The following is a 51,038-nucleotide window of genomic DNA, read 5'->3' on the forward strand; positions in this document are numbered from 1 at the left end:
GCGCTACCGCGAATACGCGGCACCGGCATTCGCGCGGGCGGTTGCGGGATCGGCAGCCGTCCCAGGCTCCAGCTGTATCAAATGCAAAGCCTTGGCGGGCTGTGTGACTTTGCCACGCACCCAAGGATTGTGGGGAGGGATCCCCGGTGAGATTAGGCGTCCCCGGCGCAGTCTCTCCGCGTGGGATCTGCGCCTCTACGGGCAATGCCCGGCCCGGTATCACCTGGTCCGCCAGCTCAACCTGACGTCGATGCGGCCGGAGCCTGTCTCGGCGGTGCGTGGCCGGGCTGTCGATGCCCGACTCAATGACCAGCACCGGAGCAGGCCGGTCGGTGGCTGCCGGACAGTCGCCTCGCCACCCGATCCGGACAACTGGTCGGCCGACGGTGTGGAACTTACCGGTCAGGCCGCGCGCGACGGCGCAGCCATGCTCGCCCAGCACGCGTGGCTATGCCCCGTCGACGGCTCGAAGTCCAACGAACGCTTCCTTGTCCAGCATCAATTGTCTTGTTACATACCGGAACTCGATGTCGTTGTGATCGCCACCCCCGATCTCTTATATACCCGTTCCGGCGGATGGGTCTGGCGCGAGACCAAGACAGCTGGCGGCAGGCTCTGGGAGGGAAGGTCGTTGTTACAGAACTATCCGCAGCTCGCCCTCGGGGTCCTGCTGCTGGCGGCGGGAGTGCTCGGCGGCGAACTCCGCCGGTCCCGAGTCGAACTCGAAGTGCTCTACCGCGATGACGGCACCCTGGAGGTACTCGATCCGAGTCGGTCGGCCGTCGTCGACGAAGCGCGGGATGTCATCGCCGGGCTCGCCGATCCGCTTTTGCGTGACGACTCGTACAACCCTGTGCCCGGACGCCACTGTCACGATTGCGAGGCCCGCCCCTGGTGCCGGACGGGCCGCGAATTCATCGACCGGAATCCATTGCCGGAGGAACAGCTTCCCCGCCCCGACGACGTGAGTTGAGGTCTCGCATATGCCATTACACGACACCCCCGAGGACTGGCTCGACCATGCCGACGTGCCGTTGCTGCGAACCATCGCGACCGCCGTGGTGAAGCTCGCCGATACCACTGGCCTGCAGTCGTTTTCGCTACCGTACGACGCCGAGGCGCAGCGCGCTGTGAACGGCATGGCACTGGCCTGCGTGCAGCAGCGAGCTCAGCCTCCGGCAAGCCTGCCCGACCTGCTCAGGTGGTGCCGAACCAGGCCGCTGGAGGATTGGCCGCTCGATCTGCCCGCGTCCGCGTTCGGACCGGACGACTATCTGATCGACAGGGAGTCGGGTGAGCCGACCCAGCTGTGTCACGAGTGGTGGGTCCAGGGGCGAGACAGCGCGGCCGCCCAATTCGACCGTAGAGTGGTACGTCGGGCGATGCAGCTGTGCCGTGATGCGTCCTCGCCCGAGTCCTACACCGCCTTTCGCCGACTGCTCGTCACGAAACCCGTGCTGACGAGCGTGGACCACTTCGAACTGGCCACCGATTTGATTCTAGAACCGGTCCGGGCATTGCTTGAGAACATCTACGAGCCGGTACCCGCCGGCTACCGGCGCGGTGGCGAATACCTCACCTGTCATCGCTGTCTGACCCTGTTGAGCCCCTTGGTCGATGGGGGCTGGTGGTGCGAACGAGACCAGTGTCGAAGCCGCGGTCCGGCGCCGCGCGGTCGCACGCTGACTGTGTCGGAGGTCGGCACGATCTATCAGCTGGTTCGCCCGTTGCGGCAGTTCGTCACCGGGCCGGGCCGGGCCGAGATCGAACTTGAGAAGCGCCTGCGGGCGCTGAATCTGGCCGTGGAGATGTGGCCGGGGTACGACGCCTACGACCTGCGGATAACCTTCCCCGACGGGCATGTGTGGGCGGTCGATGTCAAAGACTGGGCGCACCCGGGACTGCTGGGCCGGGCGGCCCGGATCGTGCGCGCCGAACCGCCCTATAACCAAGCGTGCTGGGTGGTACCGCAATACCGCATCGATCTCCGTCGCGACTACCTCAGTATCTACGCCCGCAGCCGCCCGGCGAAGGCTTGCGGGCTGCGATTGCTCAGCGACGATCAGCTCGTCGCCGCGGCTACCGCGCGATCGCGTGGAGTAGGCGGGCCCGCGGCGCAAATAAGCCCTGGCAACTCCGATTCCGATGAGGGAGCCGCTCATGCGTGACCGCCACACCTGGTATGCACCCGTCGTTGAAGCTCTGCGACCCTGGCCGGACGAATACGCGCAAATCAAACCCGCCGCACTGTGTCAGGTTGAGCTCGGACTGCGGCTCCTCGAACGCCTCGATCCGGACCGACCGGCCAATGGCGTCTGGCCGCTTCTGGGCGGCTATCCTTTCGCGGTTGCCGCCGGACTCGCCTCGGACGAACGATCACGGCAGTTGATCGTAAATGCCCGCCATCTACTGTGGACGTTGCGTCGAAACCGGCTGTGGCAGCAGGGTCTCGAGATGTACGACAGCTTGCCTGAGCGTCTTCGCGGCTACCGTATCGTGTCCGCCGATGCCCCTGCTCGTCGCATCGAACCGATGATCGCGGCTGGTCGTTTCGCCGTCTACGATGCCGCCCTCGAGTCGCTGCCCGCGCTGGACCGCAATCCGCTGCCGCTGGCCGCGGTCGGTACCAGTCGATTCGTGGACCGTCGCCGCAGAACTTCGGTCACTCTGCCCGAGGAACTGGTCCTGACCCCAGCAGCCGGACATGATCTCGAAGAAACCCGTAAGGCCGCGGGTGATCCCCTGACGGTGCCGCTGGCGGAACTCGCGGAAATCGCGAAGTGGATGGATACGACTGAGACCGAGCGGAATTTCCCCCGCCGTGGAAATTGGGAGAGCCGACTCGTCGATATGAAGCTGGATGCCCGTACCGACGACGGCCTGGGCTTCGCGAAGGCCTCGGCGCTCCGGCTGGACCGGCTGGTCCACCTCGTCGGAATGGTCGGCGCGGGCAAGAGCACGCTCATGACATTGATCGCGGTATGGGGTGCTCGGCAAGGCTTGCGGACCACATTGGTCGTCGGCGACGTCGCCGAGCAGCTCACACTGACCGCGCTCTTTCGGGCGCTGGATCTGTCCGCGGCTCCGGTTCTCGGACCGACCACACGGGAGCGTCATGTTCAGCGGCTGCACCGCAGAATCGCAGCCCGCAGTGGGCAGTCCTTGCTCATGCACGACGATCCAGGTTTCGTGGACTTGAGTACCGTGTGCGTCCTCGACGCGCAGCGTGGCCTCGATGCTAGGGAACCGCTGCGTTATGTCGACGCGCCTTGTACGGCGTTGCATCCCTTGCCCTCGAAGGGCGGTGTCACGGCGGAGACTTCGGAGGATGTCGGCCGTTACCGCGAAATCGATTCTGCGCCCAGCCCACAGCGCGACGAAGATGAGCTGGGCCGACGCCACGGTTGCCCGATCTGGAGTGGCTGTCCGCGGCACAGTTCCGCACGGGAACTCGTGAATGCCCTGATCTGGGTGGCGAATCCGGCGAGCCTGGTACAGACCGCCGTGCCACGGCATCTGAACGCGGAGCGGCTGCGGCACCTCGAATTAGCTTGTCTGCGCAGCGACATCGTGATTGTCGACGAAGCCGACCGGGTGCAGATGCAATTGGACGAGGCGTTCGCGCCCTCGGCGACGCTGGTGATGCGTGGTCCGGAGTCCTGGCTCGATCGACTGGATATGCACAAGATCGAGGAACTGGCCCGCCAAGGACGGCTGCCGTTGTCGGATCGCGACGTGGAACGGTGGGCCGCGGCCCTCGACGTCGTCAGCACGACCACCAACCGGCTCTACGCGATGCTGATCAATGATGAGAGTCTGCGCGACTGGGCGGAAATCGACTACTTCAGTGCGTGGACACTGCAGGAGAAGCTCCTGGCGGAGTGGTATCCGAGCACCGTGGGCGTTCGCGGCGAGGGTTCGATCGAGGCGTTGCAGGACGAGGCCGAATTGTTCAGCGTCGATGATGAAGAGGACGATTTCACTGTCGCGCAGGGTATTTCGGCCGACGCACAGAACGCTGACGTCCCGCCCTGGACGCAACGTCGGATCGTGGTCACCCGATTGCTCGACAGCTTCCGCGATGATCCGCTCGGCGATCACGGCCCTTACAACACCACCACTGATGATCTGGTGCGAGCCACTCAGGATCTGGTCCTTACTCTCGACGAGGGCGGCACACGGCGACGCGTCAAGGTTCTCCTGGCCGAATTACTCAGCGGTGCACCGGGTCTCGCGAAGGAAGACAATTGGCCCGCACCCATTCCACGCAAGGGCCGCGATCTCGTCCCCGCGGATATTCGTGCCAGTGAAGACTGGTACGACCGCACCGCCCAGCGGCTGGAATTCACACTGCTGCTTGCGGCCCTGCATCAGCGCCTGACCCGAGTCACTTTTCTGTGGCCTCAGGTCGAGGCCGCGCTCCATCTGGATGCGACCGATAACGAGCTCTCACGTCGTCCGCCATTGGATTACGCTCCGATCGTTCCCGAAGCGCCGATGGGCAATGTCCTCGGATTCCAATACCTGCCCGACGACCGGGACCGGACACCGGATATCGAGGGTCGCTGCACCGGCACTCTGCGTTTCTTTCGCTGCGCCGGAGTCGGTCGTGAACTGTTGCACGCGCTCCCTGATCTGGGTGCTGATCGCATCTCCGGACGGCCGGGGCCACACGTCTTGCTGATGTCGGGTACCAGCTGGGCGGGTACCTCGACTCGCGCGCATATCTTGGCTCCCGTTCAGGCGGTTCTCAAGCCGGACGACAAAGCAATCGCGGCCATTCGAGGCACAACGTTCCGGACGAACTTCCTCTACGACGAGCAAAATCGCCCCTTCACCCTGTCCGGGCAGGATCACGCGATCCGCAATGACGTGCTCAAACAACTTGTCAGCAAACTGGCACGGCCGGGCAGGGGCGGAACGCCGAGCCCGATCGAGGCGGAGCTCGCCCACATCGCGGATCCACGTCGCCGCCGGGCACTGCTGCTCGTTGGCAGCTATCGAGAGGCCGAAACGACCTTCGGCCTCCTGCACGAGATGCCGCGCTGGCGTGGCCGCGTGAAGGTGCTGGCGCGTGACGACGCCGACCTCGACGAGACGACCGACGAGGTGCTACGCGCACCCGACCGGCATCCGGTGGCGCTGCGACGAGGCGAGCTCGCCACGTTCGCGGAGGACGAGGAGGCAGAGTTGCTGATCGCGCCACTCATGGCGATCGAGCGTGGACACAATATCCTCAGTCCCGCACGGACACCCAACGAGGAGCGGGTCGCGGCTTTCGGGAGTGTTTTCTTCCTCGTTCGCCCGCACCCTCGCCCCGACGACCTGTCGCTCGCCATCTTCGCGATCAATGACTGGGTCACGCGCTTCGTCCGCAATCAGATTCCGCACCCGGAACACGGGACCTTCCACGAGATGGTCGGTAAGGCTGGCACTCTCGGTCACGCCGGACTCACTTTCCGGCACATCGCGCGTACGGAGTGGCTGCGGCTGCTCACACGGCGATACGTCTATTCGCGGCTGAGCGAAGCCGAGAAGCAATCCTTCGCGTGGGATCAGCTGGTCAGCATCTGGCAGGTCATCGGCCGACTCGTCCGCGGCGGGGTGCCCGCGCGAGTGGTCTTCGTCGATGCCGCGTTCGCCCCCGCGCTGGCCGAAGCACTCGCGCCCTCACCGATGGTCGATCAGTCACTCGGAATGGGCGACGAACCCGAGAAGAAGGTTCGCCGTCGCAAGCACGCCGCCGACGGTCTGCTTGCTCGTCTCCATGACGTTCTGGCACCGTACTTCGATCCGACAGCGAGCCCAGCCGATTTCGCGGAGCCGTCCGACCCGGCCTTGGTACGGATGCTGTACGAGCCGCTCTACGAGGCGTTGCGCGGGATGCAGATCCGGCCTGTGCCAACAGAATTGCCAATGCTCGATCCCTACACGCTCGACCCGTCCTGAAGGAGCCCCCACAGTGGGATTCAGCTACCAGAACATTCGCCGCGCCGCGTATCGCCTCGATTCCGACGCGACCCAGTGGACCGGCGACTATCGGGCGCTGCCCTTTCCCGAACACGCCCGCGAAAGTCTGCTGAAACTGTGCAACCACGGTCGAGACGAGAATGGCGGCACGCTGTATCGAACAGTGCCCACCTACCGTTTGGATGGGGTACTGCAGAGCTTGGCCCCGGATCTGGTCGTGCGCAGCCGTTCCACGGCATTTTCCGGTCCAGGCGCACCGCCGGGAGACTTCTGGCTGTATGTACCCGCTGATCTTCCCGACCCCTTGCCTACACGAACCATGCACCAGCTGTTCGCGGCTTGGCTGACCGACCTGGGTCGGCCTGCCGGCCGGCCTGCCGCGTCATCCAGGAGGCAAGACCTGCTGCTTGAGACCCTCGCCGAGCTTGAGGCATCGCCACCGCTCTGGCAGCCCGTCCACGTCGATCTTCTCGGCTGCCCGGTGAGCGAGGGGGGAACAGCTGCACCGGCCTCACGGCAGTATCAGCTCGCCACCGATGCCCTCGCCCGGCGGATCACTGCGCTCGACCCTTACGACTTCGGTATCGGCACACTGCGTTTCCGGGCCGTTCCACGCGGTCCTCGCCAGCGCGGTGCGGAGCTGATGTCTCAACCCATCCCACAAGACGTCAAGGGCAAGACCTGGTGGTTCTCCATCACGATCAACATCTCGCTGCACACGGTGCCATGGGAGCCACTGCCACGACTGCATTTGCACACCGGAGTGCGCCGCTGGGCCACCCATCCACGTGCCGATACCGGAAAACTCCGTCTCCCCTTCGGCCGTGCCACCAGCGTCTATCTCAGGCCGACCGTTCCCTGGCTCCCCGGAGCTCCCACTAGCGAGCGCTACGCGGTGGCCCGGCTGAACTACAACAGGGAGGCGCAGGCAATCGACTGGCAGGAAAACGGTCCGGCCGGCATCCTGCGCCGACTGACGCTGAGCCAATCGTTTCCAGATCCCGAACAGTTGCTGAGCGCGCCGGAGCAGTGGCTGAACGGTTCTGGTGTTCGCGGTGCTGTTGTCTACAGCAATCAGATGGGCGTGCACGGGATCGGTTCCGGACTCATGTCGCATCAGCGCTCGGTGATCACCGAATGGGCGGAGCAGGCCCTTCCCGACGGGCTCGTTCGAACGGAATTGTTGTCCCGCAGTGCTGTCGGCACTAGCAAACCCGCCAATGCCCGGCCCGCTGCGGAGCGGGCTGAGGAGATACGAGCCGCACACGCGCGTCGTGGAGCCCTCGCGGCAGCGGTCGTCCGGATGCGGTCTGCGGACCTGGAAGCAGTGCTCGACGGACCCCCGGTCTTCGAAGCCAGATTGCTGTGGCAAACGGCAACTTCACGCCGGGCCGCGATCACCGGGCTCGCCGAAATCCTTGGCCTTGAGGAGAAGAACGGCGCGCCAACGTTCGATGACGGCAGCCCCCAGGTTGTGGAAGCGGTTTTCGACACTGCCGGGCCGGGGAATGCGGTGGTGTATGAGTGGCGTACACCGGAACTTATCGTCAGGTTACGCTGCCTCCCGTTGTCCAGAGGACTTGCTGACAAGCTCGCACTCGATCCCAAGGTGCGACCGCGGAGCGTCGCCTTGACCGCCGCGATCGCGAGGCGCCGAGGCGAGCTCGCGAAATTCCTGAGCGACGACGGATCCGATCCTGGATCACCAACTCTTGCGCTGGTCGAGATCGCACATCGCAGTACCTTCCGCCCCGCGACCACCGACCCGAAGTTCGTTATGCGACTCGGTTGCGCCGATGCCGGCGTTCTCACCCAGTTCGTCGTCGTTCCGTCCAATGCCAAGGGCGTGAAAACCGAGAAGAATGTCGATCACCGAGTCCGCTCGGGCTGGCTTGACGCGTTGCGGCAGTTCGGGGTCCGCGTGCTTCCGGAACACACCCTCGGTGGCAGCCTTCCCGAGGACCTGCGCTACGCCGCGATCTGGATGGTCAAGCGGCGCAAGGACGGCCCGACCCGGCTCCCCTTGCATCTGCCCGTCGCGGTCTTGATGACTCCGATGCCGGACGACTCGGGTCGAGTGCAGGTTCAGGGCTGGGACGATGATACGAAAAGCTGGACGCCATACCCGAAATTCCTTCTGGGACTGGTAAAAAAGGCCGAGGTATCCGGTGTGGAAGTGTCAGCCGGGCAGTGGATCACCAGTGTCGATTGGCGCAAGAACATGGATCAGCAGCGCAAGGAGACAGCCAGCTTCCTCCAGCGGGTGCTGTTCTCGCTGCGCGATCAGTCCACCGTGCTGATCGCGCACTCCCAGAACAGCCGCCAACACTGGCCCTGGCTTCAGGATGGCAACACCGTCGTGGACCTCATCAAGACCGGCCATGCCCCGCCGGCCACACTCGACCCTAATCTGCGGCTTGTACGGATTCGCGGCGGCGCTGGGCGAGAGACCCCACAGTGGTGGGGTACTGGCAGGCCCGACGGCATCAACGGCCTGCCCGCAGGTTTGTGGAAACTGCCTACCACGACCGGTGCCGACCTACGGGTCTTCTATAGCACCACCGAAAAGGCCAGTCAGTTCAAGAAGTCCGCCGTAAGTGCCAATCGCCTGGCCCCGCGAGCGATGGCAGGAAGCGGCAACAACTGGACCATCGACGCGGACAAACCCGCATGGAATCCCTCGCTGGTGGAAATCGCGGTTTTCGGTTGCCACCCAACCGCCGAGGAGAACAATGCCGGGGACGATCCAGAAGCTCTCGCCCTTGCCATGCACCAGCTGCGCCAGGCCCCAGACTATTTGGACGCCCTCTCCCTCCCCTTACCACTGCACCTCGCGGGATTGGCTCAGGCGTATGTCCTTCCGATGCTAGCCACGGATGAAGACTTCGACGACCCCGACATCGAGAACGAAAACGACACCATCTCCGACGACCTCGACCCGGATCTGGCAAGCGCGCCCGGTCTGGCGCACGAGCCAGACCCCGATGAACAACCGGCCCTGTCGATTTCGTAATCTCGCACCGGTTCTTCATGCGCTGCCGCAGCGATTTGACCACCAGAATGTGACCTCTGGCTGCTCCGTCCGGATCGAGGCAACTGGCAGTCGAAGGCTGGTCAACGCGAGGTGAGCATTGGTGTGGCGGAGAGCATTAAGACTTGTTGATACCCGCTGCCACGCTCCCGTCACACTCGAACCACGGGAGCGTGGTAACCCTCTGCTCGGACCACACGGCACTTCTCCAGATTCACTCCTAGACGGCACTCGGTTGACTCCACCTAGGTACCAAGAGCTGTCGAAACGCAGAGGGGATACCCAGCGCCGGGGAATTCCTCTGGCACCGTCCGTATGGCTGCCCGGACGCTACTTTGCCGACTGTCGCTACCGACCGTGTGCGATTCGATCTATCAAGTCGCCCTGCCGAGGAATAGCTGGTCGGTCAGATCAGAAGTGTTTTCAATCTTGCCAAGAACTTGCCAAGATAACCCCGAACGGGCCGGACCCGACGGCACAGGACGGACGAGACGCCTCGGGAACACCACCGATCAGTGACGACTCGGCACGCAGAACCCTCTGTCGGCTGCCGATGCCCGAACTCTGGATCACGGTTCATGGCATAGGGGGACCGACTAGTGGTTCTAACTGGGCAAACATTCCCACGGTTGCCGCTTATGTGGTGGCCCGGTCGTGTCGGCGGCGCGAGGTTCGGAGCCAGAACCCGGTCCATGAGATGACCACGACCGCGGCCACCAGCGCCCGAACCAGTTCGAGGGCGTTCTCGGGGTAGATCACGCCGGTGATGTAGTGGTCGATGAACCCGCTCGGAGGTAGGCCGGCCTCGCCGGCCTGTTCGCGGGACCAGTTCTCCAAATCGGTTAACGGGCAATCGATTCCGATCAGGACCATGCTGAATCCCCAGCCGAACGCTGCCAGGTGCAGCCAGATCGTCCGGGGCCACCGCCACGCGATGAATCCGCCGACCACCACGTAGGCGACGAAGATGAAGTGCACGCCGGCGGTGACGTCCGCGAGCAGCCGGAAGAACATGTTCCCAGGATAGATGCACCGTCAACGAACCATTCTCATACATACCAACACTTGGATATGCGCATCTATGCATTTACTGGCGGCGCGTTGTCCGCCTGCGAAGGGGGGCGTGACGCCCTGGGTACAGCATTCAAATCTGCTAGTGCAGAACGAAACTAGCTGATTCGGACGCTCCTGCGGCAATCGACACCGGCGACAGGAGGGTAGGGGAGTGGCCGCGCCGGCGTGATCGCTCTTGGGCGTGGAAGAGAGGTCGTCGCTGAGCAGGTCCTCTCGGCGAGGGAGGTTTGTGCAGGTCGAGGTGGTTGTGGGCGTGATCTGCGATTCTTCGGAGCGATCAGATACCTATACGTCAATATGCGCATCTAATTATGTATCTCACGTTTGCAACGTCAAACGCCCCAAACCCCACAAGGTCTAAAGACTGCCTTGAAAAAAGGGGGGTGGGGCGCCGGTGGCGTGATTACCGAAAGTTGGTTACCAGGCGGAGGATTCGTAGTCCTTGAGGAACACGCCGTACAGGTCGTCGCCGTCTTCACCGCGCACGATCGGGTCGTATACGCGGGCCGCGCCGTCGACCAGATCGAGAGGAGCGTGGAAGCCCTCCTCGGCCAGGCGGATCTTGGTGTAGTGCGGGCGCTCGTCGGTGATCCAGCCGGTGTCCACGGCGGTCATCAGGATGTTGTCGGCCTCGAACATCTCGCGGGCGCTGGTGCGGGTCAGCATGTTCAGGGCCGCCTTGGCCATGTTGGTGTGCGGGTGGCCGGCGCCCTTGTAGGCGCGGCCGAAGACGCCCTCCATGGCGGACACGTTCACGACGTACTTGCGGCGGCCGGCGGCCGCCGCCATCGCGGGGCGCAGGCGGGAGATGAGGATGAACGGTGCGACCGAGTTGCACAGCTGCACTTCGAGGAGTTCGGTGGCGTCGACCTCGCCGACGGTCTGGACCCAGCTGTTGGTGTGCGCGAGGTCGGGGACCAGGCCGCCCGCGTCGATGGCCACGCCGCGCGAAATGCGTTCGGGGGTGGCCGATCCCGCGATGAGGGCGAGGTCGGTGATGTCGGCGCCGGTGAGGGTCGGGGTCAGCGAGGCGGTGATGGAGGCGGGGTGGGCCTGCATGGTTTTGCCGAAGCTGATGACGTCGGGGAGTTCGCCGGCGGGCAGCGGGGCGTTCTCGGCTTCGACGAGGGCGCTGTAGGAGCCGGTGGAGCGGCGTACGGTCTGCGCGGCGTTGTTGATGAGGATGTCGAGCGGGCCCTGGGCGGCGACGTCGTCGGCGAGGGCGACGACCTGGGCCGGGTCGCGCAGGTCGATGCCGACGATGCGCAGGCGGTGCAGCCAGTCGGCGCTGTCGGGCTGTGCGGCGAAGCGGCGGATGGCGTCGTTGGGGAAGCGGGTGGTGACGGTGGTGTGGGCGCCGTCGCGCAGCAGGCGCAGGGCGATGTACATGCCGATCTTGGCGCGGCCGCCGGTGAGCAGGGCGCGCTTGCCGGACAGGTCGGTGCGGGCGTCGCGTTTGGCGTGGCTGCGGGCGGCGCATTCGGGGCAGAGCTGGTGGTAGAAGGCGTCGACGCGGGTGTATTTCTGCTTGCAGATGTAGCAGGGTCGCGCGCGCAGCAGGGTGCCGGCGGTGCCGCTGTCGGTGACCGAGCCGCTGATGGGGATGCCCGCGGTTTCGTCGTCGATGCGGTTGGGGGAGCCGGTGGCGGTGGCGGCGATGACGGCTTTGTCGGCGGCGGAGATGGTGTCGCGGGCGGCGATGCGGCGGCGCTGCTTGAGTTTTTTGAACATGTGCCCGACGGCGCGCTGGACGGTGACCGAGTCGGGGTGGTCCTTGTCGAGTTCGGCGGCGTGTTCGAGGACCCGGAGGCAGATGGCCAGTTCGTCGGGGTCGATGGCCGTGTTCTCGAGAGTCTGGTCCAGTGCGGTGTGCTCGGCCATCGGTACGGGTGGGGTCCTTCGTGGGGGTTGCGGGTGAGGTTCCATTGTTGCATCGCGGGGTTGGTGGTTTTGACCGGCGGTGGGTGGTCGCGATGGCGGTCACAGTCGGTGTGTGGGTCCCGAACGTGCGCGCACCCCGCCGGTTTCGGGGCGGGGTGCGGTGGTGGCGGGTGCTATTCGGCTGTGGCGGTTGCGGGTTCGAGTGCGGTGGCGTGGTGGGGGTGGTCGAGTTCGCGGGCGCGTTCGGCGAGTTGGGCGAGGAGCCGGGCGGGGATTTCGTCGCGTACTCGGGTGAAGGCGTTCCAGACGATGTCGGGGGTGTGGGTGGTGAGGGCGGTGAGGAAGTCCTCGATGTCGTCCATGGCGTCGATGAGTTCGAGGACGCGGGCGCGGCCGTGCGGTTCCTGGGCGAGGGCGATGTCGACGAGGGTGTCGATGGTGTCGCTCTGGGCGGCTGCGCGGACGGCGGCCAGGAGTTGGTCGCGGGTGAGGTCGCCGATGCAGTGGGCGAGGGTGGGGGTGGTGGTGTCGGGGAGGGCGTGCACCAAAGGCAGTGCCTGGGACCACAGGTGGTGTTCGGCGGTGCTGGTGATGACCGCGCGCAGGACGTCGGGGTCCTGCATGACGGGTAGGGCGGCGAGGCGGCGGCGTTCGGGGTCGGTCATGGCGAGGGCGACGGGGATCATGGCGTCCCAGCGGCCGGCGGTGTCGGCTTGGCGGATGAGGTCGTCGAGGCGGTCGTCGGTTTCGGCGGCGACGCGGGCGGCGACGAAGGCGAGTTGGGCCGGGGGCAGGTGGGCTGCGAGGGGTAGGAGTTCGAGCCAGTGTCCGGCGGTGAGGGCGGTGTCGGTGATGGCGGCGAGGACGGGTTCGGCGTGGACGGCGGGGCGTTCTGCGAACAGGCGCAGGCTGTCGTGGCTCATGGCGCTGGTGATGGGCAGCAGGGTGGCCCAGGCGTCGAGGTCGGCGACGGCGGTGATGAGTGAGTCCAGGACGGGTCCGCCGAGTCCGGCGGCGGTGTCGCCGATCCAGGCGCGGTTGTGGGGTGCGATGGAGTCGAGCAGGTCGATGCCTTCGGCCCACATGTGTTGTTCGGCGGCGGCGCGGATGATGCCGGGGACGCGGTCGGCGACGATGTGCAGGACGCGGTCGATGGCGGTTTTGTCTTCGAGTAGGAAGCCGATGCGCAGCAGGTCGATGTCGCTCATGACGGGTGCGGCGGCGCGCAGGGCTGGTTCGGGGATGACGTGGACGAAGCGGCCCATGGTGATGTGGTCGCCGTGGGCCAGGAGTTCGCGGGCGACTTTTTCCACGAGTGCGGGTGGGACGGCGGCGATGATGGCGGCGGTGCGGCGGGGGTCGATCTGGACGGAGACGTCGGCGAGGAAGGCCGGGGGGAGGGAGGTGGCGATGTCGATGGCGCGGGTGGGGTCGACGGCGCCGGCGATGGCGGCGCACAGGACGGGTCCGAAGGCGCGTTCGGCGACTTTGGCGCTGATGGTGACGGGGACGAGTTTGGCTGCTTGGGCGACTTTGTGGAGGCGTTTGGCGTCGCGGTCGAAGAGGCGGTCGGTGGCGCGTTCGCGGAATTGGCGGATGGCCGCGGGTGGGAGGTCGACGAGGAAGTCGAGGTCGGTGGGGTCCGAGATGCCGAGTAGGCGCGCGAGTTTGGTGGTTTCGGCGACGGCGGCGAGGTGTTCGCTCATAGGCCCAGTGCTTTCTTGACGGCGGGGCGCATGAGGCGCGGGACGTAGTCGAGGGAGTTGGCGATGGCGGTGTCGAGGGTGGTGGCGCGCCGGGTGAGTGCGGCGTTGAGGAGTCGGTCGAGTTCGGTGAGTTCGGTGTCGGTGAGTTGGGTGAGGGCGTCGGGCAGGGGTGCCTGCAGGGTGGTGGCGAGGGTGTGTGCGGGTTCGGGCATGGCGGGCTTTCCGGGTGGGCTGCTCGGGTGGGCGGTCGGCGTCGGGTGGGTGCTGTTCGGTGCCGTGCGTACCGCCGGTACGAGTTTCGATACTGGCAGTACGTTTGAAGAGAGCGCAATGCCAGGCGGTTGATCCGGGTTGTGGCCTCGATCACGCGAAGGTCAGGCTTGTCGAGCGGTTCTGGTAGCTGTATCGCGCTGGGAAGGGTTCGTACTGCCGGTACGTGTACACTGCGCGGGTGGTTCGGATATCTGCCGGTACGGGCGCGGTGACCCGCGATGACATCGTGAACGCGGCGATTCGGGTGATCGATCGTGACGGTCCCCGGCCGAGCATGGATGACATCGCTCGCGAGGCGGGTATCACCAAGCCGCGCCTGTATCGCCAGTTCGCGGACAAGGGTGATCTGTTCACCGAGATCGCCACGCGGATGTCCCAGCGCGCGTTCTCGGCGGCGGGGTCGGATATGACATTGATGCTGGCGCCGCCGCGGGCGGCGTTGCGGCGGGTGTTCACCGACTATGCGAACGGAATCCTGGAGCACCCCAACGTTTTTCGTTATCTGGGGCAGGCGCCGGTGTTGCAGCAGTCGGGGGTGTTGCAGCTGGATCTGGGTCGGGAGGCGTCGGGGCGGTTGTCGAGGATGGCGCTGTCGGTGGCCGAGGCGGTGCCGCTCGAGACCTCGGGGATCGAGTATCTGTCGCGGGCGCTGGTGGGGGCGGTGGTGGCGATCACGGATCTGTGGTTGCGCGATTCGGATCGGCCGTCGCAGGGTGAGACCGATGAGTTCATCGATCAGGCAACGGAATTGGTGTGGGGGTTGATCGACGGGTTCCTGCGCAGGCAGGGGATCGAGGCCGATCCCGATGTTCCGATTTTCACCACGTTCGCCGAGGTGAATCAGTCGCGGGCGGGGGAAGCGGGGTAGTGCCGGGGGCCGGCTGTTGACACTTTGTTGACACGATGCCAATAGCAGTGCACCCTTGTCCTCGAGGCGCGGTGGTGCGCGCCCGGGAGACGAAGGAACGACAATGGCACGCCCGGCATGGAGCGACGACGAGGTCGAGGCCGTACGCGGACTCGCGAAAACCTTCTTCGAGAAGGAGGTGGTCCCGCACGAGGACAAATTCATCGAACAGGGCCACCCCGACCGTGAGCTCTACCGGCGCGCGGGCGAACTCGGCCTGCTGTGCGCGGCCATTCCGGCCGAATACGGCGGTGGCGGTGGAACTTTCGCGCACGAGGCGGCCATCATCGAAGCCCAGTGCCAGCAGGGTGACGGGGCCATGGGCATGCCGGTGCACTCCTCGATCATCGCGCCCTACATTCACGAGTTCGGGTCCGAGGAGCTCAAGCGCTCGGTCCTGCCGCGCGCGGCCAGCGGGGAGATGGTGCTCTCGATCGGCATGACCGAGCCGGGCACCGGATCGGATCTGCAGGCCATCAAGACCCGCGCGGTGCGTGAGGGCGACGAGTACGTCATCACCGGGTCCAAGATCTTCATCTCCAACGGCTGGCTGTGCGACGGCATCATTCTCGCGGTCAAGACCGACCCGTCCCTGGGCGCGGCCGGAGTCTCGCTGATCTTCGCCGAGGTCGGCGACGACACCCCCGGGTTCACGCGCGGGCGGATCCTGTCCAAGATGGGCGGCAAGGGCCAGGACACCGCGGAGCTGTTCTTCGACGGACTGCGCGTGCCGGCCTCGAACCTGCTGGGTTCGGCCGAGGGCCAGGGCTTCTATCAGATGATGCAGATGCTCGCCCAGGAGCGCCTGGTCACCGCGATCATGGCGGTGGCGATGACCGAGCGCGCGGTCGAGCTGACGATCGAGTACACCAAGGGCCGCGAGGCGTTCGGCAAGCCGCTGTTCGCGATGCAGAACACCCGGTTCGAGCTCGCCGAGTGCGCCACCATCGCCAAGGTGGGCCGGGTTTTCCTGGACGACTGCATCGACAAGCACCTGCGCGGTGAACTGGACATTCCCACCGCTGCCATGTCGAAGTACTGGCTGACCGATCAACTCGGTAATGTGGTGGATCGCTGCCTGCAGTTCTTCGGCGGCTACGGGTACATGACCGAATACCCGATTGCCCAGCTGTACACCGGCGCCCGGATCCTGCGGATTCTCGCGGGCGCCAACGAGGTGATGAAGGACCTCATTGCCCGCTCACTCTGACAGTCACGCACCGTCGAAGCCCGGCGGTACCGAGACCGCGCCGGTGACCGCCGACGACACCCCGTCGCGGCGGCGCCGGCTCGAACCCGACGAACGCCGCGCGCAGATACTGTCCTGCGCCATCGACATGTTCGGCGAGCGTCCGTACGCCGCGGTGTCCACCGCCGAGCTCGCCCAGCGAGCCGGGGTGGCCCGCGGTCTGATCAACCACTACTTCGGCAACAAGCGCGACCTGTACCTGGCGGTCGTGCGCCGGATGGTGACCCTGCCGCGCGCGCTCGAGATGGGGGTGCCCACCGGCACGACCCGCGAGCGCGTGGACGCGAGCGTGTCGTGGTTGCTCGACACGATCGGCGAACACGGCACGACGTGGGTGAAGGTGACCGGCCTCGAGGGGATCGGTGACGATCCCGAGGTGCAGCGCATCCTGGACGAGGCCGACAACGCCGCGGCGGTCCGCGTGGTGCAGATGGTCGGCCTCGAGGATTCGATGCACAGCGCCGAGCTGCAGGCCCTGGTCCGCTGCTACGGCGGCCTGGTCAAGGCCGCGGGCCGCGAATGGATCGTGCGCGGGAGCCTGAACCGCGCCCAGGTCCACGATCTGCTCGCCGACACCCTCACGACCCTGATCGGCGAGTCCTTCCCGAAGGTCCACGGCGCGGGCTGATCCCCCGCACGCGCGCCAGTCGTGCACCCGATACGACCGAGAACACCGGATGGTCCCGGCTCGACCCGTCGAGCCGGGACCATCGCGGTATCGCCGGTCGGAGGGTGAACCGAACGAAGGTCGGCGGCCGTTCGGGATGCGCTGGCGTCCACCATCCTGTCGCGGGCACAGCGAGCGTCAGTAGGGTTGGCCGAAGGCGCGAAAAAGCTTGTGCCGCAGCGTGCTTTCGCAGAGTTGAGTCAGGGGCCATCGCCGGAGTCGAGTGACGGTCCGCAGGGTGTGGCCGGAACTCGCTAGAGGCGGGGGTCGAAGACCAGGCGGAAGTTGGTCAGGGACAGGGCGTTCGCGGGGCCGTGGTCGGCGTCCACCCAGAACTCGCGGCCGGGGAGCTCGTTGCGGGGCAGGTCGGCTTGGGCGGCTATCACCGCCGCGGACCATTGGATGGCCATCCACGAGGGGTGCCAGGGGGTTTCGAGGTAGGCGATCGCTCTGTCGCCCTCGCCGATCACCAGGACGCAGCGCACCTTCACGCGCTCGGTGCTCACCCCACCATGGTGCATCCGGCATCGGCGCGGCGGGTGCGGCGTGCGCGGTTGTGCCGACAATGCAGCCGCGCAGTTACCCGGCGGGCCCGTGTGGCGGCGCACGCCGAGTACCGGTCGGGGCGGCGGACTTTCACCGTCCACCAGCCGGTTCGGTCGTACCTGGGTCCGGCCTCGGCCGATGACGTGTGCGGCCGGTGCGGTCGTCCTCGCTCGCGCCGCGCGTCTATCGATCCCGGGGTGAAATTCGGAGCCCGCACGCTGGCGGCCGGTGCGGAATGTGCCTGCCGTGCACGCTCATCGGTGTACGCGTGGGCAGGCGAGGTCCGGCATGCGCGAGTCCCGCACGCGGACCGCTCCGGTGCCGCTACTCGGCGTCCTTGCGGGCGCGTGAGGGTTGTACGCGGGAGGGTTCGTTCGGCATCTTCGGGTACTGCGGGGGCCAGGGGGCGTCCTGCAGGCCTGCGGCCAGGTCTTTCTCGGACAGGTCGAGCAGGGGGGTCAGGTCCTGGGGGGTGCGGTCGGACCAGGGGTCGCCCAGCTCGGCGAGGCGGGCGGGGACCGTCGCGATGGTCAACTCGTCGTTGGTGACCTCGGGCAGCGCGTCCCAGGAGATCGGGGTCGAGACCTGGGCGCCGACCTTCGGGCGGACGCACCAGGCGCCGAAAACCGTTTTGTGCGGGGCGTTCTGGTTGTAGTCGACGAACACCCGGGACCCGCGTTCCTCCTTCCACCACTGGGCGGTGATGGTGTCGGGGTGGCGGCGTTCGAGTTCGCGGGCCAGGGCGACCGCGGCCGCGCGCACCTGGTAGCCGTCCCAGCGCGGCTCGAGCAGCGCGTACAGGTGCAGTCCGCGCGATCCGGAGGTCTTGATGCGCACGTCGATGCCGAGGTCGGTGCACACCTCGCGGGTGCGCTGGGCCGCGGCGCGCAGGTCGTCGAAGGAGATACCCGGGGAGGGGTCGAGGTCGATGCGCAACTCGTCGGTGACCCCGGTGGGCGGGAGCAGTTCGCCGGCCGCGTCGTGGACCGGGGGCGCGGTGCTCGCGGCGGGGGCGTCGGCGTGGGTGGGCCAGACGTGAAATCCCAAGCAGCCCAGGTTGACCGCCCACAGCAGGTGCGCCATGTCCGCGGCGACCAGAGCATCGCTGACGGTGCCGTTGGGGGTGGAGACCTCGGTGGTCTGCAACCAGGAGGGCACCGATTTCGGGACGCGCTTCTGGAACCAGGATTTGCCGCCGGCCCCGTCGGGATAGCGTTCGAGCAGTACCGGGCGATCCTTGATGGTGTTCATGATGGGCCCGGCGACCGCGAGGTAGTAGTTGACGAGATCGAGTTTGGTTTCCTCGCGTTTGCTGAAATAGATCTTGCCGGGGTTGGAGATGGTGACGGTGTGCCCGTCGACCTCGATCTCGACCGAATCGCTCACCGCACAGTGCCTTTCGCCGCTCGGGCTTGATCGAAGATGTCGGCCAGTTCGGCGGGGGCGACCTCGTCGAGCTGGGCGTAGGTGCACGAGCGCGGGGTGCGGTCGGTGCGGAAGCGGGCCAGGCGCCCGCCGTGGCGGAAGCGCCCGGCCATGACGTGTTCGTAGCGGACCTCGGCGACCAGCTCGGGGCGCAGCGGCTCCCACGACAGGTCCTTGCCGCCGGTCCAGCGGCTCACCCCGCCCGGCATCTTGCCGTCGGCGCGGGCCTGGGCGGCGGCGTCGGCCCATTCGCGCCACGGATGATTCTCGAGCGCGTTCTCCCGCAGCGGCGCGAGTTCGGTGACGAGCTCTTTGCGGCGTTTGGCGGTGAAGGAGCTGGCCACGCCCACGTGATGGAGGTTGCCGTCGTCGTCGAACAAGCCCAGCAGCAGCGATCCGACGCCTTCGCCGTCCTTGTGCCAGCGAAATCCTGCGACCACGCAGTCGGCGGTGCGTTCGTGCTTGACCTTGAACATGACTCGTTTGTCCTGCAGGTAGCCCAGGTCCGCGGCTTTGACCATGACCCCGTCGAAGCCCGCGCCCTCGAACCGGGTGAACCAGTCCTGGGCCACGTCCGGGTCCTCGGTCATGGGGGTGAGGTGGATGCGGGTCGCGCCGGCGTCGGGCCCGCGCGTATCGAGCAGGGTTTCCAGTAGTCGCCGGCGTTCGGCGAACGGCTCACCGGTCAGATCCCGGTCCCCGAGCGCGAGCAGATCGAACGCCACGAAGCTGGCCGGGGTTTCGACCGCGAGTTTGTTGACCCGCGAGGCCGCGGGGTGCAGGCGCTGCTGCAGGGTGTCGAAGTCCAGGCCGTGCTCGGTGACGATCACGATCTCCCCGTCGATCACGCATTTGTCCGGCAGGGCCTTGCCCAGCAGTTCCACCAGTTCGGGGAAGTAGCGGGTCAGGGGCCTGTCGTTGCGTGAGCCCAGTTCGATCTCGTCCCCGTCGCGGAACACGATGCACCGGAAGCCGTCCCATTTGGGTTCGTAGCGCAGTCCGGATTCGCGCGGCAGGGTCGAGACCGATTTGGCGAGCATCGGTTTGACCGGCGGCATGACGGGCAGCTCCACACGACCTCCTCGGGTTGTCTCACCCAGGTAGACGGTGCGACCGGTGAGAAATCACCGGTCGCGGTCCCTCGAAGATCGTACGGGGTCAGCGGTCTGTTTTGCCTGAACCGCTAGTTTTCCAGCCACCCGTGCTGATCGGCGAACGCGGTCAGCCGGTCGCGGATGGTCAGTATTTCCCCGGCGGTGAGCGCGGGGGAGGCGTCCAGCAGCAGTTCGGTGATGAGCCGGCGATGTTCGGCCGCGCTCAACTGCCCGTGCACCCGCTCCTTGGTTTTGTGTGAACGAGCCGGCGGCGGCGGTGCGCTCGTGCCCGCGGCCAGGGCCAGATTGATGGCCTTGGGCCCCCGATCACCCTCGGTCACGTCGAATTCGAACACCCGCCCCTGTCGCAACTCGTCCTCATCCAGCCCGATGTCGTTGACATGGACGAACACGTCCGGCCCACCGTCTTCCGGACGGATGAAACCGAACCCCCGAGAGCTGTCGAACGACACCAATTTCCCGATGGACACCTGAACACCTGCTCCTCGTCGCCGCGTCCCTCGCGGTAACTCTAGTCCGCGGCTCGATCATTGTCGGAGGAAAGTGCCTTTTGCAACGAATTGAAGACAGTCAGGCCCTGACCAACCATGCCATTGATGATTTCACCGACCCCCTCTGGGCCATTGAGGACCGTAACATTCGCGTGCGCCAAACCCGCCGCCGCGCTCTTGACGATCTCCGGAAGTTGTTCGATCAGAAGCTGATCGAGCGCGATGCGATTGTTCGAGGCCGCGGCCTCGGCCTGGATGCGGGTGCGGTTCGCCTCGGCCTCGGCCAGGATGCGCACCCGTTCTGCCTCGGCCAGGGCCGGTTTGACGACCTCGGCCTGCAACTGCTGTTCGCGCAGTTCGGCCTGTTTGCGCGCCTGTTCGGCCTGCGCGGTGAGTACTCCCTGCAGGGCGACGGCCTGGGCGAGCGGACCCGCCTGCGCGGCTTCGGCATTGGCCTTGTCGATGTCGTGCTGATATTGCGCGCGCAGGATCGAGGTCTCGCGCGAGTACTCGGCCTGACGGCGCAGCGACTCCTGTTCGGCCTGGGCCGCGGCCTGCGCGGCCGCGGCCTGGGCGATCTGGGCATCACGCTGGACCGCGGCGTTGTGCGGGGCGGCCAATGCTGTGATGTAGCCGAGGTTGCCGTCGTCGATGGACTGGATCTGGAACGAGTCGACCGTGAGCCCGATGTTGCCCATCTCGACCTTGGAGGCCACCAGTACCTCGTCGGCCAGGCGCTGGCGTTCGCGAATGATCTCCTCCACCGTCATCGAGCCCACGATCGAGCGCAGATGACCGGAGAAGATGCGCCCGGTCAGCACCGACATCTCCTGTTCTTGTTCGGACAGGAACCGTTGGGCGGCATTGACGATGGACTGGGTGTCGTTGGCGACCTTGAACGCGATGACCGCGCGCACGTCGAGCTGGATGGCCTGTTTGGTGACGCAGCGTTCGGCGATCTCGGCCTCGAACATCGCCAGCGACAGGAAGCGCACCTTGCGGAAGAACGGCAGCACCCAGGTGCCGTGACCGATCACCACCCGGAACGGCGCGTTGTCCTTGCTGCCCCCGCCACTGACCAGCATGGCCTCATCGGGATCGGGTACGTGATAACCCAGCACTGTTGTCTCCCTTGATAAATCAGATATCCCCACGATGGTCGCCGGGCAAGGGGATCCACGGCACCACATCGACTATCCGCCCCGGATGCGCGCCCACCACCAGGACGGTGGCGCCGGAGTCCAGCGGCTCCGCGGCGCGCGCGATGTACAGCTCGGTCCCCCCTCGAATGGCGACCAGAACCTCACCGAGCATGTGCGGGCCCCGGATCGGCGTGGTCAGCGTACCGGTCAGTCCCAGCACGGGGTCGGACATCGCTGGGAACTCCTGCCATTCACGGTGAATCCTCAGCGTACGTGGACAAGTGGCGTGCCCCGCGCACTCGGTGGATGAATTCTCGACCGAATCGTTAGCTCACTATTCGCTATCTGTCGATATCGTGGCTGGGGTCCGACGCGCAATGGTGTGCTCCATGGTGGCGAAAGGATCTCGTATGGTGCGGGCAGGCGGTGCGAGCGAAATATTCGGGCGTGTCCGGGCGCAACACTATTGGTTACCCGGGGATGGAACTGGCAGGCTTAAGCGGTGACCACTCCTCCGGATTTATCCAAAGCGGGCCCGGCCGGCGACGACAAACTCGACGCCGGCGTGCTCAAGATCGCCGGCGTCGTCGTGCTCGGCGCGATCATGTCGATTCTCGACATCACCGTGGTGACCGTCGCGATCCCCAAGTTCCAGGAAACCTTCGACACCACCTACGCCATCGCGGCGTGGTCGATGACCGGCTACACCCTGGCCCTGGCCACGGTCATCCCGCTGACGGGCTGGGCCGCGGACAGATTCGGCACCAAACGCCTCTACATCGCGGCACTGATCTTCTTCGTGCTCGGCTCGGTGCTGTGCTCCACGGCCTGGAGCATCGAATCGCTCATCGCCTTCCGCGTCATCCAGGGCCTGGGCGGCGGCATGCTCATGCCGCTGGGCATGACGATCATGACCCACGCCGCCGGACCGCACCGGATCGGGCGCGTCATGGCCGTGCTGGGCGTGCCCATGCTGCTGGGCCCCATCGGGGGCCCGATCCTGGGCGGCTGGCTCATCGACAGCTTCTCCTGGCACTGGATCTTCCTGATCAACCTGCCCATCGGCATCGTGGCCCTGGTGCTGGCGGTCATCATCTTCCCCGCCGACCGCCCCGAACCCTCGGAATCGTTCGACTTCGTCGGCATGCTGCTGGCCTCACCGGGTCTGGCGCTGTTCCTGTTCGGTGTGTCCTCGATCCCCGAAGCCGGGACCGTGGCCGCCAGACGCGTACTGATCCCGGCGATCATCGGCCTGATCCTGATGGTGGCGTTCGTGTTCCACGCCATGCGCGCACGCCATCCGCTCATCGATCTGCGCCTGTTCCAGAACAAGTCGCTGCGCTACGCGGTGCTGACCATGACCCTGTTCGCGATGGCCTTCTTCGGCTCGGGCCTGCTGCTGCCGAGCTACCTGCAGCAGGTGCGCGGGGAAACCACGCTCATGGCCGGTCTGCTCATCGCCCCGCAGGGCCTGGGCGCCATGCTCACCATGCCCATCGCGGGCCGCCTGGTCGACAAGATCGGACCCGGCAAGATCGTGCTCACCGGCATCGCGGTCATGTCCCTGGGCATGGCGTACCTGACCCAGGTCAGCGCCGACACCCCGTACCTGCTGCTGTGCACCGCGCTGTTCGTGACCGGCCTCGGTATGGGCTGCACCATGATGCCGACCATGACCGCCGCGATCCAGACCCTGACCCACGCGCAGGTCGCGCGCGGATCGACCCTGATGAACATCGTCAACCAGACCGCGGGATCGATCGGCACCGCGGTCATCTCGGTGGTGCTGACCAACCTGCTCAACAACCAGAGCTTCGCCCAGACCGCGATCGCCTCGAACTACAACCCCATGGTCGCCGAGAACACTCCGCCGGGTGACCTCGAGACCGGATTCGACCAGGCCGCAAGCGCGTTCGGGCACACCTTCGTGGTCGCGCTCGTGCTGCTGGTGGTCACCCTGATCCCGGCCTACTTCCTGCCGCGGGTCAAACCCAAGGATCCCGAGGTCGCCGGAGCGGTCGTGGCCGCGCACTGACAGATCCCCCCGCACGACGAAACCCCGTATCCCGCCGCGCACATCGCGCGGTGAGGTACGGGGTTTTCGTGTGCGGGAGGGAAAAAGCCCTCCCGCAGCGCAATTCGATATCAGGCGCAGGCCGGGGAGACCACGTTGCCCAGGGCCAGCATGCTGCAGATCCACTCCTTCTGGACCTTCCACTTGCCGTCCTCGACCACGAACGGCACGGTTGCCTGGTTCGGGGCGCCACCGGCGATCGCGGCCTGCGCGTCCGCGGTCAGGGTGCCGTTACCCAGATCGGTCACGTTGATGACCTTGATGGTGGCCTGGTTCTGCTGGTAGAAGTCGGTCAGCAGCTGCGGCAGATTCGGATCGGCCGACACACCCTGCAGGAACGTGGTCTTCTGATCCGCGGGCACCGCCGGATCCACCACGCGGGTCAGCTCGGCGTTCAGCTCCTCCACGGTCGGGGCGGGCGGGTAGTTGCCCTGCGGCGCCGCGGTCACCTTCGAGGTGGTGGTGCTCTTGGCCGTCGTCGTGGGCTTGTCACCCTCACCGCACGCGGACAATCCCAGGGCGGTCACGACGGTGAGCGCGGCGATCGCGATGCGTCCGGTCATGTGAAGCGTCAACTGCTCGTCCTTTTCATTTCGTATACCTCCGGGCCGCAACAGCTCCGGGGCCCAATCCGCACGGCCGCCCCGCACGCGAGGCGACCGTCCGCTGACAGACCTTACTGAGAAGTACGCCGGAAAACCCGCCCCCGGTCGGTCACCGGCGTCCTTTGCGATCGAATCCTCACCGCGCCCTCACGAACTCCTCAGAGTTCTCTAACTCGTCGCGGTCAGATGATCGCCGTAGAACAGCATCAAACCCGTCGCCGCCGCGACGGCCCCCAACAGCCAGAATCGAATCGAGACCGTGGTTTCGGGCCAGCTGCTGAGCTCGAAATGATGATGCAGGGGCGCCATCCGGAACAGCCGGCGCCGCGTGGTCTTGAACACCGCGATCTGCAACAGCACCGACAGGATCTCCGCGCAGAACAGCGCGCCCACGACCACCATCAGCAACTCCGTACGCGAGGTGATCGACAACCCCGCCAGCAACCCGCCCAGCGCCAGCGAACCGGTATCGCCCATGAAGATCTTGGCCGGGGCCGCGTTCCACCACAGGAACCCCACACACGCCGCCGCCGTGGCCGCGCACACCATCGCCAGATCCAGCGGATCGCGCACGCTGTAGCAGCCCTGTCCCGGGCGCGAGGTGCACGCGTTGGTGTACTGCCAGAACGTGATCAGCACATACGCGCCCAGGGTCAGGCCCATCGTGCCCGCGGCCAGACCGTCCAGGCCGTCGGTGATGTTGACCGCGTTGGACCAGGCCACCACCAGGAACACCACCAGCAGCAGGAACAGCGGGGTGATCAGGGAGAACCACGGCAGATCCCGCAGGATCGACACGTGCCGGCTGCCCGGGGTGAGCCCGGTGCTGTCGGGGAACCGCAACACCAGCACCCCGAACACGATCGCCGCGCCCACCTGGCCCACATATTTGCCCGTGGCGGTCAATCCGAGATTGCGGCGCTTGTACAGCTTGATGAAATCGTCCAGGAACCCCACCACACCCAGGGCCGTGGCCAAACCCAGCACCAGCAGCCCCGAGGCGGTCACCCCCGGTTCGTCGTTGCCGATCCCGATCAGATGCGAACCCAGATAGCCCGCCCACATACCCACCACGATCGCGATACCGCCCATGGTCGGGGTGCCGCGTTTGGCCAGATGCGTGCGCGGGCCGTCGGCGCGGATCTCCTGCCCCAGCTGCTGGCGCGCGAAGATCCGCACCAGCACCGGGGTCAAGGTGATCGACACCGCCAGCGCGATCATCGCCGCGAACAGAATCTGCTTCATAGGGCCCCCAGGGGCCGCCGCGAGCCGCGCGGCCCAATAGATCTGACACTGTCCAAAACGTTTCAGATGCTAGCGAAAACCGGGCGCCGGCACGCATCGGTGCACGGGCGGGCACCGGAAACCCCAGGCAGAGTGCGTAATCGGTGGTGCGGGAGCGGACCGGGAACGACCGGGACGAGCCCGATCCACGAGCGCAGCCCTCCGCGACCGGGCCGCCGACCATCGCCGGTCCGCACACGCCCGGGCCCGGCGCACCGCTTTTCCTCTCCGGGGTCGAGGTCGCCGATCCGCGCGCCCGGGGCTCGGCACCGACCGACCCGGGCCCGCCGCGACCCGGAATCGGCCGTGCGCCAGCGCTTCTCGACCCGAATCGACGCGCGCGGGGTCCACCGGGCATAGTGCCGGGCATGTTCGACGGACTCCTGGACATCGACTGGGCATCGATGCAGCACGCGTACGGGTCGGCGGAGGAAGTGCCCGCGCTGCTGACGGCGATGAAGTCCGGCGATGCCCACGAGCGCGGCGCGGCGCTGGACCGGTTCTACAGCGCGGTGTTCCATCAGGGCTCGGTGTATCAGTGCACCGCGGCCAGTGTGCCGTTCCTGCTGGAGATGGCCCGGGACCCCGCCACACCCGACCGCGCTCGCATTGTCGACCTGCTGGTTCAGATCGGTGAATCCGCCGCCGAATGCGGTGACGAGCTCTACCTCGACTGGGACGGAAACCCCTACGGAGGTCCCGCAGCCGCGGCGGCGATGTCCGAGAACCACGCGCTGTTTTCTACGTTGGCTACCGACCCCGATGTGCGGGTACGCCGCGCGGCGATACCGGCACTGGCGCTGTTCGAGGACGACGGCCTGCGCGCGGTCGGGCGGCTACGCGCTCGATACGACGCCGAAACCGCCGTCGCCGAGCGGTTGCTCGTCGTGCGTGCGCTGGCGTTCCTGGCGCAGCGCATACCGAGCACCGCCGACGACGTCCTGGCCTGGTTCGACGCGTTGCTCGCACACGACACCGCCGAACCCGCACTGCTGCTGGACATCCTGGCCCTGCGAGCCCTGCACCCGACCGTCGAACCGGCGCCGGACACCGTGAGCCGCGCGGGCGAACTGCTGAGCCGCATCCACGACGGCGACACCGTGCCCGCGCACCCGGCCCGGACACCGAACGCCGGAGCCGACACCGGCCACCTCGCGCCCCAGATCGCCGACGCCTTCGCCGACCTGGCGCAGGCCGCGGGCGAACCGTCCTCGACCGAACGCTCACTCGCCGACATCCACGAGGCTCTCGGCGCGCGCATCGGGGACCGGACGGCCCTGCTCGACAGACAGTTGCGCACCAGCGATCTCGACCTGCGGCTGACCGCCCTGACAACGGCCCGGGCGATCATGATGAGCTGGCGCGGTGACCATGGCGCGCTGATCCTGCGCGTGAGCGAACACCTTCGCGCCGACGATCCCCGCGAGCGCGCCGCGGCCGCGGACACCCTCGAACGCTGTCATGCCATTGCCGAGCCCGCCCGTGAACCACTGGCCGAACACCTTGCCGCACAACACCGCTGCATCGGTGCGCGCGCCTGGGCGGACCCCGACCTGCTGGAGCGGCGCTCCCACCAGAACGCGGTGCGGGCGCTGGCGCGACTCGGCGACCCGCGCGCGGTATCCGACCTGCTCGTCGCCCTGGACAGCGACGTGGACACCTGGCGCGCGATTCAGGTCATGGGCGAACTAGCTAGCGCGGCAGACACTCTGGTCGAACCACTGTGCGCCTACCTCGAATACGCCGACCTCACCGCGAGCACGTTCGCGATGACCGCGAACTCCGCACTCGACGCCCTGGGCCGCCTGGGCGGCGAACACGCCCGCACCCACGTCACCCGCATCCTCACCGACGCGATCCGCGACGACAACCAAGACCTGACCCGCGCCGCCCTGTCCGCGCTGTCCACCCTCGGTCCCGCCGCCGCACCGGCCCTGCCTGCGGTGCACGCCCTGCTCGAGCACTCCGAAAACCACACGCGCACAGCCGCACTCACCACGCTGTGGGCGATCAGCCGCGACCACGAACCGGTGCTCGCGCCGCTGCGGAGCATTCTGGACGATCCGGCCAACGGAGACCTCAGCGCCCTGACGGACCTGCTCGCCGACCTCGGCCCCGCCGCCGCGGCGGCCGTGCCGCGCCTGCGCGCACACCTGAGCGACGGCAACGACTGGTTCGGCTGGAACCGCGTCCGGTCCGCGACCGCCCTCTGGCACATCGCCGGCGAGCCCGAGGCCCCGGCAGTCCTCGACGCCCTCCTGCACGGCTGGAAAGCCAACGAGGCCACCGCCGGCCACGTCCTGCGCACCCTGCACGCGATGGGTTCCCACGCCGCACCGGCCCTGCCCCTGCTCCACGCCGAACTCGCCGAAACCCGCCGCGTCCGCGAACTGAGCACCATCACCGCCGACGAAGAGCTCCAACACCTCTGCCGGGACCTGATCACCCGCCTCACCTGACCCCGGCCCGCCGCCGCGGGGCCCGCCCGGCGCGGTCGGGCGATCAGCCGTAGTGCACGTGCCAGCTCTTGATCGCGTTGAGCCAGCTCGAGCGCAGGCGTACCGGCTCGGAGACCTGGCGCAGGTTCGGCATCACCTCGGCGATCGTGTTGAACATCAGGTCGATCTGCAGGCGGGCCAGGTTCGCGCCGGCACAGTAGTGGGTGCCGTTGCCGCCGAAACCGACGTGCGGGTTGTGGGTGCGCAGCACATCGAAGGTGTACGGGTTCTCGAAGTGGTCCTCGTCGAAATTGGCCGAGGCGTAGAACAATCCGACGCGGTCACCGCGCGCGATCCGCTGATCGCCGATCACGGTGTCGGCCACCGCGGTGCGCTGCAGGGCCACCACGGGACTGGCCCAGCGCACGATCTCGTCGGGGGCGGTGCGCGGGCGCTGTTCGCGGTAGATCTCCCACTGCTCGGGATTGTCCACGAACGCCTTCATCCCGTGGGTGATGGCGTTGCGGATCGTCTCGTTGCCGCCCACGATCAGCAGCACCACGAACCAGGCGAACTCGTCCGAGGCCAGCGCCTCACCCTCGAGATCGGCGTGCAGCAGCGAGGTGGCGATGTCGTCCATCGGGCAGGCCCGCTTCTCCTCGGCCAGCCCCCACGCGTACCCCATCACCTCCGCGGTGGCCACCCGGTGATCGCCGTCGAAGTCCGGATCCTCGTACCCCATCATCTGATTGGTCCAGGCGAAGATCTTGCGCCGGTCGGCCTGGGGCACCCCGATCAGATCCGCGATCGCCTGCAACGGCAGCTCCGCGGCCACCTGCTCCACGAAATCGCCTCCGCCGCAGCGCTTGGCCTCGTGCACGATGCGTTCGGCGCGCTCGCGCAACGCATCACGCAGCGAGTCGACCGCGCGCGGGGTGAAACCCTTGGCGATGATGCGCCGGTACTTGGTGTGCCGGGGCGGGTCCATGTTCAGCAGCAGCTCGCGCTGGATCTCGATCTGATCGCGGGTGGTGTCCTCGGTGAACCGGATAACGACCGTGTTCTCCTCGGCCGAGAACGCCTCGGGGGTACGTGAGATCTCCTTGATGTCATCGAGTTTGGTGACCGCCCAGAACCCGTCGTCGTCGAATCCGCTGACTCCGCGCGGCTGCGGATTCCAGTACACCGGCGCGGTACGGCGCAAGCGCGCGAACTCCGCGATGGGCAAACGCTGGGCGAGCAGATCCGGATCAGTGAAGTCGAAACCGGGGGGAATGAACGGCGCGGACACGGAACCTCCTGTGGCACATGATCATCAGAAGTCAACCATGTGCGCGCGGGCTCGGCTCGCCGTGCGCGCGCCGTCGCGCGGTGCTATCGTCCGCGCGCGTGTTCGGGCAGGTCCTCGAGGCCCGCCGGGTCCGCGGTGATCCGCCCCGAATCGGTGTCGTAGTCGAACAATTCGCCGTAGCGGCCCCAGTCGATAGCGATGTCGAGCTGGCGGCGCGCGTCCTCGGGGGAGAATCCGCGCCGCAGCAGATCCAGGAAGAAGTCCGCGCGCACCGTGCCGTCCGCGCTGCCGACCAGGGCACTGCAAACAGTGCGCACCAGGGGAGCGCGCCGACGCGCCTGGGTGGCGAAAATGCGTTTGCTGGCATGGATGTCGGCGGTGGTGAGGTTCGCGCCCACATTGGTCAGCAGCACATCCCCGGACTCCACCAGCAGGAACCCCAGCAGCGCGGCCGCGTCCACCAGCGGCAGCAGATCGTCGAGTTCGAAACTGAGGTCGTCGGCGATATCGGGCAGATCCGCGCGCCCGCCCGCGGCGTACACCAACTCGAGCAGGCCCGCGATCCCGCCGACCGAGGCCGCGGGCAGCGGGGTGGCGAACGGGGTGCCCGCGTCCGGCGCGCTCACCCCGGTGTCGGTGTCGCGGCCGGTGAGCAGCCCGTAGATCTGATCGACCATGGCGGTGAAACCGGGCGCGCGCCGGTTGCGCGGGCGCGGCTGCTCGATGGGCACCTCGGCGATGATGTGCCCCGGATGGGCGCCCAGAATCACCACGCGATCGGCCAGCTGCACCGCCTCCTCGATGTTGTGGGTCACGAGCAGCACCGACTTGGTCGGGAAATCGGCTGTGGCCCACAGGTTCACCAGCTCGGTGCGCAGATTCTCCGCGGTCAGCACATCCAGGGCCGAGAACGGTTCGTCCATCAGCAGCAGATCCGGTTCCAGCACCAGCGCGCGAGCGAAACCCACGCGCTGGCGCATCCCGCCGGACAGCTCCTTGGGATAGGCGGATTCGAAACCGTCCAGGCCGATCCGGTCGATCGCCTCGAGCGCGAGTTCGCGCCGGGTGCGCGGGTCGATCCCGCGCGCGGCCAGCCCGAGTTCGACATTGTCCTGCACGGTCAGCCACGGCATCAGCGCGAACGACTGGAACACCATGGCCGCACCGGGATTCGTGCCGGTCAACGGCTCGCCCCGGTAGCGGACCTGCCCGCGGGTGGGGGCCAGCAGGCCCGCCACCGCGCGCAACAGCGTGGATTTGCCCGAGCCCGACCGGCCCAGCAGCGCCACGATCTCCCCGTCGCGCACCCGCAGATTCACGTGCTCGAGGACGGTGAGCGGTTCCCCGGAAGCCCCGGTGAACGACATGGCGACATCGTCGATGTCGATCAGGACCTCACCCGTTGCGATGGTCATGAGAGTTCTCCTTCTACAGCGAGTACCGGCGTTGCGCCAGCGCGTACAGGCGCCGCCAGAGGATGCGATTGATGCCGACCACGTAGGCGCTCATCACCAGCACGCCGACCAGGATGCGCGGGGCGTCCCCGTCGCGGGTGGCGTCGGCGATGTAGGCGCCCAGGCCCGTGGCCACCAGGGTGGTGGGACCGAACTCGACGATCTCGGCGACGATCGACGCGTTCCACGCCCCGCCCGCCGCGGTGATCGCACCGGTCACATAGCTGGGGAAGATCGCGGGCAGAATCAGCCTGCGCCACCACAATCGGCGCGGCAGCCCCAGCGTGGCCGCGGCTTCGCGCAGATCGTTGGGCACCGCCGAGGCGCCGGCGATCACGTTGAACAGGATGTACCACTGCGCGCCCAGGGCCATGAGCACGATGCCCGCCCACTGCAGGCTCGCGCCCGTGGCCACCAGCACCGCGGTCACCAGCGGGAACAGGAAGTTCGCCGGAAAGCTCGCCAGCACCTGCACGACCGGTTGCGCGATGCGGGACACGCGGGGGTGCAACCCGATCCAGACTCCGATCGGCACCCAGATCGCGGTCGCGAAGATCAGCAGGATGATGACGCGCAGCAGGGTGATCGCACCCAGCTCCGCGGCGTGCGCGAGTTCTCCGAACCCGACGGTGTCGTGGATGTAGCCCAGCATCGCGAACGTGCCGCTCACCAGCGCCACGCTCACCACCGTCGTGAACACCGCGTCGCTGACCCGCCGGCGCGTGCGCGGCACGAACAGCCGATGCTCGGCGAGCCCGAACACGCGCATCACCCGATCCAGCGGATAGACCAGCGGCCCGAACATCCGGCTCAGCAGGCCCGGAATGTGCGAGCGCCGCAGCAGATCCAGCACCAGGCTGCGCGGGGCGTGCGCGGGTTCGGTGTCCTCGACGCGGAATCGCTCGGCCCACACCGTGATCGGACGCCAGAACAGTATGTTGAGCCCGACCACCATGACGATCATCGCCGCGATCGCCCACAGCACCTTGCCGGTGGCGCTCTCGGCCGTCGCGCTGGCCACGTACGAGCCGATGCCCGGCAGCGCGTACTCGCGGTTGTTGACGCTGATCGCCTCCGCGGCGGTCAGGAAGAACCAGCCGCCACCGAAACTCATCATCGCGTTCCACACCAGCGGGAACACGCCCGAGGGCACGTCCATGCGCCAGAACCGTTGCCAGCGCGACAATCTCAGATTCCGGGCCGCCTCGTCGAGTTCGCGCGGCTGCGACACCAGGCTGTGGTGGAACGCGAAGGCCATGTTCCACGCCTGGGAGGTGAAGATCGCGAAGATCGAGGCCGCCTCCAAACCCAGGGACGAGCCCGGGAACAGGGCGATGAACCCGGTCACCGTGACCGCCAGGAAACCCAGGATCGGCACCGACTGCAGGATGTCCAGCAGCGGCATCATGATCTTCTCCGCGCGCGGCAGACGCGCCGCGGCCGTGGCGAACACGAACGTGAACACCAGCGACAAACCCAGCGCCAGCAGCATGCGCAGCAGCGAACGCGCCGCGTAGTACGGCAGCAGAGCCGGATCGGTGTCGATGCTCGAGGGCGCGGCCGCGGCGTCGAAGGGCACGTTCATGCCCGCCGACACCCGCACCGCGACCCAGATCAGCACCGCCGCACCGGCGAACACCGCGATATCGGCCCACCGCGAACGCGGCCGATCCAGCACACCCCGCGAAGGGAAAGTGGCCGCGCTCATGCGTGCACCTCCGGTTCCGGCACGATCGCCCACCCGACACTGGTCACCGACGGCTCGAGACTCAACCGGCTCACCGCCGACTCCATCTGCCGGTCATCGCGGCGATCCCCGGTCAACTCCGCGCGCACCTCGACCCGGCCCGGCACCGTGTCATGGCTCGAGATCGACACCAGCCGGAAATCGGTGCGGGTCAGCGACTGCACCAGCAGCGCCCGCACGTGCGCCTCGTGCGCGTCGTCGGTCGCGGCGGTGAACGCGTACAGCGACTCGGCGCCCGTGCCGTCGGTGAGCGGGCGATCCACCGCCCGCGCCGCGCTGCGCAGCGCGGTGTTGACCACCACGACCGCGAAGGTGCCCGCGATCGCGGTCGTGTACATGCCCGCACCCGCGAGCGAACCCACCGCTGCCGCACACCACAGCGTGGCCGCGGTGTTCAACCCCCGGATATTGAACCCGTCGCGCAGGATCACCCCCGCGCCCAGGAAACCGATACCCGAAACAATCTGTGCCGCAACACGAGTCGGATCAGCGGTACCACCGTTGAAACCGTGCGCGGACAACAGCACGAACAACGTCGCGCCCGCGGCGACCAGCGCGTTGGTGCGCAGTCCCGCCATCCTGGCCCGATACTGCCGTTCGAACCCGATCACCGCACCCAACCCGACACCCGTGCCGAGCCGGAGCAGCATTTCCCACGTGGTCATGACGCCCTCCACCTAGAGGCCGGCGCACTCCACACCGCACGTCAAGGCAAGCACACGAGCTGACCACGAGACACGGCGGAGACGCCTGGTAAACGATTGGCTAACGGAACAGAGTCCAATCCACCGGGCATGACAACCACCTCCTCGACCGCGCGCACGCGCCAGAGGGTGGGAACGGCGACTTCCGCCGGAAAAGGACACCACCCCTCGTAAGACCTTTGGCACTCCACGGCGTAAACCCATCGCACCAGGCGTGGGAGCCGGTCGGGATCACCCCTTAGCTCGGGGAGACCTGTCCTGACCCGGGGCGTCTCTCGACATTTGGGGTCGCCGGCCTGTATCCGCAGAGGAGCCTCAGCTAACGACGGCACCTTGCGTCAGCGAGTAAACACCCGCACCCACCCCCGGCGCAACCCGCTGTGGCCCGGGTCGCAGTAGGACTCGACTGTGGCCCGGCCGAACCGGCGGGCCGGGACAGTGCCGAAAGAAGCGATCAGTCAGCAAATTTATTGCGCGCGAGCACGGTACCTGTACCACTCATCCAGACCGACCCGCCGCACCGGCGAACACCGCGAGATCGGCCCACCGCGAACGCGGTCCATGCGGCGCACCCCGCGAGAGGAAGGTGGTGGCGCCTCCCATCGCACCGGCCGCTCCACCTCGGCCTCGAGCGAGCCCGGTCATCGGTGCGACGGCCGCTGCGGGATGCATTGCCGGAACGCCTATTCCGATCGCGGGCTGCATGATCGGTGGTGTCGCCGGAGCCGCGGCGGGACTCGCAGCGCGAGTGGCTCGACCTCTTCACCGGCTCGGCCCGTGAGATGACTTGCACGACCGATGCTGCATGGCGTCGGCTGCGACATCGGGTTGTACTGCGGCGGTGCGGGATTCGGGTCCGGTGCCGGGCCGTGGCACAGTACGGTGGGACGAGGTGCCCCGGGTGAGGGAGATGGTGCGATGCCTCGGTACTGGCCACTGGAGCGCGGGCGGGTGCTCACGAGCGGGTTCGGGCCCCGGGGCGGGGACTTCCACTGGGGCGTGGACTTCGGATTTCCCGGCGGGTCGGGTGGGCGGGCGGTGTACGCGGTGCAGGGCGGGACCGTGGTGATGACCGGGGCCGCAACGGGATTCGGCGGGCCGGACCCGGCGGGGTGGGTGGTGATCGACCATCCCTCGCAACAGGGCAACGGGACCACCGTGTACGGGCACATCGTGCGGGAGGTCGGGGTCGGGCAGTGGGTGCGCCCGGGCCAGCGGATCGGGTACGTCAACCCGAACCCGGCCACCAACGGCGGGGTCGCCCCGCACCTGCACTTCGAATGGCATCGCAGCGTGTGGGTCCCGCCCGGGCCAGATCGGCTCGACCCGATGCCCAAACTGCGCCTCTCGCTGGACCCGCCGCCGAATCCGGCGGTCACCAGCACCGGCGTGCGGAGCACGGTTGTGCGGGACATCGACCCGGGCTGAACACATACAGCGACAATGGAATTCGGCAACCAAGCGAGAGTGGACCGGTAGGGTTCCCCGGGCCGGCGCGGCGGGCAGGGGCGGGTGTAGTCCGGCTCGTCGTGCGCGGGCCGGCCCGCCGAATTCGACATAACCCGCCCGATTCGGGGCGGAAAGGCCCGGCAGGCGCGCGAATTCAGGACTCGGCCGGGGACCATCACGGTGAAATTGGTTCGCGGTTCCCGAGACCGGGTGCGTACGGTGCGCGGTATGGAGCAGCAGGACGGGACCATTCCCGCGGGCGAATACGTGATCACCGCACGGTCTCTGGCCGAATACCGGGCCATGTTCGGGCTCGGGGACGAGCAGGTGCGCGGGCGGATCCTCGATTGCCCGGGCGGCGGATCGAGTTTCGCGGCCGAGGCGGCCGCGCTCGGCGCCGAGGTGATCGCGGTGGATCCGGTGTACGCGCTGGGTGCGGGCGAGATCGCGGGCCAGGTGCGTGCGGCGATCGACGATACCGGTTGGGCCACCGCGCATCCGGAGCGGTTCGTCTGGGATTTCTACGGCGACATCGGCGGACATCAGCGCATGCGCGAGGTGGCCGCGGACCTGTTTCTCGGCGATCTGCGCGCGCGGCCGCAGCGATACATCCCCGGGCAGCTGCCCGCGCTCGACTTCGCCGACGGGCACTTCGACCTGGTGCTGAGCTCACATCTGCTGTTCACCTACGCCGACCGCCTGGACCACGAATTCCATCTCGCGGCGCTGCGCGAACTGCTGCGCGTGAGCGCCGGAGGGGTCCGGGTGTTCCCCCTCGTGGACTACCTGGGCGGCTCGTGCGAGCACCTCGTCGCGGCCCTGTCCGCGGATCTGGCACGCGACGGGGTCCGTGCCCGCGTCACCCCGGTCGAGTTCGAGTTCCAGCACGGCGCGACCTCGATGCTCTGCCTCGAACGCACCTGACCATCCGCTCGATGCCGCATCGCGCCCATCGCGGGATCCGCCGGGGACCGATCTACCGGTAGATCCCGCGATAGGCCGAGATCGTCTGCACCAGGTGATCCACGATCTGCTCGCGGCTCGCGCGCAACGTGCCGTTGAGCCACGCCGAGAACATGCCCGCATTGCCGCTGGCCATGGTCACCGCGGCCAGCCGCCGCCGCGTCGGATCCTCGATATGGGCGAACAGATGATCCTGGATCAAGCGCGTGAACGCGGGCATCACCGCGATCGTGGTCTGCCCCAGCCCGGTCGAGGAGTACGGCTCCACCAGGAACAACCGCGACTTACGCGGATCCTGCAGGACCTTGTCGACCAGCACCTGCGACAGCGCCCGATCGCGGGTCGGATCATCGGCCACCGCGAACGCGGTCATCGGCTCGAGGAACTCCTCGGCGATCTGGCGGTACAGCACATCGAGGAGTTCGTCGCGGCTGGCGAACGATTCGTAGAAGTAGCGGTCGGTGAGATTGGCCCGCCGGCACACCGCCCGCATGGTCACCGCGCCCGCGCCCGATTCCCCGATCAGGTCCAGTGCCGCCTCGAGCAGCGCGGTCCGGCGTGCCTCACGGCGTTCGGTGAGCGTGGTTCCACCCCAGATGCGGGGTTCGGCGTCGGGGGAGGGCTGGCCTGTCTGCACCGGGTCCAGGGTAGTGCCCGGCGCCGGGTGCGCGCGCACACCCGGTGCCGAACACCGAGACGAACCCCGCCTCACACCACCACGCAGGCACTGCCCAGGTTGATCCCGGTACCCACGTTGATAGAGCCCGAGCTCGCGCCGCCGTAGTAGGAATCGGCGTAGATCCGATGCCAGCCCGCCGAGTGCGGGGTCCAGGTGGTCGAGGCGCGCCCGTCGGCGCCGATGCTCACCCACTGCGGGCTGAAGGTGCCGTAGCCCTCGACGTCGTAGAACCAGGCCCCGTCACCCGGGCGGCCCTGCACGGTCACCGTGTAGGAGCAGCCCGAGCCGAACTGTGAGGTGCCCAGTCCGATGGAGGTCCCGGCCGAGACGTCCACGCGCCAGACTTGCGCGTTCGCGCCGGGCGCGGTCAATACCAGGGTGCCGGCCAGGGCGGCGACGGCGGCGGCGAGGGCGGAGGTGCGGTACCGGATCATTGCGATCATCCCCTTGGGAAATGCCGGTGGAAACGCGCGAAGACAGTGGCGCGTACAGGCCAGTGTCGGCGCTCGCGCGCCCCGGCACACCCGATATCGGACTACTTGTTCGGTAATCGATTGGGGCGCAACGGTGTTGGTGATCTCTTGCTATCGGGTCGCTATCCGAGCTGTTCGTCCAGGTAGCACCAGCGCCACGATTCGCCCGGCTCCACGCTGCGCATGACCGGATGTCCGCTGTGATGAAAGTGCTTGGTGGCGTGATTGCCGACCGAGGAATCGCAGCAGGCCACGTGCCCGCAGCTCAGGCACATGCGCAGATGCACCCACACCAGGCCTTCGGCCAGGCATTCCGCGCACGCGTCGGGCAGATCCGGCACCGCGGTGAGCGGGGCCGCGCGCAGATGCTCGCAGCCCGCGGTGACGGGCGCGCCCAGCAGCTCGTCCTCGTCGGAGTCGGTCTCGAGCACGCGGTCGATGGTCGATTCCTCGAGGTCCAGGGTCGCCATCACCTCCTGCAGCACCTCGTGGTCGACCACACCCGAATCACGCACGCGCAGAATGGTTTCGCGTTCGGCGGCCAGCATGGCCAGGCGCAGGCGCCGGTACTCCCCGCCGGGGGTGACGCGCTGGGATTCCGAGCGCCCCAGCAACTCCCACGCCGAACGGGCCCGATATTCCACGCGCTGGCGCAGCGCGGCCACCACCTCCGGCGGGGTCTCGGGGGCGATGTTGGCCTCGAGCGCGGCCAATCCGGCGCTGGTGGCCTGCTGCAGCAGATTGGCCTCCTGCAGCAGATCCTCCGCGCGGCTGGGTCCGCGCAGTTTCAGCGTGCGCACCAGCAGCGGCAGCGAAAGCCCCTGCAGCAGCAATGTTCCGGCCACCACCACGACCGCGAGCAGGATCAGGGTGGCCAGCTCGGGTGTGTCGGCGGGCAGTAGCAGCGCCGCGGCCAGGGTCACCACCCCGCGCATCCCGGCCCACGACAGCACCGCGGGCCCGGTCCAGTGCGGGCGCGGCGCCCCACGCCGGCGGCCCTCGATCCGCCAGGCCAGATGGGTGGCCGGGAACATCCAGATCGGGCGCGAGAGGATCACCGTGGCCAGCACCGCCACGCACGTGATCAGCAGCGTGGTGTGGGGCAGGTCGCTGTTCCAGGCGTCCTCGACGATGTGGCGCACCTGTAGGCCGATGAGCAGGAACACCGTGCTCTCGAGAATGAATTGGATGGTGCGCCAATTGGTCTGCTCGGCGATGCGCGAGGCCGCGGACTGCCAGCGCGGGGCGCCGTGGCCCAGGATCAGCCCGCACGTGACCACCGCGATCACCCCCGAGGCGTGGAAGCGCTCGGCGGGCAGGTACGCGATCCACGGCGCCAGCAGCGACACGCTCGTGTCCAGGACCGGGTCGGTGATGCGCCGGCGCAGGAACATCAGGAACATCGCGGCCGCGACCCCGATCAGCGCGCCGCCACCGGCCGCGCCGAGGAAGTCCCCGCCCGCCTCCCAGATCGTGACGGTGCCCGCCATGGCCGCGATCGCGGTACGCAGGGTCACCAGCGCGGTCGCGTCGTTGAACAGCGACTCGCCTTCGAGCAGGGTGATCAGCCGCCGCGGCATGCCCACGCGCCGGGCGACCGCGGTGGCCGCGACCGCGTCCGGCGGGGCCACGACCGCGCCGAGTGCGACCGCGGCCGCGAACGGCACCGGCAGCAGCCACACCACGACCCCCGCCACGGCGAAGGTGGTGAACAGCACCAGCCCCACCGACAGCAGCGTGATCGAGACCTTCTTGGGCCGGAAATCGATCAGCGAGGTGCGGATCGCGGTGGTGTACAGCAGCGGCGGCAGCAACCCCAGCAGCACGAGCTCGGGTTCGATGTCGAACTCCGGCACGAACCACAGGTAGGAGCCGATCACCCCCGCCACGGTGAGCACGAACGGTTCCCCGACCCCGATCCGCCGGGCCAGGGCCGCCAGCGCGACCGCGGCCCCCACGAGCACGACCAGTCCCAATGCCCATTCCACAAGATCACATCGTGCCAGGGGCAGCGCCGAATCCACCAACCGACCGGCCGGTGCGACCCGGCCGGTCCGGCGGATTCAACCCGCGCCCTCGGCTACCGACACAGCCGCCGAGTGCGGCCGGATCGATCGTCGAGCTTCGGGGTTGTCCGAGCGATGGATCCCGGCGCGATTTTCACTGCGCCTCGCGCGCGAACCGGTGTGGCCGAACCGCATACGACGACACCGAGATAGAACGGTGTGGACCGTCCAGCGCCCGCCACCCGCGATTCGCGGACCCGTGCGGGCTGTCGCCGTGCCATCCGGTGCCGGCGCCCGCCCTGTGCCGAGCGTCATCCGAGCATCGGCACGGCGGTCGCCCGGCGAGCAGGCCCGTTCCGGGCCATGGCAGCCGACTCACGTACCCCGAGGCGCGGATTCCATCGGCTTGCCGCTGTCGCGCCAGGCCGCGATCCCCCCGGCCAGGCTGTAGGCGTCGTAGCCCGCGCGGCGGGCCTGGGCCGCGAACCGCAGCGACAGCTCGCCCACCGGGCACACGAAAACCAGTGGGCGCGAGCGGGAGAAGGGGATGCCGTGGGTGAACATGTCCTCGAGGTGATCGTCGCGAATATTCAGCGCGCCGGGCACGTGCGCGATCCGATAGGCCATCGCGCCGCGGGTGTCGACCACGGTGGGGCGGGCCTCGCGATCGAGGGTCTCGAGGGCGTCGGGGGTCAGGGTGGGGGTGGCGGCCAGTTCCGGGGCCGCCGGGGGCGCGGGGCGCGCGGTGCGGCCGAAGAGCTCGGGGCGGCGTTTGCGAATGTAGGACAGGTAGGGCTCGAGCCGGTCGCACACGATGAACACCGCGACCAGCGGACGCTCACCCGAATGCTCCACCGCGCCCAGGTGTTCCAGGGTCGCGGCGTACGCGGCCCCGCTGGTCGGCCCGGCCAGCACCCCGTACCGGGTGGCCAGCTCGAGGGTCGCGTCCACCGCGGCCCCGGCCTCCACGGGAAGGATACGGTCGTAGAACTCGGGCCGGAACAACCCCACGTCCCACAGCTCGGTCTCCGAGCGGATCCCGGGAATGAAGTCCCCACGTTCGGACACCACCGCCACGGTCCGCAGTTCGGGATTGTGTTTGCGCAGGAACGTCGCCGCCCCGCGGGTGGAGCCGGTGGTGCCCAGCCCGCCGATCAGATAGTCCACCCGGGTGATCCCGTCGCGGGCCAGATCCTCGTGGATCTCGCGCCCGGTGCCCTCGTAGTGCGCCTCGATGTTCTTCTCGCTCGTGTACTGCGAAGGGTGATGCCACGCCCCGGGCGCGCGCGCCATGGTCGCGTCGATCACCGAGTACACATCGTTCGGCGCGGTCGGGTCCGGGCACTCCGAGAGCCCGGGCAGCTCTTCGATATCGGTGCCGAACACCTGCAGCAGCTCACGCACCTCGGTGACCCGGATGCGATTGGTGACCGCCCGCAACCCGATCCCGTGCATCGCGCCCAGAATGCGCAGCGCCTTGGCGGTATTGCCGCTCGAGGCCTCGATCAGGCTCTGCTCGCGCGCCACGATCTCGGCGAGTTCGTCGCGGATCATGCCCCAGGCGACCCGGTCCTTGACCGAGCCGAAGGGGTTGCAGGACTCCAGCTTCGCGTACAGCTCCACGTGCGCGAGCCCGTGCACCGCCGGATCCAGGCGCAGCAGGGGAGTGTTGCCGATGAGTTCGGTGATGTGGTCGTAGCGCATCACTGCACCCCGTGCCCGGTCACCACGTCCACGTCCGCGGGTTCGTACTCGTGATCGGGGCACACCCGGAATCCGGCGCTCGCGCTGTGCGACACCGCGAGTTTGGGCGGCAGCGCGTGCATGGACGCACGCGCCGCCGACAGGTCCATGTGATAGGCGCCGGTGTTGGGGAAGATGACCAGATCACCGGGCCGGGGCCGATGCGCCAGCCACACCTTGTGATTGGTGATCAGATCGCGCTCGAGGCACAGCCGCCCGGCCAGGAACACCCCGATCGGCCCGTCACCGTCGCTCGTGCCCGCGGGCACCAGAATCGGATCCACCATCACCTCCTGATCGGCCGGGGTGACGGTGTCACGGCTCAGGTCCAGATTGACCAGGGTGCTCCCGTCCGCGGTCTGCTTCACGAATTCCACGCGCGCCACGGTGATTCCGGCGTGATCGACCAGCGCCTTACCCGGCTCGAGCCACACCTCGAGCAGATTCTCGGCCGCGACCTGCGCGAAACTGCGCCCGCCGTGCGCCTCGAGCCCGGCATCGAGCAGCTCGGCGAGCATGCGGTCCGCGGGCACGGTGTTGGCGTACTTGTGAAAGACCGGGGTGCCGTGGATCGCGCTGCCGTCGAGATGGAACCCGAAGGTGTTGCCGCCCCACGCCATCGGCTCACCCCGGCCCAGCAGCGATTCGCGCAGCGCGATCACGTACGCGTCGAAGGCGCCGGCGTCGGCGGTGAACACCTGCCGGAAGCCGCCGCCGATATCGATCACCGCCGGGCTCAGCCCGTACCCGTAGGCCCGCTCGGTCAGCTCCAGGCACGCCTCCACCGCGCGCAGGCGCTCCCCGGGCTCCCCGGAATCGATGTGGAAGGCGAACCCGCGAAAGCGGATCCGGTCCCGCTGCGCCGCGAGCACCTCGAACACCTCGTCCACCCCGGTCAACGGCACCCCGAACCGGCTCACCGGCGTACCCGGAATCCCGCACAGGCGCACCAGGACCGCGATCGGGGCGCCCGGGTCCGCCAGCTCGGCGACCCGCCGCAACTCCCACACGTTGTCGACGTTGATCGTGGCGCCGGTGGGCGCCAGCGCGCGCAGGAACTGCTCGCCCTTGGGCCCGGTCACCTCGACGCGCTCACAGCCGAACCCGGCCCCGCGCGCACTGTCGAGCTCCTGCGGGGAGGCCACGTCGATCCCGATCCCGGCGTGCTCGGCCGTGCGCACGAACGCGCGCGAATGATTCACCTTGTGCGCGTAGCAGATGCGATAGCGCATCGGGCGCGCCTCGAGCACCCGCCGCAGCCGGTCGAGATTGTCGGCGAACACCTGCGGGAACACCAGGTGCGCGGGGGACCCGAAGCGCCGCACGAGCGCGTGCGCCGTGTCGGGCGAATCCAGGAACGCGCGCACCAGTGCGTGCGTGTGCGCCGGCAGTGCCGGCGGAACCGGTGCGGTCATACGGCCGATTCGGTGGCGGCGGTCGCGCTCGAATCCTGGGCCGGGTTGTAGCCGCTGTCGCGCAGCGCCTCGAACGCGCGATGCCGGTTGCGCGGACTGCGGAACTCCGCGACCACCCGCTTGCCGAGCAGGTCGATCTCGTGCACCGCGATACCCATGGACTCGAGCACCCCGGTGATCGTGCGCACGCAGTGCTTGCAGTTCATGTCCGGCACGAAGAACACCTGATCCTCCGCGGTGAGCTCGGCGGTCTCGGCCCCGGCGTGCGCGGGTACCTCGGCCACGGTGAGCCGGTCGGTGATCGCGGTGAACAACTCGGTGAATTTGTCCACCACCAGCGGCAGCAGACTGTAGTGCTGGCCGTCGAGCTGATGCGGCATCGCGGCCAGGCACGCCGGGCGCGTGCCCGGGGGCAGCAGCGCGTACTGGCGTGAGATCACGTCCAATTCGTCGTGGTACTTTGCGATCGCCTCCTCCACCGACAGCTTCTCCACCAGCGTCGCGCGGCGCATCACCCGGTGCGCGTCCTCGATGGTGGCGTCCTTCATCGCGCGCAGGGTGGCCACCGTCTCGAGCGAGTAGCGCACGGTGCCGTCGGGCTGAGTGGTGAACCCGGCCGCGATCATCCCGCGCCGGTAGCTCGAGGCCTGCAGCTCCCAGTACCAGCGGGTCGCGACCGCGCCGTAGATGCTCGAATCGCGCAGGCCGACCGCGAATTCGTTCGCGGTGCGATAGGGCGTCCAGCGCGCCAGCAGCGCGTGCTGGGCCAGCGCCCGCCCGGTCGCCTCGATCCCGACCCGGAAGATGTCGAGGGGTTCGTGGTCGGTGGTGGTGCCCTCGAGCACCGCGTGATCGCGCGCGCTCAAGCCCGAGATCCGCTGTGCCAGGCCGGTATCGGCCTCGAGGGCGTGCCACAGCGCCAGCACCGTCTCGCGCACCGCGATGGGCACGATCGGACCGAGCCCGCCGGTGCGGTAGTGCCCGGTGTTGGGGACCCCGTCGCTGTCGGTCCACACCACCCGGTGGGTGGCGCTGACCACCTGTTCGGGCCGGCACGGGCGCATGTACCGCTCGAGGTACAGCCGCTGGGACAGGGTCAGGTGTGAGCCGGGCTCGGTAGCCATGGCGGTGCAGGTGTAGTCGATGTGCCGGGCCGGGGGCGCCACGGCGGCGCCGAACAGTCCGGGCCGGGCGAGGGCGGCCAGCACCCGGGAGGCGGCGCGGCGTTCGTAGCGGGGCGGGTGACCGTTCATGGTCAGGAGACCTCCTCGGCGATCGTGGTGACGCAGTCGGTGAACCGGTCGATCTCGTCGTCGGTGGTGTAGAGGTGGGTGCTCACGCGCACCGAGTCGGTGTCGCCGAGCTCGCGCGCCTCGGGCACGCAGTGCGCACCGGCACGCACCAGGAACCCGAGTTCGCCGAGCACGAACCCCAGATCCCCGGCGCTGATCCCGGCCAGGGTGAACGACGCTATGCCGTAGCCGGTCTCGCACGGGGCATGGGCCGGACCGGGCAGGAACTCGAGCCCCGGCACCGGCCGCAGCGCGGTGAGCAGTCGCCGGGTGAGGGCGCGATTGTGGGAGTGGATCACCTCCAGGCCCACCTCCTCGAGCACGTCCAGGGCCGCCCCGAGTGCGAGAATGCCCGCGATGTTCGGGGTGCCGCCCTCGAGCAGCTGCGGCATCGGTCCCGGCATGAAGTTCGAATCTACAAGGGACACACCCGAATTGCCTCCCGGCAAAAACGGGATGAGTTCGCTGTGACGTCGCCGGGCGCAGTACAGCACCCCGGTTCCGGTGGCGCCGAACATCTTGTGCGCGGCGAACACCGCGAAATCCGCGCCGAGCTCGTCCACTCGCACCGGCAGGTGCCCGCCGCTCTGGCTGCAGTCGAAACACAGGGCGATATCGGGATCGATGCGCCCGGTGAGCTCTTCGAGCGTGCTGAGCGCGCCGAACACGTGATGCAGGTGCGCAACGGTGATCAACCGGGTGCGCGGGGAGATCTTGGCCTCGATGTCGGCGATGTCGGCCTCACCCATCGCGTTCACCCGGTAGGGCACCAGGCACACGGTGCGCCCGAACCCGCGCAGCACCTGGCGCAGATGCAGCCACGGATACACGTTGGAGGCGTGATCGGTTGGGCTGTACAGGATCTCGTCCCCGTCGCGTAGATTCGCCAGCCCCCACGACAGGGCCACCGCGTTCAGCGCCGCGGTGGATCCGCCGGTGAACACCACCTCGTCCGATCTCGCGCCGATGAACCCGGCCATGCGTTCGCGCACGCCCTCGACCTCGCGGGTGATCGCGCTCGCCCACGGATAGGTGCCCCGCCCGGCGTTGGCGGTGCGCTCGCGGTGATAGCGGTCGAGGACCTCGAGGACCGGGCGCGGTTTCTGGGTGGTGGCCGCGGAATCGAGATAGACCTCCGCGGCGCCGGTCAGCGCGGGGAACAGGTGGCGGGGCAGCGCCGCGCTCGGGGCGCGGGGCGTGGGGATCGCCGGGCTGTCAGGCACACGGGAGCGCAACGTGCCTCTCCCTCCGAGGAGTACGCGCTGGACGTCACCAACGATACCCACAATTGCCGAACGGCTCGAAGGTTCTCGCGGGCAAGAGTTTTCGCCCGCCCCGTCTCGTTACCGCGGGCAACGAGTGCTCAGCGTTCGGGCCCGCCCGGATTGCAGAGCGTGTTCACCGTCTCCTGATAGCCCACCGCGGGCCGCCACGGCTCGAGATTCCAGCTGGTCTTGTTGGGCGCCACCGCGCGCGCCCACTCCCAGTGGCAGATGAACTGATCGCGCATGCCGGGGGTGTCGGCGTCGGGGGACAGGGTGAGCACTTCCTGCCACGCGCGCTCGCCCGCGGTGGGGAAGGTGTCCTTGCGCCCGGCCACGGTCGGGAACACCAGCAGCCGGGTGCCGTCGACCGCCTCGGTCCACTCGGTGCGCTCGATCAGGGCCTGATCGGCGAACTGATCCACCGCCGGAGCCGGCGCGGTCGAGGGGTCGGCGATCGGCGCGCTGCGGGCCACGGTCGTGGTCACCGGAGCCGGTGCGGGCGCGGCCGAGGAGTCCAGGGAGCCGATCACGATGGGCGCGGATTCCTCCGCCGCCCCGCAACCGGCCAGCACCAGCGCGAACGCGGCCAAGCCACCTGTCAGTTTCCCGCGCGGCCCCATGGGCTTGGCTCCCTTCCACTGCTGCGAACCGTGCCGAGGCGGAAGCTACCAGCGATAACCGCGCGATCGGAATGCGATCTCGGCCATTGAAACGTAATTGTCTCGCATTTGCCAGCGCTGGTGCATTGACCCAGACGGCACCTACGATGTCACGCGCGGGGCGGTTCCCGAAAGTGGGGGCTGTCGCGCAACCGTGGTACCGAGGAATGGTTGTCGTGCCCGCGGTCGTGTTCGCACGCCATGGGGTTGGCTGGATCGATATAGGGGCAGGATGAACTCACCGACAGTGAAATGTCTTGTCTGGGAGGTGGACAACTCCCTGTGGGACGGAGTGGTGTGCGACTCCACCGATGGGGCGCTGCGCGCGGAGGCGGTGCGTTCGTTGCGCCTGCTGCGCGAACGCGGCGTCATGCACGCGGTGGCCAGTCGCGGTGAAGGAGAGTGGACCGTCGCGCAATTGCGCAGGCACGGATTGCACGACAGTTTCGCGGTGATCGAGGTCGGGTGGGGGCGGAAGTCAGCCGCCATCACCCGTATCGCCCAGACCCTGGGCGTGGGCCTGGACCAGGTCGGGTACATCGACTCCGAACCGCTCGAGCGCAGCGAGGTGGCGCACGCGCTGCCGCAGGTGCGCTGCTACGCGGCCCGGCACGTGGATGTGCTTCCCGCACTGCAGGAATTCCGGGCGCCGGTCGGGGCGGTACCGCCGCCGACCTCACCCATGGGGTTCTCGCACGTACACGCGGGCTGACCACCCGTTCGCACGGGACGGCGACCCCGTGCGACAGGTGCGCGTCTCCCCCTTCACGCACGATGCCCCACCGCACACCGCGAGGGTGTGACAGCGGGGCATGCTCGGATCGACCGGCCGCTACGCGGATTCGGTGCTGGGCGTGCGGATCTCGATGATCGGCAGCACCAGCGCCGCGGGGGCGCCGGCCGGGACCACCGGCTGGTTCGGGCGCACCGGCGCGATGCGCTGATACGCGCTGCCCTGGGCCGGACGTGTGTCTAGCTCACCCTTGTTGGGCCACATGGCCGCCGCGCGCTCGGCCTGCGCGGTGATGGTCAGTGACGGATTCACACCCAGATTCGCCGACACCGCAGCGCCGTCCACCACGCTGAGGGTGGGGTAGCCGTAGACCCGGTGGTACGGGTCGATGACACCGGTGTGCGGGTCCGCCCCGATCGCCGCCCCGCCCAGGAAGTGCGCGGTCAGCGGGATGTTGAACACCTCGCCCCAGGAGCCGCCGGCCACGCCGCCGATCTTGTCCGCGACCGCGCGGGTGACCTGGTTGCCCGCCGGGATCCACGTCGGATTCGGTTCGCCGTGACCCTGTTTCGAGGTCAGCGTGCGCCCGAACAGCCCGCGCTTGGTGTACGTGGTGATCGAGTTGTCGAGGTTCTGCATGACCAGCGCGATGATGGTCCGCTCGCTCCAGTTCTTCACCGACAGGAACTGCAGCAGCGTCAGCGGATGCAACAGCACCGTCCACAGGAACCGCAGCCAGCGCGGCACGCGGCCGCCGCCGTCGACCATCAGGGTCTGCAGCAGGCCCATGGCGTTGGAGCCCTTGCCGTAGCGCACCGGCTCGATATGGGTGTCCGGGGTCGGATGGATCGAGGAGGTGATCGCCACGCCGCGGGTGAAATCGCGGTCCGGATTCACCTTGCGGGTGGCCGCGCCCACGATCGACTCGGAGTTCGTGCGGGTCAGCACGCCCAGGCGCGAGGACAGATCCGGCAGCACCGCCTGATCGCGCATCGCGAACAGCAGCTGCTGGGTGCCGCGCGTGCCCGCGGCCAGCACCACGTGCCCGGCGGTGTAGACCTTGGGCTGCTTGCGGAACCAGGCGCCGGTGCGCACGGTCTCCACGTCCCAGGTGCCGTCCCGCAGCGGGCGCACCGCGGACACGGTGGTCAGCGGAACGATCTGCGCGCCCGCCTTTTCCGCCAGGTACAGATAGTTCTTGACCAGGGTGTTCTTGGATCCGTGGCGGCACCCGGTCATGCACTCGCCGCATTCGATGCAGCCGGTGCGCTCGGGGCCGACGCCGCCGAAGAACGGATCGGCGACCTTCTTGCCCGGTTCGCCGAAGAACACCCCGACCGGGGTCTGCACGAAGGTGTCACCGACGCCCATGTCCTCGGCGACCTGCTTGAACACCTCGTCCGCGGGGGTCATGTGCGGGTTCTGCACCACGCCCAGCATCTTCTTGGCCTGGTCGTAATAGGGCATCAGCTCATCGCGCCAGTCGGTGATGTCGCGCCACTGCGAATCCTCGAAGAACGGCGTCGGGGGCACATAGAGGGTGTTCGCGTAATTGAGCGAACCGCCGCCCACGCCCGCGCCCGCCAGAATCAGCACATCGCGCAAGGGGTGAATACGCTGAATACCGAAGCAACCCAATTTGGGTGCCCACAGGAATTTGCGCAGATCCCAACTGGTCTCGGGAAGTTCGTCATCGGCATAGCGCTGACCGGCCTCGAGGACACCGACCCGGTATCCCTTCTCGATCAAACGCAGCGCGGTGACACTGCCGCCGAATCCGGATCCGACGATGAGTACGTCGAAATCGGTCTCGCGTTGGGGCATAGCAAACTCCCTTGTCGTCGTCGACAGTGTGGCGGCGGTTACGCTAACGCGGACAGTAGGAGCTGTCAACGTTGGCCGGTTGCGGTCTCTATGCTGATCGGGTGGATCGATACAGCCGCTCCCAGCTCGCCGATTACAGCGGGGTGCCCGCACGCACCATCCGCTACTACCACTCGCTCGGCGTGCTGCCCAAGCCCGGCCGCGCCGGCAAGGAAGCGGTCTACGGTGCCGAACACCTCGAACGCCTCGAGGCGATCGTGGCCATGCAGGGCCGGGGGCTGCGGCTCGAGGCGATCCGCGAGGTCTTCGAGGCCGAAGCCGCCCCCGACGGGGAGTGGCGCAAGGTCTTCGACCCACGCTACGCCGATCAGAGCGGGGACATCCAGGCCGGAATGATCGTCGACGACGAGCAGCTGAGCGAGTTGCTCGGTGATCGCCGCCCCGAGATCCTGGACGAGTTGCAGTCCGCCGGATACGTGCTCGCACACGGCACGCAGTGGCGAATCCCGGAGCCGCCCATGCTCAGTGGCGCGCTCGTGCTCTACGACGTCGGCGCGGACATCTCCCTGTCCGGCGACCTGCGCACCCTGATCCGCACCCGCCTGGCCGACCTGGCCGATGAGATGGTCAAGACCTTCCGCGCCGCGGTGGGCACCACCTACGGCGGGGAAGGGGTCCGCTCGGACCTGGTGCGATTCCGCGAGCGCTATCAGGCCGCCGCGCGCGAGGTGGGCGGGGCGACCCTGGCCGCGGAAATCGAACGCGCCGTGCGCGAACTCGACGATCTCGACGACTGACCTGCCCGGGGTGCGCTAGCCCGCCGGAATCCGGAACTCCGAGACCTTGTCGTCGCGGACGGTGACGAACGCTTCGGAGTCACCGTTGAACACCCGGCTGCGCCAGCCGAAACGGATATGGGTGACCGGGCCGTCGGTCTCGGCGCCGGTGACGGTCATCCGGGCGCCCGCGCCGATCGCGTCGGAATTCGCCCAGTCCCGGACCCCGGCCGGCCCGCTCAGCCGCCGGCCCCAGTCGTCGACCACCCCGTCCTCGGTGAATGCCTCGACGAACGCGTCGGTGTCGGCGGCGTTGATCGCGTCGACCACCGCCTGGACCGGTGGGGAAACCTGCACATTCTCTGCCATGTCTACTCCCTGATCGGTTGTGGACTCACAGCGCGCTGATCAAATGCTAGCGAACGGGCGGAGGCGCGGGATTCGCGAGCCGGGACCCGTGCGCCGCGCACGCGCTGCGCGACTCGGCCCCCATCGCGTAGCTCGATGGGGGCCGAGAATTTCGACGCGCTGTGCGCAGGGGTCTCGGGTGACGGGCGCCCGCTAGGGCACCGTCACCGGGGATTCGCAGCTGGCGGGGGGATCGACCAGGTTGCAGTCGTGCGCGGGCGCGCGCACCGGAATGTAGTAGTCGGGAACCCCGCCGGTGGTGACGATGTTGCGGTAGGAGTCCACCGCGTCGGTGGGCGTGCGGGTCAGGTTCGGATCGGTGGTCACATCCACGGTGTAGAGGCCGAAACGCGGTGTGTAGGAACTCCACTCGTAATTGTCGGTGAGGCTCCAGTAGTTGTAGCCGATGATGTTCATCCCGTCGATCTTGGCCCGCTGGAGCCAATAGACGGTGTCGCGCAGGTGATCCGAGCGGGTGTAGCCGTCGGCGCGGGGTTTGCCGCCCTCGGTGGGCATGCCGTTCTCCACGATCCACAGCGGCTTGTCCGGGAACTTGCGCGAATAGTGTTGCAGCGCATAGTAGATGCCCTCGGGGCGCACGGGCAGGTCCCACATGCCCGCCGGGGCGGGAACCGAGCCGTCGGGGCGGTGGGAGACGGCGTTGGAGTTGGGCGGCTCGTAACCGAAGTAGTAGTCCACGCCGATGAAGTCCAGGCGCTCGCCGATCCTGTCCATCAGCGGCCCGTTCACCTCGGGCTCGGCGCCCGCGACGTACCCGACGTTGCTGGTGACCTGCGCGCCGGGCTGCACGCGGTGGATGTAATCGTAGATCTCGTTGTGCGCCATGGCGACCAGGTCCAGCATGGCGGGTGCGTCGGTCCCGTTCTGTCTGACCTCGTGCATGATGTACGCGACCGGCTCGTTGATGGTGACCCACACCGGATTCAGCGGCGCGTACCGGTCGACCACCGTGCGCATGTTGGCCAGCCAGTCCTGCACCATGCCGGGGTTGTTCCAGCCGCCGCGGTCCGCGGCCCACCCGGGGTAGACCCAGTGGTCCAGGGTCAGCATCGGCTTCATGCCGGCGTCCAGGATGGCCTGGATGACCGAGTCGTAGAAGCGGAAACCCTCTTCGCTCCAGGCGGCGGCGGTGGGCTGCACGCGGGCCCATTCGATGCCGATGCGGAAGACCTTGACCCCGAGTCCGGCGGCCAGGGCGATGTCGTTGGGGTACCGCGACCGGAAGTCCACCGAGTCCTCGTACCGGTCCCAGTCGGGGTTGGCCTGGATGTAGCGCAGCCAGTTGCTGTCTGCCGGGTAGCCCTCGGACTGGAAGCCCGAAGCCGCTACGCCCCACAGGAAGTCCTTGCCGAGCACCCCGTGCGCGCCGGTCGCGGGGGCGGGCGGGGTCGCCGACCCGACCGCGACGACGGGCAACAGGGTAGAAGCGGTGGCAATGCCGGTGAGGACCAGGCGTTGCAGCCGTGTGCGCATCGGTACTCCTCCTGGGGACAATGGGTCGGAAATGTCCCATTCGGAGGGTAACTGGAAGGTAGCTGCATTCCGCCGCAGCCGGCGGCGTGTCGCTATGGGCCCGTGACCTCGCACGCGGGTGCGACAGCGCGGACCCGGGCGCGCACGACCCGGGGTTCGGGCGCGCCCGTGAGCTCGAGCGGGCGGTGCAGGTAGCGCGCGGCCAGGGCGTGCGAGTCCAGGTCCGCGAGCACCTCGAACCGGGCATCGGCCGCGAGGGCGGAGCCCGATGTGCCCGGGCGCGGTAGATAGTCGACGACGATCTCGCTCCCGGCGGCGAGGGCGCTCGGGTCCGGCAGGGCGTCCGCCGCGGCGCCGGGCGCGCCGAGACGGATCAGGAACGCCGGCATCGTGCGGTCGAAACCCGTTGTGCCGGTAAGCACGTCGAACTCGGCTTCGGTCGCGATCTCGAACACGCGCAGGTGCGGGTACGGATTGTGCGAGGCGAAGGTGTCCAGGGCCGTTCCGAACAGGACCGCCTGGCGCAGGCCCGCCGAGACGGCGTCGGCGAGGCTGTCCTCGGCGAAGCGGCAGCGCGCGGCGCCGAGCAGTCGGCGCCGGGCCCGGCACAGCTCGGACGGGTGGGCGGTGGCGGACATGGCTCGCACGTCCGGGTCAGGCGCCGGGAAAACGCGGCGGCGTGGGCGGCCAGCCCGGAATCGGCGGCATGGGCGGCATTTTCGGCATCTTGGGCATCTTCGGGAACGGCGGCGGCGGGGGCATGGGCGGGGCGGGGGGCGTCTGCA

General features: G+C 68.0%; 41 protein-coding genes and 1 riboswitch (1 of these 42 running past the window's edge). Of the genes, 13 read left to right on the forward strand and 28 right to left on the reverse strand.

Features of this window, described 5'->3' with window-relative positions; all coding sequences use genetic code 11:
* The 4 genes in view from ACWIGI_RS21715 to ACWIGI_RS21730 are tightly spaced (at most 13 nt apart) and all read left to right on the forward strand, a layout consistent with a single transcriptional unit that may run on beyond the window.
* On the forward strand, positions 1–973 hold the 3' portion of the coding sequence (locus ACWIGI_RS21715; protein ID WP_454204245.1) for a PD-(D/E)XK nuclease family protein. Its footprint begins 596 nt before the window's first position; the window shows 973 of its 1,569 coding nt (coding positions 597–1,569); its start codon lies beyond the left edge, outside the window; the stop codon is at positions 971–973.
* A gap of 10 nt (positions 974–983) precedes the next feature.
* Complete coding sequence (locus ACWIGI_RS21720; RefSeq protein ID WP_454204246.1) at positions 984–2,168, forward strand: pPIWI_RE_Y domain-containing protein; 1,185 nt, start codon at positions 984–986, stop codon at positions 2,166–2,168.
* Positions 2,161–5,949, forward strand: a complete 3,789-nt coding sequence (locus ACWIGI_RS21725) for a pPIWI_RE_Z domain-containing protein (RefSeq protein ID WP_454204247.1) — start codon at positions 2,161–2,163, stop codon at positions 5,947–5,949. The genes ACWIGI_RS21720 and ACWIGI_RS21725 overlap by 8 nt, the downstream gene beginning before the upstream one ends.
* Before the next feature lie 13 nt (positions 5,950–5,962).
* The gene (locus tag ACWIGI_RS21730) at positions 5,963–8,983 is read left to right on the forward strand and encodes a pPIWI_RE module domain-containing protein (protein ID WP_454204248.1); all 3,021 of its coding nucleotides are present in this window, start codon (positions 5,963–5,965) and stop codon (positions 8,981–8,983) included.
* Between the two features lie 654 nt (positions 8,984–9,637).
* On the opposite strand, the gene ACWIGI_RS21735 is transcribed toward ACWIGI_RS21730, so the two are convergent.
* From ACWIGI_RS21735 to ACWIGI_RS21750, 4 genes are all read right to left on the reverse strand, one after another.
* Positions 9,638–10,015, reverse strand: a complete 378-nt coding sequence (locus ACWIGI_RS21735; RefSeq protein ID WP_454204249.1) for a DUF2784 domain-containing protein — start codon at positions 10,013–10,015, stop codon at positions 9,638–9,640.
* A gap of 477 nt (positions 10,016–10,492) precedes the next feature.
* A complete protein-coding gene (locus tag ACWIGI_RS21740; RefSeq protein WP_454204250.1) occupies positions 10,493–11,956 on the reverse strand; it encodes an SDR family NAD(P)-dependent oxidoreductase in 1,464 nt (487 codons plus the stop codon).
* A 173-nt stretch (positions 11,957–12,129) separates the two neighbouring features.
* Positions 12,130–13,662 (reverse strand): hypothetical protein, encoded by a 1,533-nt coding sequence (locus ACWIGI_RS21745; protein WP_454204251.1) that lies wholly within the window; start codon positions 13,660–13,662, stop codon positions 12,130–12,132.
* Positions 13,659–13,874, reverse strand: coding sequence for a hypothetical protein (locus ACWIGI_RS21750; protein WP_454204252.1), 216 nt, complete (start codon positions 13,872–13,874; stop codon positions 13,659–13,661). The genes ACWIGI_RS21745 and ACWIGI_RS21750 overlap by 4 nt, the downstream gene beginning before the upstream one ends.
* A gap of 239 nt (positions 13,875–14,113) precedes the next feature.
* On the opposite strand from ACWIGI_RS21750, the gene ACWIGI_RS21755 reads away from it, so the two are divergent.
* The 3 genes from ACWIGI_RS21755 (at position 14,114) to ACWIGI_RS21765 (ending at position 16,719) form a co-directional block, all read left to right on the forward strand.
* Complete coding sequence (locus tag ACWIGI_RS21755) at positions 14,114–14,803, forward strand: TetR/AcrR family transcriptional regulator (RefSeq protein WP_454204253.1); 690 nt, start codon at positions 14,114–14,116, stop codon at positions 14,801–14,803.
* Positions 14,804–14,906: 103 nt separating this feature from the next.
* Positions 14,907–16,052: an acyl-CoA dehydrogenase family protein gene (locus tag ACWIGI_RS21760; protein ID WP_454204254.1), complete on the forward strand. Its 1,146-nt coding sequence runs from the start codon at positions 14,907–14,909 to the stop codon at positions 16,050–16,052.
* A complete protein-coding gene (locus tag ACWIGI_RS21765) occupies positions 16,036–16,719 on the forward strand; it encodes a TetR/AcrR family transcriptional regulator (protein WP_454204255.1) in 684 nt (227 codons plus the stop codon). Before ACWIGI_RS21760 ends, ACWIGI_RS21765 begins: the two co-directional genes overlap by 17 nt.
* A 293-nt stretch (positions 16,720–17,012) precedes the next feature.
* Here the strand turns inward: ACWIGI_RS21765 and ACWIGI_RS21770 are convergent, their stop codons facing one another.
* The 6 genes from ACWIGI_RS21770 to ACWIGI_RS21795 all read right to left on the reverse strand — a co-directional run bounded on the left by ACWIGI_RS21770 (position 17,013) and on the right by ACWIGI_RS21795 (position 21,709).
* A complete protein-coding gene (locus ACWIGI_RS21770) occupies positions 17,013–17,264 on the reverse strand; it encodes a hypothetical protein (RefSeq protein WP_454204256.1) in 252 nt (83 codons plus the stop codon).
* 364 nt (positions 17,265–17,628) lie between these two features.
* Positions 17,629–18,690 carry a DNA polymerase domain-containing protein gene (locus tag ACWIGI_RS21775; RefSeq protein WP_454204257.1) on the reverse strand — a complete coding sequence of 354 codons (1,062 nt, stop codon included), beginning with the start codon at positions 18,688–18,690 and terminating at the stop codon, positions 17,629–17,631.
* Complete coding sequence (locus ACWIGI_RS21780; protein ID WP_454204258.1) at positions 18,687–19,802, reverse strand: ATP-dependent DNA ligase; 1,116 nt, start codon at positions 19,800–19,802, stop codon at positions 18,687–18,689. Before ACWIGI_RS21780 ends, ACWIGI_RS21775 begins: the two co-directional genes overlap by 4 nt.
* A gap of 110 nt (positions 19,803–19,912) precedes the next feature.
* Positions 19,913–20,314, reverse strand: a complete 402-nt coding sequence (locus ACWIGI_RS21785; protein WP_454204259.1) for a cold-shock protein — start codon at positions 20,312–20,314, stop codon at positions 19,913–19,915.
* Between the two features lie 41 nt (positions 20,315–20,355).
* Entirely contained in the window at positions 20,356–21,456 is a 1,101-nt protein-coding gene (locus ACWIGI_RS21790; protein ID WP_454204405.1) for an SPFH domain-containing protein, read from the reverse strand.
* 19 nt (positions 21,457–21,475) lie between these two features.
* On the reverse strand, positions 21,476–21,709 hold the full coding sequence (locus ACWIGI_RS21795; RefSeq protein WP_454204260.1) for a hypothetical protein: 234 nt from the start codon (positions 21,707–21,709) through the stop codon (positions 21,476–21,478).
* Positions 21,710–21,979: 270 nt separating this feature from the next.
* On the opposite strand from ACWIGI_RS21795, the gene ACWIGI_RS21800 reads away from it, so the two are divergent.
* Positions 21,980–23,512: a DHA2 family efflux MFS transporter permease subunit gene (locus ACWIGI_RS21800; protein ID WP_454204261.1), complete on the forward strand. Its 1,533-nt coding sequence runs from the start codon at positions 21,980–21,982 to the stop codon at positions 23,510–23,512.
* Positions 23,513–23,622: 110 nt separating this feature from the next.
* Here ACWIGI_RS21800 and ACWIGI_RS21805 read toward each other — a convergent pair whose 3' ends face one another.
* Both ACWIGI_RS21805 and mraY read right to left on the reverse strand, forming a co-directional pair.
* Positions 23,623–24,126 carry a hypothetical protein gene (locus tag ACWIGI_RS21805; protein WP_454204262.1) on the reverse strand — a complete coding sequence of 168 codons (504 nt, stop codon included), beginning with the start codon at positions 24,124–24,126 and terminating at the stop codon, positions 23,623–23,625.
* Between the two features lie 198 nt (positions 24,127–24,324).
* On the reverse strand, positions 24,325–25,401 hold the full coding sequence (mraY, locus tag ACWIGI_RS21810) for a phospho-N-acetylmuramoyl-pentapeptide-transferase (protein ID WP_454204263.1): 1,077 nt from the start codon (positions 25,399–25,401) through the stop codon (positions 24,325–24,327).
* 407 nt (positions 25,402–25,808) lie between these two features.
* Between mraY and ACWIGI_RS21815 the strand changes: the two genes are divergently transcribed.
* Positions 25,809–27,899: a HEAT repeat domain-containing protein gene (locus tag ACWIGI_RS21815; protein ID WP_454204264.1), complete on the forward strand. Its 2,091-nt coding sequence runs from the start codon at positions 25,809–25,811 to the stop codon at positions 27,897–27,899.
* Between the two features lie 43 nt (positions 27,900–27,942).
* Here ACWIGI_RS21815 and ACWIGI_RS21820 read toward each other — a convergent pair whose 3' ends face one another.
* The 4 genes from ACWIGI_RS21820 to ACWIGI_RS21835 all read right to left on the reverse strand — a co-directional run bounded on the left by ACWIGI_RS21820 (position 27,943) and on the right by ACWIGI_RS21835 (position 33,035).
* Positions 27,943–29,169 (reverse strand): cytochrome P450, encoded by a 1,227-nt coding sequence (locus tag ACWIGI_RS21820; protein ID WP_454204265.1) that lies wholly within the window; start codon positions 29,167–29,169, stop codon positions 27,943–27,945.
* A gap of 83 nt (positions 29,170–29,252) precedes the next feature.
* Complete coding sequence (locus ACWIGI_RS21825) at positions 29,253–30,584, reverse strand: ABC transporter ATP-binding protein (RefSeq protein ID WP_454204266.1); 1,332 nt, start codon at positions 30,582–30,584, stop codon at positions 29,253–29,255.
* Between the two features lie 13 nt (positions 30,585–30,597).
* Positions 30,598–32,331 (reverse strand): ABC transporter permease, encoded by a 1,734-nt coding sequence (locus tag ACWIGI_RS21830; protein ID WP_454204267.1) that lies wholly within the window; start codon positions 32,329–32,331, stop codon positions 30,598–30,600.
* Complete coding sequence (locus ACWIGI_RS21835) at positions 32,328–33,035, reverse strand: MgtC/SapB family protein (RefSeq protein WP_454204268.1); 708 nt, start codon at positions 33,033–33,035, stop codon at positions 32,328–32,330. Before ACWIGI_RS21835 ends, ACWIGI_RS21830 begins: the two co-directional genes overlap by 4 nt.
* Before the next feature lie 195 nt (positions 33,036–33,230).
* Positions 33,231–33,408: riboswitch (M-box (ykoK) riboswitch) on the reverse strand.
* 584 nt (positions 33,409–33,992) lie between these two features.
* On the opposite strand from ACWIGI_RS21835, the gene ACWIGI_RS21840 reads away from it, so the two are divergent.
* Positions 33,993–34,502 carry a murein hydrolase activator EnvC family protein gene (locus tag ACWIGI_RS21840; protein WP_454204269.1) on the forward strand — a complete coding sequence of 170 codons (510 nt, stop codon included), beginning with the start codon at positions 33,993–33,995 and terminating at the stop codon, positions 34,500–34,502.
* Between the two features lie 249 nt (positions 34,503–34,751).
* A complete protein-coding gene (locus ACWIGI_RS21845) occupies positions 34,752–35,447 on the forward strand; it encodes a hypothetical protein (RefSeq protein ID WP_454204270.1) in 696 nt (231 codons plus the stop codon).
* A gap of 52 nt (positions 35,448–35,499) precedes the next feature.
* On the opposite strand, the gene ACWIGI_RS21850 is transcribed toward ACWIGI_RS21845, so the two are convergent.
* The 8 genes from ACWIGI_RS21850 to ACWIGI_RS21885 all read right to left on the reverse strand — a co-directional run bounded on the left by ACWIGI_RS21850 (position 35,500) and on the right by ACWIGI_RS21885 (position 44,979).
* Complete coding sequence (locus tag ACWIGI_RS21850; RefSeq protein ID WP_454204271.1) at positions 35,500–36,123, reverse strand: TetR/AcrR family transcriptional regulator; 624 nt, start codon at positions 36,121–36,123, stop codon at positions 35,500–35,502.
* A gap of 71 nt (positions 36,124–36,194) precedes the next feature.
* A complete protein-coding gene (locus tag ACWIGI_RS21855) occupies positions 36,195–36,599 on the reverse strand; it encodes a hypothetical protein (RefSeq protein WP_454204272.1) in 405 nt (134 codons plus the stop codon).
* A gap of 161 nt (positions 36,600–36,760) precedes the next feature.
* Entirely contained in the window at positions 36,761–38,626 is a 1,866-nt protein-coding gene (locus ACWIGI_RS21860) for a Na+/H+ antiporter (protein ID WP_454204273.1), read from the reverse strand.
* Positions 38,627–39,019: 393 nt separating this feature from the next.
* Positions 39,020–40,348, reverse strand: coding sequence for a pyridoxal-phosphate dependent enzyme (locus ACWIGI_RS21865; RefSeq protein WP_454204274.1), 1,329 nt, complete (start codon positions 40,346–40,348; stop codon positions 39,020–39,022).
* The gene (locus tag ACWIGI_RS21870; RefSeq protein WP_454204275.1) at positions 40,348–41,802 is read right to left on the reverse strand and encodes a decarboxylase; all 1,455 of its coding nucleotides are present in this window, start codon (positions 41,800–41,802) and stop codon (positions 40,348–40,350) included. Before ACWIGI_RS21870 ends, ACWIGI_RS21865 begins: the two co-directional genes overlap by 1 nt.
* Positions 41,799–43,055 carry a heavy-metal-associated domain-containing protein gene (locus ACWIGI_RS21875; protein ID WP_454204276.1) on the reverse strand — a complete coding sequence of 419 codons (1,257 nt, stop codon included), beginning with the start codon at positions 43,053–43,055 and terminating at the stop codon, positions 41,799–41,801. The genes ACWIGI_RS21870 and ACWIGI_RS21875 overlap by 4 nt, the downstream gene beginning before the upstream one ends.
* Before the next feature lie 2 nt (positions 43,056–43,057).
* Positions 43,058–44,317: an aminotransferase class V-fold PLP-dependent enzyme gene (locus ACWIGI_RS21880; RefSeq protein ID WP_454204277.1), complete on the reverse strand. Its 1,260-nt coding sequence runs from the start codon at positions 44,315–44,317 to the stop codon at positions 43,058–43,060.
* 140 nt (positions 44,318–44,457) lie between these two features.
* Positions 44,458–44,979, reverse strand: coding sequence for a DUF2599 domain-containing protein (locus tag ACWIGI_RS21885; RefSeq protein WP_454204278.1), 522 nt, complete (start codon positions 44,977–44,979; stop codon positions 44,458–44,460).
* A gap of 271 nt (positions 44,980–45,250) precedes the next feature.
* On the opposite strand from ACWIGI_RS21885, the gene ACWIGI_RS21890 reads away from it, so the two are divergent.
* Positions 45,251–45,730: a hypothetical protein gene (locus ACWIGI_RS21890; protein WP_454204279.1), complete on the forward strand. Its 480-nt coding sequence runs from the start codon at positions 45,251–45,253 to the stop codon at positions 45,728–45,730.
* Between the two features lie 120 nt (positions 45,731–45,850).
* On the opposite strand, the gene ACWIGI_RS21895 is transcribed toward ACWIGI_RS21890, so the two are convergent.
* Positions 45,851–47,575, reverse strand: coding sequence for a GMC oxidoreductase (locus tag ACWIGI_RS21895; RefSeq protein ID WP_454204280.1), 1,725 nt, complete (start codon positions 47,573–47,575; stop codon positions 45,851–45,853).
* A 101-nt stretch (positions 47,576–47,676) separates the two neighbouring features.
* Between ACWIGI_RS21895 and ACWIGI_RS21900 the strand changes: the two genes are divergently transcribed.
* The gene (locus ACWIGI_RS21900; protein WP_454204281.1) at positions 47,677–48,372 is read left to right on the forward strand and encodes a MerR family transcriptional regulator; all 696 of its coding nucleotides are present in this window, start codon (positions 47,677–47,679) and stop codon (positions 48,370–48,372) included.
* Between the two features lie 15 nt (positions 48,373–48,387).
* Here the strand turns inward: ACWIGI_RS21900 and ACWIGI_RS21905 are convergent, their stop codons facing one another.
* The 3 genes from ACWIGI_RS21905 to ACWIGI_RS21915 form a co-directional block, all read right to left on the reverse strand.
* Entirely contained in the window at positions 48,388–48,720 is a 333-nt protein-coding gene (locus ACWIGI_RS21905) for a nuclear transport factor 2 family protein (RefSeq protein ID WP_454204282.1), read from the reverse strand.
* Between the two features lie 192 nt (positions 48,721–48,912).
* Positions 48,913–50,253, reverse strand: a complete 1,341-nt coding sequence (locus tag ACWIGI_RS21910; RefSeq protein WP_454204283.1) for a family 1 glycosylhydrolase — start codon at positions 50,251–50,253, stop codon at positions 48,913–48,915.
* A gap of 92 nt (positions 50,254–50,345) precedes the next feature.
* Positions 50,346–50,891, reverse strand: a complete 546-nt coding sequence (locus tag ACWIGI_RS21915) for a class I SAM-dependent methyltransferase (protein WP_454204284.1) — start codon at positions 50,889–50,891, stop codon at positions 50,346–50,348.
* Positions 50,892–51,038 lie beyond the last annotated feature (147 nt).

The sequence above is a fragment of the Nocardia sp. NPDC055321 genome, from assembly GCF_053645575.1.

Bases quoted from the DNA above. Each gene is read 5' to 3' on its own strand.
- ACWIGI_RS21720 (WP_454204246.1), top strand. From the start codon at position 984: ATGCCATTACACGACACCCCCGAGGACTGGCTCGACCATGCCGACGTG.
- ACWIGI_RS21725 (WP_454204247.1), top strand. From the start codon at position 2,161: ATGCGTGACCGCCACACCTGGTATGCACCCGTCGTTGAAGCTCTGCGA.
- ACWIGI_RS21735 (WP_454204249.1), bottom strand. From the start codon at position 10,015: ATGTTCTTCCGGCTGCTCGCGGACGTCACCGCCGGCGTGCACTTCATC.
- ACWIGI_RS21740 (WP_454204250.1), bottom strand. From the start codon at position 11,956: ATGGCCGAGCACACCGCACTGGACCAGACTCTCGAGAACACGGCCATC.
- ACWIGI_RS21745 (WP_454204251.1), bottom strand. From the start codon at position 13,662: ATGAGCGAACACCTCGCCGCCGTCGCCGAAACCACCAAACTCGCGCGC.
- ACWIGI_RS21750 (WP_454204252.1), bottom strand. From the start codon at position 13,874: ATGCCCGAACCCGCACACACCCTCGCCACCACCCTGCAGGCACCCCTG.
- ACWIGI_RS21760 (WP_454204254.1), top strand. From the start codon at position 14,907: ATGGCACGCCCGGCATGGAGCGACGACGAGGTCGAGGCCGTACGCGGA.
- ACWIGI_RS21795 (WP_454204260.1), bottom strand. From the start codon at position 21,709: ATGTCCGACCCCGTGCTGGGACTGACCGGTACGCTGACCACGCCGATC.
- mraY (WP_454204263.1), bottom strand. From the start codon at position 25,401: ATGAAGCAGATTCTGTTCGCGGCGATGATCGCGCTGGCGGTGTCGATC.
- ACWIGI_RS21815 (WP_454204264.1), top strand. From the start codon at position 25,809: ATGTTCGACGGACTCCTGGACATCGACTGGGCATCGATGCAGCACGCG.
- ACWIGI_RS21825 (WP_454204266.1), bottom strand. From the start codon at position 30,584: ATGACCATCGCAACGGGTGAGGTCCTGATCGACATCGACGATGTCGCC.
- ACWIGI_RS21830 (WP_454204267.1), bottom strand. From the start codon at position 32,331: ATGAGCGCGGCCACTTTCCCTTCGCGGGGTGTGCTGGATCGGCCGCGT.
- ACWIGI_RS21835 (WP_454204268.1), bottom strand. From the start codon at position 33,035: ATGACCACGTGGGAAATGCTGCTCCGGCTCGGCACGGGTGTCGGGTTG.
- ACWIGI_RS21840 (WP_454204269.1), top strand. From the start codon at position 33,993: ATGCCTCGGTACTGGCCACTGGAGCGCGGGCGGGTGCTCACGAGCGGG.
- ACWIGI_RS21845 (WP_454204270.1), top strand. From the start codon at position 34,752: ATGGAGCAGCAGGACGGGACCATTCCCGCGGGCGAATACGTGATCACC.
- ACWIGI_RS21855 (WP_454204272.1), bottom strand. From the start codon at position 36,599: ATGATCCGGTACCGCACCTCCGCCCTCGCCGCCGCCGTCGCCGCCCTG.
- ACWIGI_RS21865 (WP_454204274.1), bottom strand. From the start codon at position 40,348: ATGCGCTACGACCACATCACCGAACTCATCGGCAACACTCCCCTGCTG.
- ACWIGI_RS21870 (WP_454204275.1), bottom strand. From the start codon at position 41,802: ATGACCGCACCGGTTCCGCCGGCACTGCCGGCGCACACGCACGCACTG.
- ACWIGI_RS21875 (WP_454204276.1), bottom strand. From the start codon at position 43,055: ATGAACGGTCACCCGCCCCGCTACGAACGCCGCGCCGCCTCCCGGGTG.
- ACWIGI_RS21885 (WP_454204278.1), bottom strand. From the start codon at position 44,979: ATGGGGCCGCGCGGGAAACTGACAGGTGGCTTGGCCGCGTTCGCGCTG.
- ACWIGI_RS21890 (WP_454204279.1), top strand. From the start codon at position 45,251: ATGAACTCACCGACAGTGAAATGTCTTGTCTGGGAGGTGGACAACTCC.
- ACWIGI_RS21895 (WP_454204280.1), bottom strand. From the start codon at position 47,575: ATGCCCCAACGCGAGACCGATTTCGACGTACTCATCGTCGGATCCGGA.
- ACWIGI_RS21905 (WP_454204282.1), bottom strand. From the start codon at position 48,720: ATGGCAGAGAATGTGCAGGTTTCCCCACCGGTCCAGGCGGTGGTCGAC.
- ACWIGI_RS21910 (WP_454204283.1), bottom strand. From the start codon at position 50,253: ATGCGCACACGGCTGCAACGCCTGGTCCTCACCGGCATTGCCACCGCT.
- ACWIGI_RS21915 (WP_454204284.1), bottom strand. From the start codon at position 50,891: ATGTCCGCCACCGCCCACCCGTCCGAGCTGTGCCGGGCCCGGCGCCGA.